Source organism: Planotetraspora kaengkrachanensis (assembly GCF_016862895.1).
GTDB classification, from domain to species: domain Bacteria; phylum Actinomycetota; class Actinomycetes; order Streptosporangiales; family Streptosporangiaceae; genus Planotetraspora; species Planotetraspora kaengkrachanensis.
The window spans coordinates 115,344-170,123 of record NZ_BONV01000005.1 but is presented as its reverse complement, the minus strand read 5'-3'; the positions used below and the strand labels follow the sequence as shown (position 1 = coordinate 170,123).

Below are 54,780 nucleotides of genomic sequence, written 5' to 3'. Positions count from 1 at the left end.
AGCATGAGCATGCTGGTATTGCTGGAAGCGGTGACCCCGGCGGAGCGGGTCGCGTTCATCCTGCACGACGTGTTCAAGATGCCGTTCGCGGAGATCGCCGCCGTGGTCGGGCGCACTCCGGTGACGTGCCGGCAACTCGCCGCCTCCGCGCGCAGGCACATCCAGTCCAACCGTCACCGGGCCATCGCACCGGATCAGCACAGGAACGTGGTGGCCGCGTTCAAGGACGCCTGCGAGACGGGCGACTTCGACGCGCTGATCAAGCTGCTGGACCCGCGGGTGACCGTGATCTCGGACGGCGGAGGCAAGATCCGGGCGGCGCGGCGGCCGATCCACGGTGCGGAGAAGGCCGCGCGGTACTTCCTGGGGCTGCTCCGCAGGGACTTCGGCCAGGAGGTGGCCGAGGCCGAGGTCAACGGCCGGCCGGGGCTGGTCGCCCGGCTCGACGGCCGGGTGGTCGCGGTGCTCGCCACCGAGGTGCGCGGCGGCCGGCTGACCGACATCTGGATGGTGCTCAACCCGGACAAGCTGCGCTCCTGGCGCTGAGGCCGCCTGACTGCTCAGGTGAGCTCGAGGCCGCCGTCGACGGTGAGGACCTGACCGGTGATCCACGTGGCGGCCGGGTCGGCCAGGCGCACGATCCACGCGGCCACCTCCTCCGGGGTGCCGCGGCGGCCGAGTGGGATGCGGGCGGTCTCATCCTGTTTGATCTGCTCGACCACGGTTCGGGCAGTCCCGCCGCGGCCAGGGCCTGGCTTTCCGTCGGGCCGGGGGCCAGGGCGTTCACCCGGACGCCGTCGGCGGCGAGTTCCAGCGCCCGGCTGCGCGTCAACTGCTCCAGGGCCGCCTTGGAGGCCGCGTAGTGGGCGGCTCCGGGCAGCGGCCGGTGGCCGTACGTGCTGGAGACGTTGACGATCGTGCCGCGGCTCGCCGCGACCGGCACGCCGCGCAGTGGGGCGTGCCGTCCGGCGGGAAATCGCATCAGGCCTGACGGGAACCCGGGGCCCCGGGTCGCGGCCCTCAGTCCCCGATGCCGGGCGACGTCCGGGCTGAAATGTTCGCCCGCGCGACGCGCTGTAGGAACCTGTATCACCTGGGTTCCTTCCTGAGATGGTCTCCAGTGCGTCTTTCGCCGTCCGGAGCTCACGCCCGCTCATGAGCTGCGGGTTTACGGCATGCCTGGCATCCGTGGCAGGAAGGGCTCGGAGCGTGACAGGCCCGGAAATTCCCGCTATTTCCCTCGCCGTTCCCGGTGTAATGTAATCGCGAGTCTAGAACTTGTTCTACTGGGGTTTCCGCAGAATTCAGAATGCGTCGCCCGGAGGGAGTTCGATGGACCGCCCGGCAGAGAAGATGATGCGGCGTTCCGGCCGCGATCCCCATGCCTTTCCTCCCCGTCTCGCCGAGTGGCTGGCGACCGTCCTGCCCGCCGGCGCCTCGAATCCCGACGTCGTGGTGCACCAGGGGGCCGACGCCAACGGCCTGTCGTCGGAGACGTTGTTCGTCGACGCCACCTGGACCGAGAACGGACTGCCGCGGACCGGCCGTTTCGTCGCGCGCGTCACTCCGGCCGCGGAAGACGTTCCCGTGTTCCCCGAATACGCCCTTCAGGACCAGTACGACGCCATGCGACTGGTCGGCGAACTGACCGACGTGCCCGTCCCGCGGGTTCGGTGGATGGAGCCGACGGGTGAGGTGATCGGCAGCCCGTTCTTCCTCATGGACAGGGTCGAGGGCGTCGTCCCGCCCGACGTGCTGCCGTACACCTTCGGCGCCAACTGGTTGTACGACGCCACACCGGAGGAGCAGCGCCGCCTGCAGGACGTCTCGGTCGAGATGATCGCCAAGCTGCACGCCATCCCCGACGCGTCCTCGACGTTCGGGTTCCTCACGCCGCGCGAGGGCGCGGACGGCGACAGCCTGCTCGCCCGGAACCTGGCGCGCACGCGCGCGTGGTACGACTTCGCGGTGACCGACCTGGACCGTTCACCGCTCGTCGAGCGCGGTCTGGCCTGGCTGACGGCGAACCTGCCGGAGGCCGGTGACACGGTCCTCAGCTGGGGCGACTCGCGGATCGGCAACATCCTCTACCGCGACTTCGCGCCGGTCGCCGTGCTCGACTGGGAGATGGCCGCGATCGGCCCGCGCGAGCTCGACATGTCATGGTTGATCTTCGCCCACCAGGTCTTCGAGTCGATCACCGCGGTGATGGAGATGCCGGGCATGCCGCACTTCCTCCGTGAGGAGGACGCGAAGGCGACGTACGAGAAGCTCACCGGTGTGGCCCTGGGCGATCTGCAGTGGTACCACGTGTACAACGGCGTGCGATGGTGCATCGTGTTCATGCGCACCGGCGCGCGGCAGATCCACTTCGGTGAGGTGGAGCGCCCCGGCGACATCGAGACCCTCATGCACTCGCGGCCGTTGCTCGAAAGGCTTCTCGACGAGGTAGGTGCGTAGACGTGGTCAGTCCGCTCGACGAGTACCCCATCCATCAGGCGCCGCTGCCGGTCACCTGGGCCGCGACCAGCGACCGCAACTTCTATGACCGTTGCTACTTCAACGCCCACGACCGTACGGGCGACATCTTCGTGATCTCCGGAATGGGCTGGTACCCGAACCTCGGCACCAAGGACGCCTTCGTGCTGGTCCGCAGGGGCGGCACGCAGACGGCCGTACACCTGGGCGACGCGATCGACGACGACCGGCTGAACCAGCGGGTGGGCCCCTACCGCGTCGAGGTCGTCGAGCCGCTGCAGAAGCTGCGGGTCGTCATGGACGAGACCGAGGGCGTCGCCCTCGACCTCACGTGGGAGGGTTCGTTCCCCGTCGTCCAGGAGCAGCCGCACATCCTGCGCTCCGGTAGCCGCGTCACCCTCGACGCGCAGCGTTTCGCCCAGGTCGGCACGTGGTCCGGTGTCATCGTCGTCGACGGCGAGGAGATCGCGGTGACGCCCGACCGCTGGGTCGGCACCCGCGACCGCTCGTGGGGCATCCGCCCGGTGGGCGAGCCCGAGCCGGCCGGGCGGCCGTCGGACCCGCCGTTCGAGGGCATGTGGTGGGTCTACATGCCGTTGCGGTTCGACGACTACGCCGTCGTGTTGATCCTCCAGGAGAACCCGGACGGCTTCCGCACTCTCAACGACTGCACCCGCGTGTGGCGCGACGGCCGGGTCGAGCAGCTCGGCTGGCCTCAGGTGACCGTCTCGTACGCGTCCGGCACCCGGATCCCCACCGGGGCGGTGATCCGGTGCACCGGCGCGGAGGGCAAGCCCGTCGTGCTGGAGGTCGAGTCGCTGCTGCCGGTGGCGCTGCACATCGGCGCCGGTTACGGGAGCGATCCCGACTGGTCCCACGGCGTTTGGAAGGGCCCGGGTTTCACCGAGCGTGTCACGTACGACCTGGAGTCGCCTGAGGTGGCGGGCCGGATGATGTTCGGCATCGTCGACCACGTGGGCCGGGTCACCTGCGATGGGGCGATCGGTTACGGCCTGTTCGAGCACGGCGCCATCGGCCGCCACGACCCGAGCGGCTTCACCGACTGGTTCACCCTCGCCCCCTGACCCGCCAGGGCTTACTGGGGCCGGATGTTGTGGTTGCGGGCGAACAGGTTGGCGGGGTCGTACCGGCGCTTGACCGCCGCGAGCCGTTTGTGGGTCTCCGTCGGATAGATCGCGGCGACGTCCTCCTCGGTGGCGGAAGCGAGGAAGTTGGCGTAGGCGCCGTTGATGTGAGGTGCGAGTCTCTCCCAGATCGCCTCCAGAGCCGGACGAGCGGCCTCGACGACCGGTCCCGGACCCGCGATGGTGGTCACGAACATCAATTCCGCCTGGCGATGCGCGTAGGCGGTGGCGTCGTCGGGGACTCGGGACACGGCACCGCCGACGCTGCGGACGGAGATGAACGGCGAGCCTTCCGAAGCGCCGGCCTCGGCAAGGATCTGTAGGACCTCGGGCACCGATTCGTTGTCGACGAATGCGCTTCGGGGGACGAACCGGATTCCGGGCGGCGGTGTCGCGCCGTCCACGAGCGTGTCCGCGTAGGGCTTGAGCGCGATGTCGTCGTCGATCACCGTGCCGAGCCGGCGGATCGGGTCGATCGCCTCAGCGGCGAGTTCCGGGTCATCGCCGTCGAAGGCGACGTGGATCTCGACCGGCGCTTCGGGGCCGCCGGCGAACGGATTGGCGAAGTCCGCGGTGGAGGTGAGCTCTTCGGGGGCGGTGCGGAGGTGGTCCGCCCAGCCTTGGAGCACGGTGGCCGCCTCCGATGCGGGGAAGGCGATCTTGCCGTGGAAGACGTCTGTCGTAGGGTGTGCCACGAACTCGAAGGCGGTCACGATTCCGAAGTTGCCGCCGCCTCCGCGGATGGCCCAGAACAGCTCCGGGTTGTTTTCCGAGCTCGCTTGCTCGACCGTTCCGCCGGCTGTGACCACCTCTGCGGTGACCATGTTGTCCAGGGCCAGGCCGTACTTCCTGACCTTCCAGCCGATGCCGCCGGTCAACGTCAGCCCTCCGACACCGACGCTCTTGGTGTCGCCCGAGGAGATCGCCAGGCCATGCTGGGCCAGGGCGGCCGCGACGTCACCCCAGGTGGCGCCGCCGCCGATCCGCACGAGGTGACGTTCGTGGTCGATGATCTCCACCTTTGCGAGCATGCTGAGGTCGATCACGACGCCGCCGTCGTTGGTGCCGAAGCCCGCGAAGGCATGGCCGCCGCCTCGCACGGACAGCGGAAGCCCCGCGCCGGCGGCGAATCGGACACCCGCTCGGACGTCCCCGACGCTCTTGGGCCGCAGGACATAGGCCGGACTGCCCGAAGCCAGTACCGAGCGGCTGGCCGATGCGTACTCCGTTCCGCCCGGTTCGACGATGTCGCCGCCGAAGTCGCGGCGAAGGGTTTCAAGCGCTGAACTCATGATTTTCCTTTCACACAGGTCGGACACGCCGCGGTGGGCGTCGGCGAGCCCTCCTCGCTCATGGAGTGGCGTACCGCGCGGATCGTCCGCGCGGCGTCCTGACGACCATGGAGATGCCGGCGACCCGATCCCTGTGACAGCGCGGCGATGTGACATACGCCATAGATCACGGTTGTCACAAAACGGTGGGGACCGGCGTCATGTGCATGTGGCGCAGACGAGAACCAACAGGCAGGAGCCGGTCATGAGCGAGAGGACAACGGACGCGGCTGAGCCGCTCGCCGGCGGCGGCCGCACGGACTCCGCCACCGAGGCGTTCGTCGCCCACCGGAACCTGCTGTTCACCGTCGCCTACGAGATGCTCGGCTCCGCGGCCGACGCCGAAGACGTCCTGCAGGAGACCTGGCTGCGGTGGACGGGCGTCGATCTCGATGCGGTGCGGGATCCGCGTGCCTACCTGGTCCGGATCACCACCCGGCAGGCGCTGAGCCGGCTGCGTACGCTTCGCCGGCGCAAGGAGTCCTACGTCGGCCCCTGGCTGCCCGAGCCGCTGCTGACCGCGCCGGACGTCGCCGAGGACGTCGAACTGGCCGACAGCCTCTCGATGGCGATGCTGCTGGTGCTGGAGACGCTCGCGCCGACCGAGCGGGCGGTGTTCGTGCTACGCGAGGTGTTCGACCTGGAGTACGACGAGATCGCGCAAGCCGTCGACAAGAGCGCGGCCGCGGTCCGCCAGATCGCCCACCGGGCACGGGCACACGTCGCCGCGCGCCGGCCCCGCGGACCCGTTTCTCCGGACGAGACCCGCGACGCGCTCAAGGCGTTCCAGCGCGCGATCGAAACCGGCGACCTGCAACGCCTGCTCGACCTGCTCGCGCCGGATGTCGTCTTCCTGGGCGACGGCGGGGGAGCCGTGCAGGCCGCGCTTGTGCCCATCGTGGGGGCCGAAAGCGTTGCCTTCCTGGCCGCCAGGCTGAGCAGGTTCGGCGCGGCGGCGTCGCTGCAGCCGGCACAGGTCAACGGCCACCCGGCCCTGATCCACCGGCTGAACGGCGAGATCAACACCGTCATCGCGGTACGCATCGACGACGGCCTCATCACCGGGCTCTACGCGGTGCGCAACCCCGAGAAGCTCTCACGGGTCGAGCAGGAGACCGCCATGAGCCGGTCTCCGAGCTAGGACTCCGGGGCCGGGTGGCGGGGAGAGGTTCGGCCGGCGACGACCGGGGGCTGAATCGGCCTTCGAAGGGCGAGGAAGGCCGCGACACCGGCTATCGCACACACCGTCACGAACAGGCTCATGCTTCGGCTGTCCTTCGGGCTGACGCTGACGATGAAGGACGCCACGGTTCCGCCACCCATCTGACACGCCCCGAGCAGACCGGATGCCGCACCAGGGAAGGCGGGAAACCCGGTCACTCCGCCTGCCACCGACAACGGGAAGATGAAGCCGTTGCCGACGTTGACCACAGCCATGAGAATCAGCATCGGCCACAGGTTGAGCGGGCTGTACAGGGAGAACACCAGGAAGGCCAGCGCCCCTCCCGCGAAGATGAGGTGCGCGCGTGTCAGCAGTTCATCGATGGGAGTGCTCTTCACCAACCGGCGGGAAACCAGGTTGCCGGATATGAAAGCGACCGACATCAGGATGTAGCAATAGCCGTTGGCCGCGGTGCCGACACCCATTCTGTGGAAGATCGCCGGTGAGCCGACGAGGTAGCCCGTGTATACGGCGTATCCCATGGCCAGGTTCACGCCGTAACGCCAGAAACCTGGGCTGTCGATCAGTTTCCGGTAGTTCCCGGCGGTCTCCCGCAGACGACGGGTTCGCGCCGCGTGCGGCCGGGACTCGGGCAGCCGGAACAGCGCCGCGATCACGGTCACCGCAGCCAGGGCGGCGGTGAACAGGAACGGGGCTCGCCACGAGAACCATTGCGTCAAATAGCCGCCGATGAACGGGGCAAACGCCGGCGAAGCGCCCATCCACGGCATGATCAGGCCCAGAACCCGCGCTGCGGTCTCCCGGTCGTACAGGTCGCCGATCATCGCCCTGGCGACGACCAGGCCCGCGCCGGCGCCGAGCGCCTGAAGCAGCCTGGCGGCCGTGAAGACGGTGATGTCCCCGGGGAAGGCGCAGGCCAGCGACGCCAGTGCGTAGACCGAGAATCCGGCGAGTATCGGCAGCCGGCGGCCGTGCGCGTCGGACAGCGGTCCATAGAGCAGCTGGGCGACCAGCAACCCGATCAGATAGGGCCCGAACGACGCCTGTACGGCGGACACCGGCACGCCCAAAGACGTCGCCGTCAGATTCATCCCCGGCAGGTTGATGTCCGACGACATCAGGCCGCCGATGCTCAGCGAGATGAGGATCGCCAGCATCATCGGCGACGGCTTGGTCCGCGGAGGCGTCGGCGGCTTCATCAGCGGGCGAATTCGGCGGCGACGGACAGAACGATGTCATTCGCGGGTTCGGGACCGACCGTGATCCGGACCCCCTCGCCGGGGAACGCCCGGACGAGCACGCCCGCGCGCTGACACGCTTCGTCGAAGTCGGCCGACCGCTCTCCCAGGCGAAGCCAGACGAAGTTCGCCTCGGTCTGGGCCATCGGCCACCCCTGTGCGCGGAGAGTGCTCATCATGCGCTCCCGCTCCTTCACGATCGCCTCCACCCGCTCGGAGAGTTCGTCCGTCGCCCGCAAGGAGGCCAGGGCGGCGCGCTCGGCCAGCCGAGTGACGCCGAACGGCAACGCCGTCTTGCGTACGGCCCGCGCGACCGCCGGATGCGCCACCGTGAATGCCACCCGCAGGCCGGCGAGGCCGTACGCCTTGGAAAAGGTGCGCAGCACGGCGACGTTCGGCCGGTCGCGGTATCGCCTGATGCCGTCCGGGATCTCGGGAGCCCGGACGAATTCCCGGTACGCCTCGTCGAGAACGATCAACACGTGCTCCGGAGCACGGTCGATGAAGGCGTCCAGGGCCTTGTGATCGACCGCGGTGCCTGTCGGGTTGTTCGGGTTGCACACGAACACCAGACGCGTCCGATCGGTGATCACATCGAGCATCGCCTCCAGGTCCTGATCGGCGCCGGAGAGCGGCACGCGGATCTGCCGGGCTCCGGCGACCGAGCTCAAGATCGGATAGGCCTCGAACGAACGCCACGCGAACACGACCTCGTCCCCTTGGTCCACCACGGCCAGGAGGAGCTGCTGGAGTACCGCGGCTCCGCCGCCGCCGACCGCGACGTTCTCGGGCGCCACGTCGAAGTGCTCGGCGATGCCTTCGACCAGGTCGTTGTTCAGCATGTCCGGGTAGCGGTTGAAACTCGCCGCGGTCTCCCGCACGACGTCGAGCACGCTCGGCAAGGGCGCGAAATGGTTCTCATTGAAGTTCATGTGGTGGCTGACCGCCCCCAGCCGGCCGACGCCCGGTTCGAATACCGGCACCGCGTCCAGCGAGCTCCGCATTCGCGGCGCGTTTCCGCTCATGATTCCTGCCTTTCTTCGAGTCGAAGCCTCACCGTCGGCCGTCTTCGGCGGGACAGGGTTGCGGCTGACGCCAGACCACCGGGCAGTAATCCGGGTCGGAATAGTCGGGACGGCCGTCGCCGGTTCGGCGGACCAGTTCGTCATGGCTGTAGCGAGCATTTTCCCCGCCGGGCCTGCGGAACTCTCGATATTCGTTGTCCCTGTCTTGGAAACGAACCGTCACGACACGCCGCGGTTCGCCGCTGAGATTCGGACCGCTACCGTGGTAGGTCTTGCAGTGGTGGAAGCTGACCTTGCCTTTCTCGACGGCCAGCGAGATCTTCCTGAGTTCAGTGTTGTTGTATTCCGCGTTTCGCTCGAGAGTTCGCTCCAGCGTTTCTGGATCTCGGTTCGCGAAATGCTGGGTCTCGTCGTCGCCTGCTTCGAGGGGGAGCGCCTTCCAGTTGTGGCTTCCATCGATCACCCGGAGCGTTCCGTGCTCCTCGCGGCAATCGTGCAGTGGAACGAACGCGGTGACGAGATTCTCCGATGTGCAGACACTCCAGTGATGGAGGTCGATGTGCCAGGGGACGACATTGCTCGGCTCGTCGCGCCGGCCCGGTTTGTAGATGAGCGTGCTGCTCCAGAGCCTCGCCTCGGGTGTCGCCATCAGCAGAGCCGCAACGGCGCCGACGAGGGGCTTGCACAGGATCCGGCTCACCGTGGCGTTTTCATACGCGATGTAGTCGTTGTGCCGCTGCACGTCGCCGTACTGGGGCGCCCAGTACGCCACTGCCGGCGGTTTTCTGGGGAGGCGTCGATCTCGATGACCCCCGTAGAACCGCTCGGTGCTCTCCCTGACTTCGTCGATCTCTTCGTCGGTGAACAACCGATTGGACAGATACCAGCCGTGCTCCCGGTAGAAATGAACGTCCTCCTCCGTGGGCAGGAGTTCCATCTCCTCGTCGGTGAGCATGAATTTCTTGTTCGAAGCCACGGCGAACCGCCTCTTCCAACTCGAGTCGCGATCGGCGGGATCGCTCGCCGGCGACTGCGCGTCCGGCAGTGCGGCGAACCCTCCCGGCCGGATCCGGCCAGGTGCAGGCGACTTCGGCAGGAAAAGCCGGCCGCCAGGTGGCGACGCCGGGAATCTGGATCCTCAGAGTGTCCCGGTGCCGTCGCGGTCAGGGCATACCGCTCACATCGACGCCTGGCGTGCCACGGCTTCAATTCGAGGTAGCGTTACATCCGTATATTTCGACCGATCCGGGCATACCCGCTGAATAGGCGGCCTCGACCATAGGTATGGGAAATTTTCCGTCTAGGGTGATTACTGTGCGGTATGTGAGATCCCCGCAGGGATGTTTACGACAGCCCCGAGGTGAACACCCGCAATCAACGCGCGGCCCGCGGCCCGTTCTTCGGCCGAATCACCGGTCACCAAATCGATGAACGACATCACGTCACCGGCCGATTGATTCCAGACACCCATGGCGTGATCGCTGCCGGGATACACCTTCACCGTGCACGGCACACCGTGGCGCGCCAGCGCCGCGCACAATTCAGTCGAATGTTTCGGCGGAACCCATTCATCGGCCGAGTGGATGAGAAACATCGGCGGATCGCCTGCGCCGGCGTTCGTTTTCGACGCCATCGAACGCCACGTATCCGGGCATGTCACCGGCTCACACTCACCGGCGAGAATGAACGCCGCGTCGCGAAGCACCTTGTCGTGATCGGATGAGCCGGTCTTCATGCCGTCGTCGTAGGCCATCTCGGGGTCGGCGACCGGTGACATCCCGACGACTGCCCGGAACACGTATCCCGCCTGTCCCAATGTCCCGAGATTGGTGACCAACTGGCCCCCAGCCGAGTCGCCGAACAGTACGACATCGGACAGGTCGGCGGCGAAGTATCCAGCCCTGGCCGCGATCCAGTCATACGCGGCCGCGATGTCGTCTCGGGGGGCAGGCCACGGCACTTTCAGCCGATAGTCCAGGTTGAACACCTGATATCCGCGATCGGCCATGAATCTCGCGTGGTCGTTCAACGACTCTCGTGTGCCCCTGCGCCAACCGCCACCGTGGACCATGATGACCACAGGTCGCCTGCCGGAGGAAAGCGGATGCCAAATCGCCGTGAGCTCCGCCGGTCCGTAGTCGAACGAACGTTCCTGACGTGAGGTCGAGGCCGTGGAGGAATCGGCCGGCATCATGGCAAGCGCCATTATGACGGCGCAAAAAATGGCCGCAATTCGCTTGGACATTTCAAAATCTTTCATGTATGCGTTCCATGCACTGCTCCGGCGAGCCGCATGGTATGCCGCACCGAGGACGGGAAACGACCGTTACGTCAAGAGCTGGAACGGCTTATTGAAGTCTTTGCCGCCGGATGAGTCGACGGATGAACCGTCGGCTCGGGCCGGAACCCAGGAACAGCGGTTGGAGAATGAGCCCTTTCCATTCTGAGTGGCGGTCGCCCTTGAGGGGGCAGCCCCCGTGTCCGTGCTGTTCGGAGCCTCACCCACCCCCTGACGGCGGCGAAATGCACTCGCTCGTTCCACCGGGGCCCGCTACTGTCGCGCGGATGAGCAACGTTTCCCTGCCTCTGCTCTGGCTGTCGGGGCCCACGGGTGTCGGGAAGTCCACGGTTGGCTGGGAGGTGTTCGCGCAGCTGAGTCGCGCTGGCGTCAAGACGGCGTTTGTCGACGCTGACCAGATCAGCCTGTGCTACCCCATGCCAGAGGGCGTGACGCATCGCCTCCGCGCGCGGAATCTGGCTGCGATGTGGCCGAACTTCCTGCAGGAAGGGGTGCGGTGTCTGGTCCTTGCTGGCTTCGTTGACACTCCCGACGAGGTTCGTGAGTACACCGCCCTTCTTCCTGAGGCTGCGTTCACCGTGTGCCGCCTGCGCGTCGATAGCGCTGAACTCAAGGAACGGTTCCTCGCGCGGGGATGGCGTCCGGATCTGGTGGCGGAGGCGGTCGTTGAAGCGGAAGCCCTGGAACACAGTGACTACGCCGACGTGTGCGTGGATACGGGCGGCTTAGTGGTGTCCGAGGCCGCCCGGCTGGTCTGTGAGCGTGCGGGGGGATGGCCGGGCATCCTCCCCGCCGCGACGGTCCACAGTGTCGTCGACCGGCAGAACCACCCGACCTCGGTGGACGCCGCACCCGTTACCGTGCCGGTACCCGTGCTGTGGCTGTGCGGTGCTACGGCGGTTGGGAAGTCGACGGTCGGCTACGAGATCTTCATGCAGGTCTACCGGACCGGCGTGCGTGCCGCCTATGTCGATGTGAAGCAGATCGGTGCGCTGCGTCCCGTCGCGGACGACGACGTGGACAGCCATCGCCTCAAGGCCCGCAACCTTGCGGCCATCTGGGCAGGGCACCGAGCGGCGGGTGCCCGGTGCCTGGTCGTCTCCGGGGAGGCCGACTCGGACGACATTGTCCGCGGCTACACCGAGTCGCTGCCCGGAACGGCCTTGACCGTGTGCCGCTTGCATGCGGGTCCAGAAACGCTGGCCGAGCGCGTCGCGCAGCGTGGCCGGGGAGGCGGGCCGGCCCTACCGGGTGATGGGCTGAAGGGGTTGAACTCGGACGCCCTGCACCGTATCGCCGAACGAGCGGCCTTCGAGGCCAAGGCGCTCGACAGCGCCGGGGCAGGTGATCTGCGCGTTGACACCGACGGCCGGTCGGTGAAAGAGGTGGCCGCGGACGTACGGGCTCGCGGCGGCAACTGGCCGAATCTCTGCCGCTGAACGCAGTCCTCTTGAGCAGGGTCAGCCGCCACCGGACAGCGAAATCCCCATCTGACCGCTGAGGAAAGCCCCATGCCGATCACGGTAGCCGGGCACTCCAGCCGTAGATCGTGATGTGCCCTGGTTCTGGGGCTGTCTGCCACTGGCGGAAACTCAGGTGGCCTCAGCGCACGATCTGGGTAGAGTCGGGCAATGCCCGAGCTCAAGCGGCTGCATGCCGGCCACGCCCCGGCGGTCCTGGCCTTCGAGCTGGCGAACCGCACCTACTTCGCTGCCTCGATCTCCGACCGCGGTGACGACTTCTTCGACCAGTTCACCGACCGGTACAACGCCTCGCTGGCCGAGCAGGAGGCCGGCATCTGTGCCTTCTATGTGCTCGTTGCCGAGGACGGCTCGGTACTCGGCAGGTTCAACCTGTACGACTTGGCGGACGGCACTGCCAGACTCGGCTACCGGGTCGCGGAGCGGGTCGCCGGCCGTGGCGTGGCGACCGCGACGGTCCGGGAGCTGTGCCGGATGGCGACTGCGATGCACGGCCTGCTCACACTGCGGGCGGCCACCTCCCACGACAACGCCGCGTCCCAGAAAGTCTTGGCCAAGGCCGGGTTCGTCTCGGTCGGCCCTGCCACCCCGGCCGATCTCGGCGGCAAGTCAGGCACTTGGTACCGGCGCGACCTCCAGCCATAGAGCCTTGATCTTGCTCGTGGGTCGGCTGCGGGAAGGCCGCGGCCGCCGCTGATTAATCGAAAACGCGCAAGTCGCTGTCCACGCCGCTGCCGTTCGAGCCCGATCCATTGGCCCCATCGACGTACTGACCAGCAGCAACGTGAAGACGTTCGCCGACAAGGGATACCAAGCGGCCGGCGGCACCATCCGGCCCAGCCAGGGACTTCGTGGTGAGCGCAGTGCTACTGACAGGCGCGAGTACTGCCCCTTACCGAGGGTCTTCGGCTGCGTGGGCCTCCAGGAAGACCTGCCGGGCGATCTGATAGCCGTCGAAGGCCCGGGCGGCGCCGGCGTACGCCTCGATGTGGATGAACGTCTCGACGATCTCCTCCGGAGCGACTCCGGTGTTGAGTGCGATGCGGAGCTGCCCGCGCAGCGGTTCGAGCGTGCCCAGGGTGGCGGCGATCGTCATGGAGATGAGGGCGCGGGTGCGGGTGTCGAGGACGTCGGTGCGCGGCCATGCGTCGCCGAAGGTGTGCAGTGTGGCCAGGCGCGTGAAGTCGGCGGCGTTGGCCGGCTCGCCCGGGCCGAGTTCCAGGAACGGCTCCAGCCGCCGGCCGAGCAGCCGCGCGGCCGTGTCGAGTGCGGCCGCGTAGCCGGGTTCCTTCTGGTTGCCGGTCATGGTGGTTCCTCGATCGCTTGTCGTTTCGGAGGGGTGGGCGTAGTACGCCCCGAGTGCGGAGATCAGTGCTGGGGGCGCACGTTGAGCGCGCCGTACTGGCCGCCACGCACCCGCGCGGGATCGAACAGGCCCGAGAGGAAGGCGAGGTCGTCCGCGCTCAGCGGCACGGCCGTCGCGGCGGCGTTCTGGCGTGCGTACGCCGCCCGCTTCGTGCCGGGGATGGGTGCGATGTCGTAGGGCTGGGCGAGCAGCCAGGCCAGGGCGACCTGCCCAGGTGCGTGTCCCCGTTCGTCGGCGAACGCCTTCAGGCCCTCGACGAGGCGGAGGTTCTCCGCGAAGTTCTCTTCCTGAAACTTGGGCAGAGTGGAGCGGAAGTCGTCGCTGGAGAACGAGGTGCCGCTGGTGAAGCGGCCGGCGAGCGCGGCTCGCCCCAGAGGGCTGTACGGCACAAAGGTGATGCCCAGCTCGCGGCAGGTGGGAAGCACCTCCTGCTCCACCTCGCGGGCCCAGAGCGAGTACTCGCTCTGAAGGGCCGATATCGGCGTCACCGCGGCCGCCCGGTGAAGTATGTCCGGCCCGACCGCGCTGAGCCCGATCGCGCGAACCTTGCCCGCAGTTACCAGGTCGGCCATCGCGCCGACGGTGTCCTCGACCGGCAAGGTGGTGTCGAGGCGATGGATGTAGTAGAGGTCGATGTGGTCGACGCCGAGGCGGCGCAGGCTGGCGTCGCAGGCGGTGGCCACGTACTCGGGGCTTCCGTCGAGGACCACTCCGCCCCCCGGGGAGGGCCGCGCGCCGAACTTGGTGGCCAGGACCAACTCGTCGCGCACGCCGCGCACGGCGCGGCCGAGCAGCTCCTCGTTGTGGCCGAAGCCCCTCTGGGACTGGCCGGTGGCCGCGCCGGCCGCGCCGTACATGTCGGAGGTGTCGAAGAAGTCGATGCCGGCGTCGATGGCGGCGTGGATCGTGGCGACGGACTCCTCCTCGTCGGCGTCGCCATAGAACTGGGACATTCCCATGCAGCCCAGGCCGATCGGCCGGATGGGGATGTCGGTGTGACCGAGGGTGATACGGGCTTCCCGCACAGTGGTCCTCCTGAATTTCAAGCGGCGATGGTCTTGTACTCGATGTACTGGGCGAGGCCCGTGGCGCCGAACTCGCGGCCGATGCCGCTGCTCTTGTAGCCGCCGAAGGCACCGTCGAAGGCGGCGGGGGCTCCGTTGACGGACAGCCATCCGGCGCGGATCCCGCGGGCGACCTGTATGCCGCGGTCCCGGTCGGCGGTCCACACGCCACCGCCGAGGCCGTACTCGGAGTCGTTGGCGATGCGGACGGCGTCGTCCTCGTCGTCGAAGGGGATGACGACCAGGACGGGGCCGAAGATCTCTTCACGGGCGATCCGCATGCCGCCGTCGACGTCGGCGAACAGCGTCGGACGGACGTAGTGCCCGCCTGCCAGTCCCTCGGGCGTCTCCGGCCCGCCGGTGACCAGCCTGGCGCCCTCGGCGACGCCGAGTTCGATGTAGGAGCGGACCCGCTGCTGCTGGTCGGCGCGGACCATCGGCCCGATGAAGGTCCGCGGGTCCGCGGGGTCGCCGACGCGCAGTCCCTCCATCATGGTCTTGAGCGCGCCGACGACCTCCTCGTACCGGCTGCGCGGGGCGAGGATCCGGGTGTGCGCCACGCAGCTTTCTGCGTTGTTGCCCAGCGACAGGTGTTTCAGGCCCTCCACGGTCGCCGTCAGGTCGGCGTCCTCGAGGATGATCGAGGCGGATTTGCCGCCGAGCTCAAGGCTGACCCTCTTGAGCTGCTCTCCCGCGATGGCGGCGATGCGCCGGCCCGCCGCGGTGGAACCGGTGAAGGCGATCTTGTCCACGCCCGGATGGGTGACCAGGTACTCGCTCGTCTCGCGGCCCGCGGGCAGGATGCTCACCACGCCCTCGGGGAGGCCGGCCTCGTCGAAGACCTCGGCGAGGGCCAGGGCGTCCAGCGCCGTCTCCGGAGAGGCCTTCAGAATCACCGTGCACCCGGCGAGCAGCGCGGGCACCAGCTTGACCAGCGCCGACTGGTGAGGCGCGTTCCACGGGATCACCGCGGCAACCACGCCCACGGGTTCGCGGCGCAGCAGCGTCGGGACCTCGCCCACGGAGCCCACCTGCTCCTCCCACTCGAGGGCCGCGGCGGCGCGCAGGTACGCGTCGGTCTGCTCCGGGACGCCCGACTGGTGCGTCCAGCGCGTGAACCACAGCGGTGTGCCGTTCTCGGCGGTGACCAGAGCCGCGAACTCCTCGGCGCGCGCCGTGTGCAGTTCGGAGAAGCGCTCCACCACCGCACGCCGTTCCTGCGGGCTCATCCGCGGCCAGGGCCCCTCGTCGAACGCCCGCCGCGCGGCGGCGACCGCATCGTCGACGTCGGCGGGAGCGGCGTGCGGCGCGGTCCCGACCAGCGATCGGTCGTGCGGCGAACGCACCTCCAGGACGTCCCCGGTGGCGGGGGCGACCCACCGTCCGCCCACGTACAGCCTGTCGTAAGTGATCACGAGATTCCCCTCTCATAAGTGGCCAATGGACCGTTATGTCCGGAAAGCATAGCGGTCCAATGGACACCTATCAAGTGTCCACTGGACCGCTACCCTGGAGTGATCAGGATCCGCTGTGCGGCGAGGAGGACCGATGGACGACGTGGAGGTGCCGGCCTTCCAGCGGGCCAGGCGGCCCGAGCACCGAGAGCTGCGCCGGCAGGAGATCCTGGTCGCCGCGGAGGCGTTGCTGGCCGAGATGCCGGCGGAGGAGATCAGCCTCCGGGAGCTCGGACGCCGGCTGGGTGTGTCCAAGACGCACGTGGTGCGTTATTTCGAGAGCCGCGAGGGGGTCTTCCTCGGGCTTCTCGACAGGCTGCAGGTGTCCTGGCTCGAGGCCCTGGCAGACGAGTGGCCGGCCCCGCCCTGCGAGCCCGACCTGGTGATGCGGGCCTGGGCCGACTCGCTCGCCGCCCGGCCGATCCTGTGCCGGCTGTGGAGCCTGTTGCCGAGCGTCCTGGAGCGCAACGTCTCCGCGGACACCGTACGCGCCTACAAACTCGCCGAACTGGAGCACCGGGCCAGGCTGGTGGAGCTGCTCAGAGACCGGGTGCCGGCCCTCGGCGCGGACGACGCGATCACTTTGAGCAAGTACGCGGTCGTCTCACTGGTGGGCCTGTGGCCGTTCAGCGACCCGACCCCGACGGTCGTCGAGGCGACGGCCGATCCCCGGCTCGCGGGCTCCCGGGTGGACTTCGCCGCCATGTACGCCGACATCCTTCAGGCCATGCTCGCCGGCCTGCTCGCCCGGGCATGACGCGGGGCGTCGCCGCAGATAACGGGGCGCAAACCGGCAACTTATGACTGCTTTATACCGGTGCATGTTTGTTGGACCGGTTCGTGATGATCGGCAAGGTCGCGTTCACTGGGTGCTCATCGCGGTGCGCGAGCGTTCCTTCGTTCGATGTAACGAAAGGCACGATTGTGGACACTTCCCACGACAGCGAGGACAAGCCCAGCCGCCTGTCCCGCCGTAGCGCTCTCGGCCTGCTGGGATCGGTCGGCGCCGGCCTTTCCACCTGCTCAACGGCGACCTGTGCTACGCCAACAGGGACGTCGACCGGGTCCGCACCTGGAACAACTTCTTCACCGACAACACCCGGTCGGCCCGTTTCCGCCCGTGGATGCCCGCGGCGGGAAACCACGAGATCGAGTCGGGCAACGGCCCGATCGGCCTGGAAGCCTTCCAGACGTACTTCGAGCTGCCCTCCACCGAGACGGACGAGGAGCTCAGGAACCTCTGGTACGCCTTCACCGCCGGCTCGGTCCGGGTGATCGTGCTGCAGAACGACGAGGTCGCGCTGCAGGACGGCGGCGACTACTACATCCACGGCTACTCCGGCGGCCGCCAGCTGGCGTTGCTGGAGAAGGAACTGCGCAAGGCCCGCGCCTCGCGCGACATCGACTGGATCGTCGTCGCCATGCACCAGGTGATGATCAGCTCCTCCGACGCCAACGGCGCCGACATCGGGCTGCGCCAGGCGTACGGCCCGCTGTTCGACAAGTACCAGGTTGACCTGGTTGTCTGCGGTCACGAGCACAACTACGAGCGGTCGCTCCCCGTGCGCGGCGTGGTGAGCGGCACCGAGACGCTCACCCCCAACCCGGTGTCCACCCGCACCGACATCGTCGACACCTCCAAGGGAACCGTGTACATGGTGCTCGGCGGCGGCGGCGTTTCCGGCACCACCAACGGGTCGTTCTTCAAGGACGGCACCGGAAAGGTCATCACCGCGGTCACCCCCAACCCCGGCGGAGGGCACACCTCGACCTACGTCAAGGAGCAGGCCGTCTGGATCGGCGTCCGCGACCTCGACCACCCGTACGGCTTCGCGGCGTTCGACGTCGACCCGGGCCGCCACCGGGGCGACACCACGACCATGACGGTGACGTACTACAACGTGAACAAGCCGCACGGCGACCTGTCGGTCTTCGAGCGGTTCACCCTGCACCGCAGGCGGTCGGACGGCTGACGCCGGTCGCCTCATGAAGTGTTCGCCGGGCCGCCGTGCGGCCCGGCGAACAACCCCGCGGCGGCTCCGCTCAACAGCACCGCGGGGGCTCGCGAGGTCAGCCGAGCGATCGGGCGCGGGCGATGAGATCCGAGAGCTCGGTCACGTCCGGGTCCTCGGTGGTCCCGGCCAGGCGCAGCGCGTGGGCCGACAGGTCCTCCAGCCCGAGCCCGAAACGCCCGTCCCCCTGCTCCCAGCGCGTGCGCAGCCGCTCGGCGAAGGCCGCGGCGACCACGTCCACCTGGAAGCGCGGCCCGGTGGAGCTCCACAGGTCGGGCGACAGACCTTCGGTGTCCAGCAATCCGCTCACCTCCGACGGACGTCCGGTGTCCGGGTCGAGCCATCGGACGGTCGCGGTGGCGAGCTGCCCCGAGGCGCCGGGCCGCAGGTGCACCAAGTACAGCGCCGTGACGGCGTGGCCGGGACCGACCTCTCCGCCGTCGCGGGAGTCGTCACGGAACTCCTCGGGCCGCAGCGCCCGGTTCTCGTACCCGACCAGCTCGTACGACTCGACGAGGCCCGGGTTGAACACGACCTGCGCCTTGGCGTCGCGTGCCCGGACGTCGAGCGTCGCGGGCAACTGGTCGACGAACACCTTGCGTGCCTCGTCGAGCGAGCGGACGTAGACCGCCGTCCCGTCGCCGTTGTCGGCGAGTTGCTCCATCAGGTGGTCGCCGTAATCACGCCCGACCCCCACGCACAACAGCGTGACCTGTTTGCCCGCGTAGTCGCGGACCCGATCCAAGATGCCCTGCCATTCGGTCTCGCCCGAGTTGGCGAGCCCGTCCGACAGAAGGATCACCCGGTTGGTCATCGACGGCCGGAACGCGCGCGACGCCTCCCTGTAGCCGGTGACCAGTCCGTCTTCAAGGCCGGTCGAGCCTTCGGGGACGAGTCCCTCGATCGCCGCATGGAGGCTCGAGCGCTCCGACACCGGGGTCATCGGCGTCAGCACCCGCGCCGAGGAGCTGAAGGAGACGATCGACACCTGGTCGCCCGGCGTGAGCTGGTCGACGAGGGTGTGCAGGGCCCCGCGGACCAGGTCCAGGCGGCCCGCCTCCGCCATCGAGCCGGACACGTCCACCACGAACGTCAGGTTGGCCGGCTTGCGCGCCATGGAGTCCTTCCGGCGTGTCTGCAGGCCCACGCGGACGATCGCGGCGCCGTTCGACCGGGCGCCGTCGACGTGCACGGCGAAGCCGTTGTCGTCAGGCTCCGCGTAGTCCTGGCGGAACGCGTTCACGAACTCCTCAATGCGCACCTGATCGGGCTCGGGCCACCGGCCCTCCTGGATGGCCCGGCGGGCGTAGCCGTACGACGCGGTGTCGACGTCGAGGGCGAATGTGGACGGCTGCTGGTCGGTCGGTCCGCCGGGTTCCGCGGGTGCGGTCGCCCCGGGGCCGTCGCCCGACATCCCGCCGGAACTCGGAGAACTGGACTCGCCGCCACCGCCGCACGCCGAGCCCAGCAGGGCCAGCGCGACGACGGCGGAGATGACACGTGCTTTCATGGAGCGCCTCCATTCCTGTTCACCTCGTTACGACGCCGCGCGTGAAGGCGAATGGATGGCGCGTCATCCAAGCGAGTGCAAAGCGTTCCCACCGCGTGATCAACGGCCGCCGGCAATGCCTGTTTCGATTTCAAAGGGTTTCGTTTCCGTGACGTTTGGCACAAAAAGCGGACGCCGCGGAAACGGCCTCCATCGCGTTTTCGCGCCCCGCGTACCAGCGGGGGCCGGGCCTGCGCCGCCGTCGTCTTCAGCCTTCCGGACAGGACGGGAAGCCCTTGCCACGTGCTCATATACCGGGCATACAGCGGCACCTGAACGCCAGGCCGGCGGGTCTGTCAGGCGCCTCAAGGAAGGTATTCATGAGACGAGGCATCTCCCTCGATCTGGGCGGCGACGGAATTCGGGGATCACGCCTAAAAATCCGCCGACATCGTCTCCGAGTTTCTGTGCGCATGCCCCTTCGGGCCGGGTTCGGTGCGCTGACTGCTTTTGTTCTGACCGCGGCCGCTACTGATGCGCGGTGTTCGCGCGGCGCCGCATCAGGAGGCCGAGCCCCAGGCCGAGCACGAGAAGGACGGCGAGCGAGGCGTAGCCGTACATGAGGGTCGCCAGGGCGGCGACGCCGCCGACGAGCAGCGGCCCGCCCGCGTCGCCGAGCTCCCGCCCCAGCTCGGCGGCGCCCAACGTCTGCCCGAGCCGTCCGGCGGGGGTCGCGGCCGCCAGGGCGGCGAAGCCGAGCGGAGTGACCAGGCCGGTCCCGGCGCCGATGAGGGCGGCGGCGGACAGCACGCCGGTCAGTCCCGGCAGCAGCGCGCATCCGAGGCCGGCGGCGGTGATCAGCGATCCTGCCGTGACGCCTCCTCGGGCGGTCATGCGTCCGGCGTCCAGTGCGCGCCCGGCCTGGGGTTGGACGAGGGCGGCGCAGCCGGCGAGGACCGACACCGCGGCGCCGGTGGCCACGGTGCCGAGGCCTGACGCGGCGCCGGAGACGGGCAGGAAGCCCACGCCGACCGACAGCGCGGCGGTCGCACCCGCCAGTGCGCCGGTCGGCCCGAGAAAGGCCGGGTCGGTCAGACGCCGGGCCAGGTCCAGCACCGTCTGACGGCTCTTGGCCAGTGGGGGAGCGGCGGGGACGGCGAGCGCGGCCCATACGGCGACCGCCACTCCGAGTATCGCCAGGACGCCGAACAGGAGTCGTAGGCCGCCCGCCCACACCAGGGCTCCGCCGAGAAGTGGGCCGAGGGTGTAGCCGATCGACTTGTAGAAGCCGTAGGAGCCGAATGCCCGGCCGTGCCGGGCCGCGGGATTGAGCCGGGCGACCAACAGGGAGGCCGAGGGCGAGAAGGCTGACGCCGCGGCGCCCTGACCGAGACGGGCCGCCCACAACCAGCCGGGGCTGTCCGCGATGACGTACAGGACGGAGGCGGCGGCGAAGGCGACGAGCCCGCCCAGCAGTACCGGGCGGGCGCCGACACGATCGGCGAGCGTGCCGAACAGCGGCTTGAGCACCACCTCGGCCCCGTCGTAGAGGGCCAGCAGGCCGCCCAGGACCAGCAGTGAGGTCACCGCGTCCCCGGAGAAGCCGCCCAGGTTGTCGCGATGCCATGAGCGCCGAATGCGGTGGTGAACCCCGCGGCGTAGAGCGGCCACATGTGCGGTCGCGACGCCGCCTGGGACGTGCCGGCCGCGGCCGGCCCCGAGGTCATCGTGGTGCTCCGGCCTGCATCACATTCCTGAATGTAGCGAGCGGTTACATGATCTTTAATCCTGCGGCATGCCCTTGCGAGGCCTGCGGGGCGAATATGGCCAAACTCATGGCTTAAGCGAGTTATATCCGCATGTAGGCGGGAATTCGGGCGTGTGTCAGGTAGGGGATGAATCGGCGAAGGCTGCGATCGGTGGAGTTGACCAGAAGGGAGTTCGCGCTCCTGCTGGTGGGTGCGGGTGCCGCCGCCTCCGGCGTCGGTCATGTCGGCCTGGTGGAAGGAACGCGGCTGGCCAAGTACGTCGATGCCGTGCCGAGGTTGCCCACACCGACGCCGCGACAGGCGGCGGCCTACCCGGGGGCGGACTACTACGAGCTGGCGATGCTGCAGAGCCCGTGGCGGTTCCATCGTGACCTGCCGGCCGGACAGGCGTGGGGCTTTTGGGCCGTGAGCGCGGACGGACCGGTGGGCCTGGGTTATCTGGGACCGACACTGGTCGCGCGCCGGGACCGTCCGGTCGTGGTGCGCTACCGCAACCAGTTGCCCACCACGCACCTGTTGCAATCAGCGGTGGACGTCACGCTGTGGCGGGATGTTCCCGGCGTGCCGCCCGATCCACCCGGGGGGCGGATGCCGCAGAACTTTCCCGCCGAGCCCAACGTGTGGGTCGTGCCTCATCTCCACGGCGGCTTCGACTCCCCTCAGTCGGACGGCCATCCTGAGGCGTGGTTCACGCCGGACGGTCTGCACGGTCCCGTCTACGCCACCCTGGACGGAGCCCGTCCGAACGAGGCCGTCTACGCCTACACCAGCCGCCAGCAGGCCACCATGTTGTGGTACCACGACCACGCGATGGCCATCACCAGGCTGAACATCTACGCCGGACTGGCCGGCCTTTATCTGGTCCGCGACGCCTTCGAAGACAGCCTGCCCCTGCCCCGCGGCGACTTCGAGGTGCCGCTGATCCTGCAGGACCGCAACCTCACCCCGGACGGCGCGCTGTCCTATCCCGACAGGGGCCCCACGCCCTACCACCCCAAGTGGAATCCGAACTTCTTCGGCACCATCCCGGTGGTCAACGGCAAGGCCTACCCGTACCTGGACATGGAGCCACGACGCTACCGGCTGCGCCTCCTCAACGGCTCCAACCAGCGCTTCTTCCACCTGTGGTTCCAAGACGGCGGCGCGCGGCTGTCGTTCTGGCTGATCGGCACCGACGGCGGCCTCCGCGCCGCGCCGTTGCGCCTCACCAGCCTCCTGCTCGGCCCCGCCATGCGAGCGGACGTCATCGTCGACCTGACCGGAACGCAGGCCGGCACACGGATCACCATGATGAACGACGCACCCACGCCCCTGCCCCAGGGCGACAAGCCCGTCCCCATGCCCGAGATCATGCAGCTCCGAGTGAGCAACGCGCTCTCCGGCCCGGACCAGAGCGCACCGGCGGACCGGCTGTCCCTTCGGCCGGTCACACCGGCACGGCCCACCCACGGACTGCCCCGCCGCGAGTTCGTCATCACCGCCAACCGCGACGCCCGCGGCAAGTCCACCCATCTGGCGATCAACCAGCGCTTCTTCGACGACCCCGTCGAGGAGTTCCCCAAGGCGGGCACCACCGAGATCTGGGAGTACGTCAACACCTCTGGCGACGGCCATCCGATGCACGTGCACCTGGTGCAGTTCCACGTGCTGAACCGGCAACGGTTCGACGCGAAGGCCTACCTCGCGGCCTACAAGAGCTGGGTCTCCCAGGGCCGCAGGCCCGCCTCCCAGCCTGTTCTCGCCCACTACCTGAAGGGCCCGGTGATGCCACCGGCAGCCGACGAGGAAGGCTGGAAGGACACCGTCGTCGCCTATCCCGCGATGGTCACCCGGATCGCCCTGAGGTTCGACGTGCCCCCGCCCATCGACGGGATCGCCGGCACCCGGAGTGAGTTCCCCGCCACGTACATCCAGCACTGCCACATGCTGGAGCACGAAGACAACGAGATCATGCGGCCCTGGCAGATCTCCTAGAGACCAGGTCCGGGCCGGCGGGTGCGGGCCAGAACCAGCACGCCGAGGGCCGTGCTGACCAGCCCCACCGCCAGGGCCGCGTACCCTCCGACTATTCCGTAGCCGGTGCCGGGCCCACCGTCGGCGGCGGCCACGACCACCCCGCCGACGACCGCGCCGGCCAGCCCCGCGACGAGGGCCACGACGGCGCCCCTTCTGCCGGAGCCCGTGCCGACGCGACCGGCGGAGCGGGCCATGGCCAGCCCGCCGACGACCGCGCCGATCAGCCCCAGCAGCCCGGCCACGACGGACCAGAGGCGACCGGCGGTCAAGGTGTAGGCGCCGACGGGGTCCGGCTGGACCGAGACGTGCGCGGCCGCGGGCGCGGCGATCATCAGGGCCCCGAGCAGGGCCGCCGCGGCGGCGACGAGCAGATGACGGACGGACATCGGGTGCTCCTTCTCTCACGACTGGACACCGCCTGAGCATGTCCGCCGGACCCGTCCGCGGTCGTCGTGCGGACGCAGGCAATTCGCGCTGCCGCCGACGCCGGTGCCGGTTGCCGCAGTCGCGGCAGGAGCCGCGAAAGTACCGCGTATGCGGTAGACGGCCGGTCATCCGTGCGCAGGAGTCGCCCGCACGGACATCTGGTTAGAGTGCGCGCATGGGCAAAGGGCGGTTCGCTGTCCCGGCAGGTGTCACCGACTGGGTGATCGCCGTCGGCGTGGCGGCGGCGCTGCTGGTCACCGGACTGTCCGGAGAGCACTCCGGCGCTTACCGTGATCTGCTCGGCTACGCACTGCTGACGGTCGGCGGCCTGACTCTGGCCGCGCGCCGCAGGGCCCCGGTTCCCATCCTGGTCGTGACCGGGCTCTGCGCGGTGGGTCACCAGGCGGCCGGTTTCGACGTGCCCGCCGTCGCGTACCTGTTCGCGGTGTACGCGGCCGTACGAGCCGGACACCGTGCCGTCACGGTGCTGGCGAGCGTGACCATGCTGGCCGCCCTGCCTCTCGCGGCCCTCGCCTCTGGCCTGCACGACACGGGCGAGGCCTTCGCGCAGGCCAGAGGAGCCCTCGAGCTGGCCTGGCTGATCGCAGCAGGCGCCGCAGGCGAAGCGCTGCGGCAGGCCGAGCGGCGGGCGGACGAGGCCGAGCGCACCCGGGAGGAGACCGCGCGGCACCGCGCCGCGGAGGAACGGCTGCACATCGCGCGGGAGCTGCACGATTCGCTCACCCACCAGATCTCGGTCATCAAGGTGCAGGCGGAAGTCGCCGTTCACGTGGCCCGCAAGCGTGGTGAACAGGTGCCGGAGGCCCTGCTGGCGATCCAGGAGGCCGGACGTGAGGCGACCAGGGAGTTGCGCGCGACCCTCGAGGCGCTGCGTGACGACGACACGGCCCCTCCGCGTGGGCTCGACGACGTCCAGGAACTGGTGGAACGGGCCCGCACCATCGGCCTGGACGCGACCCTGACGATCGAGGGACGGCGGCACGACGTGCCGGTGGCGGTGGACCGGACCGTCTACCGGATCGTTCAGGAGTCGCTCACCAACATCGCCCGTCACGCGGACGCCGCCACGGCGTCGGTCCGGATCGACTGCCGTCCGGACACCCTCGCGATCCGCATCGACGACGACGGGACGGCGGCGCCGGGCACCGCCCCGACGCCCGGAGTCGGACTGCTCGGCATGCGCGAGCGCGTCACCGCTCTCGGCGGTTGGCTGCGTGCCGAGCCGCGCGGCGAGGGCGGCTTCACGGTCCAGGCCGAGCTCCCCGTGGACCACACGGCATGATCCGCGTCCTGCTGGTCGACGACCAGCCGCTCCTTCGCAGCGGATTCCGCATGCTCCTCGACCTCGAAGACGACATCGAGGTGGTGGCCGAGGCCGCCGACGGCGAAGAGGGCCTGGCTCTGGTCCGGGAACACCGGCCCGACGTCGCGCTCATCGACATCCAGATGCCGGTCGTCGACGGCATCGAGGCGACCCGGCGCATCGCCGCGGACCCGGCTCTGGCCGGGGTGCACGTCGTCATCCTGACCAACTACGGCTTGGACGAGTACGTTTTCAACGCGCTGCGCGCCGGCGCGGCCGGGTTCCTCGTCAAGGACATCGTGCCGGAGGACTTCCTGCACGGTGTACGCGTCGCCGCGCGCGGTGACGCCCTGCTCGCACCGTCGATCACGCGCAAGCTGATCAACAGATACGTCGCCCAGCCGGTCGGCTCCCACAGCACCCGGGCGCTGGAAGAGCTGACCAACCGCGAACGCGAGGCCGTCGCCCTGGTCGCGCGGGGACTTTCCAACGACCAGATCGCCGACCACATGGTGATCAGCCCGATGACCGCGAAAACCCACGTCAACCGTGCCATGGTCAAGCTTCGGGTCCGTGACCGCGCCCAGCTCGTCGTCCTCGCCTACGAATCCGGCCTGGTGGCCCCGCGGAACTCCTGACCTGCCACGGTCGCCGTCAGGCGTCCGCGGAGCCGGGGCCGCCCGATCAGGCCGCTACGCGAGCATCCCGCCGTCCAGGACGATTTCGGTCCCGGTGACGAAGGCGCTCTCGTCACCGGCCAGATAGCCGATCGCGTACGCGATGTCGGCGACCTCGCCCAGGCGGCCGAGCGGAGTGCGGCGCACGACGGTGTCCCGAAGTGCGTCGCCTCCGGCGGCCATCATGGGCGTGTCGATGAATCCCGGCACGACGGCGTTGACGCGGATCCCGCGAGGGGCGAACTCGCGTGCGGCGAAGCGGGTCATGCCGCGTACGGCCCACTTCGCCGCCTGGTAGGCGACGGATGTCCCATGCCCCTGCATGCCCGCGTACGACGACATGTTGACGATGGAACCGCGACCGGACTCCTCCAGGGCGCCGGCGAACGTCTGCATCCCGAGCAGGATGCCGGTCTGGTTCACGGCGAGTGTGCGGTGCCACACCTCCAGCGAGATGTCGGCGATCATGCCGGGCAGGAAGATTCCCGCGTTGTTCACCAGGACGTCCACCCTGCCGAACTCCGACACGACCAGATCGCGCACCCGCAGCCACGCGTCGGCAGAGGACACGTCGTGTTCGAGGTACATCAGGCCGCCGTCTTCGCGGGGAGGGCTGACGTCGGTGACGCAGACCTCAGCTCCCTCGTCTCTCAGGTGGCGGGCCGTACCCGCCCCTATGCCGGACGAGCCGCCGGTGACGACGGCGATCCTGCCGTCGAGCTTGCCCATGATGTGTCGCTCCCAGTTGCCGGATCAGTCAGGAGGGCTCGCCACCGAGCCTGCGCATGGCCGTCAGCCAGCGATCCGGGCGTGCGGCCTTCTTCGCCCAGAAGGTGCCGACCTCCGGATGCGGGAGGATCAGAAACTCCTCCGCGGCGAGCCCCTCGATCACGGCGTCGGCGACGGACTCCGGACTGAGGATCTCTCCCGACGCCGCCACGGCCTTGGCGGAGGCGGCGCCGGCCTCGAGGGGCCGCATCAGCATGGGGGTGGCCACCCCCATGGGGCACAGCACGCTGACGCCGATGCCGCGGTCGCCGTAGGCGATCGCGAGCCACTCGGCGAATCCGACGGCGGCGTGCTTGGTCACCGAGTAGGGCGCGTCGGCCGGCGCCGTGAGCAGCCCGGCCGCCGAGGCCGTGGCCAGGAAGTGCCCGCCGCCGCGGGCGAGCATGTGCGGCACGACCGCCCTCGCCGCGTACACGTGGGCCATGACGTTGACGTCGAACGCCCGCCTCCACGTCTCGTCCGATGCGTCGAGCCCGACCTCGGTGGCGACTCCCGCGTTGGCGCAGAACAGGTCGATGCGACCGAACCGCGCCACCGTCCGCTCCACCAGGTCGGTGACCGAGGTCGCGTCGGCGACGTCGAGGGGCTCGGGGACTCCGCCGATTCGCCCGGCGACGGACCGTGCGGCCGCGGCGTCGATGTCGGCGACGATGACCGCTTCGGCACCCTCGGCGGCCAACCGGGTCGCGAGGGCGGCGCCGATGCCGCTGCCGCCGCCGGTGACGACGACGACCGCACCCGCCGGGGTCATGCGACGCCTCTGCGGAGCAGTTCCTGACGGGCGATCGAGCGCAGATGCACCTCGTCCGGCCCGTCGGCCAGATGCAGGGTCCTGAGCTGGGCCCAGGCTCCGGCGAGCGGGGTCTCCGCCGAGACACCGGCGCCGCCGTGCACCTGGATGGCCCGGTCGAGCACGTAGCTCGCCGCACGGGGCGCGGCCACCTTGATCGCAGAGATCTCGGTTCTGGCCTTGCCGGCCCCGACGGTGTCGATGAGCCACGCGGCCTTGAGGACCATCAGCCGGGCCTGGTCGATGGCCAGGCGCGACTCGGCGATCCACCCTTGGACGACACCGTGCGAGGCGATCGGCCGCCCGAAGGTCGTCCGCGAGGCGGCGCGGTCACACATCAGTTCGAGCGCCCGCTCGGCCATCCCGATGGAGCGCATGCAGTGGTGGATCCTGCCGGGTCCGAGGCGGGCCTGCGCCATCATGAAGCCGCCGCCTTGCGGGCCGAGCAGGTTCTCGCGCGGCACCCGGACGTTGTCGTAGCGGATGATGCCGTGCCCGCCGTGGGGGCCGTCGTCGTAACCGAAGACGCTGGTGGAGCGTTCGACCGTCACCCCGGGAGTGTCCAGCGGCACCAGGATCATCGAGTGGCGCGAGTACTTGGCGGCGTCGGGGTCGCTGACCCCCATCACGATGGCGACCTTGCACTCTTCGCGGAGCGCTCCGGTCGACCACCACTTGCGGCCGTCGACGACGTATTCGTCGCCGTCGAGCGTGATGGTGGTGGCGATGTTGGCGGCGTCGGATGAGGCCACGGCCGGTTCGGTCATGGAGAAACAGGACCGGATCTCGCCCTCGAGCAGTGGGGTCAGCCACTGCTCGGCCTGCGCCTCGGTGGCGAACATGGCGAGCAGTTCCATGTTGCCGGTGTCGGGGGCCGAGCAGTTCATCACCTCGGGCGCTATCAGGTGCGAGCGGCCGCTCAGTTCGGCGATCGGCGCGTAGTCGAGGACGTTCAGCCCGGCCCCGTGCCGCTCGTCGGGCAGGAACAGGTTCCACAGCCCTCGTTTGCGCGCCTCCACCTTGAGGTCGGCGAGCACGGCCGGTGTGCGGAAGGTGGCGCCGGCCGCGCGGTTGACCGCCGCCTGCTCCTCGTAGACCGGCTCAGCGGGGTAGACCTGTTCGTCGAGGAACTGCCGCAGCTTCTCCTGCAGGTGGAGGGATCGCTCACTGTGCGCGAAGTCCATGGTGTCTCCCTAATCGTCGGAGAGGGCTTGCAGAGCCGCCTTGAGCATCGCCGGGACGTCGTCGACGGGGCGGTCGAAGCCCGCGCCCAGCGTCTGTCCGGCGAGGTGGCGATGGCGGATGGTCTCGGAGATGACTGCCAATTTGAAGAAGCCGAACCCGATGTACCAGTTCAGGCGTCCGAGGTCGCGGGACGACCGTGCCTGGTACCGTCCGGCCATTTGGGCGGCGGTGAGGTGGCCCGCGGCCGGCGGCAGCGGGGCGAGGCCGAAGTCGCCGTCGGCGGCGAGTGACTGGTAGACCATGAGCACGCCCAGGTCCGTGAGCGGGTCGCCGACCGTGGCCATCTCCCAGTCGATGACGGCGGCGATCCGGTCGAGTGCCGACGTGAAGATCGTGTTCGCGAGCCGGAAGTCGCCGTGCACGATCGCCGGTCGCGCTCCGTCGGGCACCGTCGTGGAGAGCCTGTCCACGGTGGTCTGGAGCAGGTCGAGCGGGCGGGTCTCCGAAGAGCGCCACTGCTGGTGCCAGCGCGTCACCTGCCGGCGGAGGAATCCGGCCGGGTGGGCGAAATCCCCCAGCCCGACCGACTCCGGGTCGAGCGCGTGGAGGGCGGCGAGCGTGTCGACCAGCAGCTCACCGGTCCTGGCGGCTTCCTGGGGGGACAGCGCGAGGGTGTCCTCGGCGGTGCTCAGGACGCGGCCGTCGACGAAGTCCATCAGGTAGAACGGTGCCGCCGCGACCTCGGGGTCGTCGCCGAGCACCACGGCACCGGCGACCGGGATCCCCGTTCCGCGCAGGGCGCCGATCACGCGGAACTCCCGGGTCATGTCGTGGGCGGTCGGCAACACGTGGCCGAGCGGCGGACGGCGCAACGCCCATACGGTCACGCCGTCGGTGAGCCGGTAGGTGAGGTTGGACTTCCCGCCGGTCAGCAATTCGCCGCTGAGCCCGCCTCGACGCAGGCCGGGCCGGTTCCGGTCCAGCCAGACCTCCAGCTTGCTCAGGTCGAGACCCGGGAGGTCGGTCATGTCGAGGGCCGTACGAGATAGCCGCCGTCGACCGCCAGCGTCTGCCCGGTCACCCAGGAGGCGGCGTCGGAGCAGAGGAAGGCGGCGGCCTCGGCGATGTCCCGGGGTGTTCCCAGCCGGGCGAGTGGCATGGTCGCGGCGACCTCGTCTTCGCCGTTCTCCCACAACGCGCGGGACATGTCGGTCTTGACCAGGCCCGGGCAGATCGCGTTGACGCGGACCGCCGGCGCCAGCTCCATCGCGAGCAGCCGGGTGAGGTGGATCAGCCCGGCCTTGGTGGCGCCGTACCAGCCGAGGTCGACGTCCACGTCGATCCCGCTGGTGGAGGAGATGTTGAGCACCGCGCCGCCGTGGTCGCGCATGCACTGCTCCCAGGCGGCCTGGACCCACATGAGGGGACCCCAGAGGTTGACGCCGGTGGTCTTGTCGGCCTGGCCGCGGCTGATCCCGACCAGGGGCCCGAAGTAGGGATTCGTCGCGGCGTTGTTGACCAGGATGTCGAGGCCCCCGAACCGCTCGATCGCGAAGGCGACGCTCGCGTGCGCGTCGTCCTCCGAATCCGCCCTGCCCACCCGGTAGGCGACGGCGGCGGGGGCCACGCCGGTCTCCGTGATGCAGCGGACCGCCTCGAGGAGGGAGGGCTCGCGGCGGGACACGATGAGCACGTTCGCGCCGAGTTCGGCGAACAGGCAGGAGATTCCCAGGCCGATGCCGCGGGACCCGCCGGTGACGAGCGCGGTGCGGCCGGCCAGCGGCGCCGAGCGCTCACCACCCGCGTGGGGGGTTTCGGTCATCCCGTTTCACGCGCCTTCGAACTTGGGGCGGCGGTGTTCGAGGAAGGCGGTGACGCCCTCCCTGGCGTCCTCGGTGTCGTTGTTCATCACGACCGCCATCTCGGCGTCGCCGAGCGACGCCTCGAACGTGGACTCGAGGCCGCGCCGCATGATCCGTTTGGCGATACGGAGGGTGACGGCGGCCCGCGACGCGAGGTCCCGCGCGAGTCCCATCGTGTGCTCACGCAGCTCGGCGGCGGGCACGACCTCGGTGACCAGGCCGAGCCGCAGGGCCGTGGCGGCGTCGTACTTCTCGCTGAGGGCGACCATCTTGAAGGCATGGTCGTACCCCATGACGCGCGGGAACAGCCACGCGCCTCCCTCGTCAGGGAGCGCTCCGGCCGCGCCGCTCGTGTCTCCGAGGACGGCCGTGTCGGCGGCGACACGGATGTCGCACAGCAGCGCCAGGGCGAGGCCGCCGGCGACGGCCGGACCGTTGACCATCGCGATCGTGGGTTTGTCCAGGGCGAACAGCCGGCGGGAGACCGGATGCATGCCCTCGCGCATCACGGCGGCGTGGCCCAGTTGGCGGGTCGTGGCCTTGAGGGCCTCGAAGTGGCCGGACAGGTCGCCGCCGGAGCAGAAGCCGCGCCCGGCGCCCGTGAGGACCAGCACGCGGTCGGCGTCGGTGCGGGCGAAGTCGTCGATGGCCGCCGACAGCTCTTCGCACATCGTCGTGGTGTACGCGTTGAGCTTGCTGGGGCGGTTCATCGTGATCGTCACGACACCCGAGTCGTCGCGATGCCGCTCGATCTCCGAGTACGGCACGTCACCACCGACCTTTCGCTGTGGGGGAGGCCGCCGCCGGGCCGGGCGCCGACCTCGTCGGTTCTATCTGAAATTGAGGTCAACGTCAATTATGCTTGGCCGCCCGGTTCCGGTCATCCGGAACCCCGCCGAGCTGGTAAAGCGTGGTTGACGGCCTGTAGTGCGGCCTTGTTCGCGTTGACGCGATCCTCAGCTACGCTGTCGGTGACATGCCATCACGATCCCGTCCCACCTCAGCAGACACCCCGCACGACGTCGCCGCCGACGAGGCCGACACCGCGGGGCAGCGTCCCCTGCCCGCCACCGCGCGCGGCCAGCGCACGCGAGAGCGGCTCATAGCGGCGGCCCGCCGCGTCTTCGAGCACGACGGCTACCTCGACGCCCGTCTGAGTGACATCAGCAGCGAGGCCAACGTCTCGGTCGGCTCCTTCTATGTGTACTTCAACAGCAAGGAGGAGATCTTCACCGCGGTTCTCGAGCAGGTCCAGGACTCCGCGCTGCACCCGCACGTCCGCGCGGCGACTCGCGGCGGCGGGCCGATCGCGGAGATCGAGGCCGGCAACCGCGCCTACCTGATGTGGTATCGCCGCAACGCCCGGCTCATGCGCGCGCTCGAGCAGGCGGCCACGTGCGACGAGAACCTGCGCGAGCTGCGACGCAAACGCGGAGAGGCCTTCGCGCGGCGCAACGCCCGCAGCATCAGGGAACTGCAGGAACGCGGCCTGGCCGATCCCGACCTCGACCCGCTGCTCGCGGCCAAGGCCGTCGACGCGATGGTGGGCCGGATGGCCTACGGCACCTACGTCCTCGGTGACGACATCCCGTTCGAGGAACTCGTCTCGATGCTCACCCGGCTCTGGGTGAACGCGCTGAAGATCAAAACCGGTCGGTGAAGAGGCGGAGGAGCCCGCCGCGGGCCCTGAGGCGAAGCCCGCCCGCGGCACACCGCGGAGCGGCCGCTCCACCAAGCGCACCACCGGCTGAACCGCGGGTGGGGAAGGCGGGTCCGGCCACCGACCGAGGGCCGGACCCGAAGGAAAGTCAGCCTCCCAGAGCGCTGATGATCATTGAGGCGTACGCGGAGTGGCCCGCGAGGTTCGGGTGGAAGGTCGCGGTCGCCGGTGCGGCCGGGTGGATCCCCTCGTTCCAGCGGGTGCCGACGGGCCGGCACGGATCGTGGCCGGCACTCATGTTCAGGGCGTCGACGAAGATCGCGCCCTGAGACTGGGCGGCCGTCCTGATGGTGTTGTTGAGCCGCTGCCCGAAGTTGTTCAGCCAGGCGATGTCGCCGGGGTAGTACGGCAGGTTGGACGAGCACCCGGTCGCGGTCCACGTGGACAGGCTGGGCAGACCGGTCAGATAGCCGACGTAGACGATGGCCGCGTTCGGGGCGAGCGCCCTGATGTTCGCGATGTCGCCGGGCAGGTGGGCGGCCAGGTTCGCCAGGCTGGTGTTGATCAGGTTGTTCAACTGGGACGTCTGGCAGCTGTGGTTGGCGGCGCCGGCCTGCAGGCACGAGGTGGTGATGATCGAGGATCCGACGTCGTTTCCGCCCATGCCGATGGTGACCAGCACGGTGTTCGGGCCGAGCGCGCTGGTCTGGGGCGGGTTGGCGCCCTGCCAGTTGGTGAACGCCGCCGTGGTGGCGCCCGCGCAGCTGCGGTCGTCGACCGCTATGCCGTAGTGCGCCGCCACGAGTTTCGGATAGTTGCTGGACGACTGGCCGCAGCCCGCGATGATCGCCGGGCTGGTCAGTTGCGTCGGCAGGCCGTAACCCGAGGTGTAGGAGTCGCCGAGCGCGACATACAGCGCGCTCGGCGTGCTCGCGGACGCGGCCGGGGCGGGCGCCGCGATCAGCGCGGCGCCCGCGGCCGCACCGAAGACGACGGCCGCCAGACGGCGCCATGCGCCGGCCCGCGGGCGGAGGGAGGTGATCGTTGTCTTCATTGCCGTCTCCCAAACGGTCTCGCTTGTGAGGATCGGGATTCGCGGTGTGCGCATGGCCGAATGCGTGGCCCGCCGGGCCCCCGCCCAGCCGTAATCCACTCAAGGGATTCCTGAGCTGGGGATGAGGGCGCGAGTGTTACGTGGGTCACACTCAAGCTGAGATTGAGGTCAGCGTCAAGTAGCTCTGCTCGGGCCGCCGCTCGCCATGCGCTGAAAACGCCGAATTAGCAGGAGAAACGGCATGTCGCGGGAGGCGGTTTGGCCGCGTTAAGGATCTGTAACTTGACACCGACCTCATAGTCAAATAGACAGAGACGCGCCTCACAGTCCCCGGTCTGTCCCCACATTCCCGTCTGCACCGCATCGCGGCGCAGTTCGACGGCTGGTCACCAGAAACTCAGGAGTGTCTATGCGCGTCACCGGCGCACGTCTTCGCGCGGCGCTGCTCATGGTCCCGTTGGGGCTCGCCATGGCGGCATGCTCGACCTCGGGTTCCGCCTCAGGAGGCTCCGACACCGTCAAGGTCGGCGTCATCTCGTCTATCACCGGCACGTACGCCGTGCAGGCGGCCGACTTCCGCAACGGGCTCGAAGCCGGGCTCAACTACCTCACCAAGGGCACGAACACGGTCGACGGCCGCAAGATCGAGATCACCTACGCCGACGACACGGGGAAGCCGGCGGTGGGCATCGCCAAGGCCAAGAGCATGATCGCGTCGGGGGCCACGTTCCTCACCGGCATCACCGACTCGTCGATCGCCATCCCGGTCGCCCAGCAGGCGGTGCAGAACAACGTCATCTATCTGCCCGGAGGCTCGGCGAGTTACCAGCTCACCGGCATGAGCCCGCTGGTGTTCGGCAACGCGAACAAGAACGGCTCGAAGATCTTCCCGAAGCTGCTCGGCGAAGGGGACCTGTCGTCGAAGAGGCTCGCCTACGTCGGGCAGGACTACGCGTACGGACAGGACACCTACACGTCGCTGAAGGCCCAGATCGACCCGCTGGGCATCGAGTCGACCAAGCACCTGCTGCCCACGACCACGACGAACTTCACCGCGGTGGCTGCCCAGATCAAGGCCGAGAACCCCGACTACATCTACAGCTCGTGGGTCGGCGCGGGCACCGATCAGCTCTTCGCCGCGCTGCGCGCCCAGGGGGTCTTCGACACCAGCCGGTTCGTCGGCTACCTGATCACACGTGAGACCTACGCCGCGATCGGCCAGGCCCTCGGGCCGAAAGGTGTGGAGAACGCGCTGTTCAGCCTGTACTACTACCCGGGCTTCTCCGGCAACGACGAGGAGAAGTTCCTCATCTCCTGGTCGGAGCAGCGCAAGCACCAGATCGAGTACGACGACCCCACGGGCTGGAACGCGGCGGCGATGATCGTCCACGCGGTCCAGACAGGCGGCAACGACGTGAAGAAGATGGCCTCGTCGCTGGACGACTACACGTGGACGAGCCCCCAGGGCAAGGTCACGATGCGCGCCGCCGACCATGCCGAGCTGACCCCGCAGTTCGCCGTGCGGCTCACCGAAGGCGCGGACGGCTCGTGGACCCCGGTGCTCGTGAAGGCCTACACGCCCGAGGAGATGGAGACCCCCGTCACCGACCCCATCAAGAGGCAGTGACGTGACCGACATGGAGTCCGCGGCCCTCGCGGTCGAGGATCTGAGCCTCGTCATCGACGGGGCTCAGATCCTGCGCGACGTCACGTTCGGCGTCGCCGCAGGTGAGCTCGTGGCGGTGATCGGGCCCAACGGCGCCGGCAAGACCAGCCTGCTGAACGTCGTCAGCGGGACCATGCGCCCCACCCGGGGGCGGGTCGCGTTGCACGACCGGGACGTGACGAGGGCGAGTCCCGCGCGTCGTGCCCGGCTCGGGCTCGGCCGCACCTTTCAGACCTCCTACCTCTTCCTCGGCCTCACGGTCCTGGAGAACGTCCGGCTGGCCACGCAGGCGAAGGACCAGCGGTTCGGCGGGCTCTGGCGCGCGCCGGGCCGCTCGGCCGCCGCACTCGCCCCGATCCGCGAGCACCTCGCGCGAGTGGGCCTCGACGGGGCCCGGCACACGCCGGCCGGATCGCTCTCGCACGGGGACCGGCGGAAGCTCGAGCTGGCGATCATGCTCGCGAGCGGCTCCACGATCGTGTTGCTCGACGAGCCGATGGCCGGGGTGAACAACGAGGACCTGCCGTCGCTGATGCAGCTGATCCGCGACGTGCAGCGCGACACCGACGCCACCGTAGTGATGGTCGAGCACCACATCGACGTCGTTCTCGAGCTCGCACACCGGGTCGCCGTCATGCACCACGGCGCCCTGCTCGCCTTCGACACGCCGGAGAGCGTCGTCGCCGACGCGACGGTTCGCGACGCCTACCTGGGGGAGCCGCTGTGAACCCGGACCACGACCCCCTTCTCGAAGTGACCGACCTGCACGCCTATCTCGGCGACTCCCACATCCTGCAAGGGGTCCGCCTGACAGTGCCGCGGCACCGGGTGACGGTGCTGCTCGGCCGTAACGGCGTCGGCAAGACCACCACGATGCGGGCCGTCCTCGGGCTCGTCCGCCGTACCGGCAGGGTCGTGTTCGCCGGGGACGAGATCGGCCAGGAGGAGACGCACGACATCGTGCGGCGGGGGATCGGCTACGTCCCCGAGGACCGCGACGTGTTCCACGGACTGACGGTGGGGGAGAACCTCCGCATCGCGGAACGCCGCGGCGGACGGCCGCGCTACGACCTGGTGTACGAGCTCTTCCCCGAGCTGAAGAACCGCACGAAACACCTGGCGGGGACCTTGTCGGGCGGCCAGCAGCAGATGTTGTCGCTCGCCCGCGGCCTGCTGAACGACAACGACCTGCTGCTGATCGACGAGCCGACCAAGGGGCTCGCCCCGGTGGTGGTGCGTGAAGTCGTGGACGTGCTGGAGCGCACGGCCGGGCAGACCACGGTGCTGATGGTGGAGCAGAACCTCGCCGTCGCGCGCCGGCTGGCCGACCACATCGCCGTGATGGTCGACGGCGCGATCGTCCTCAACGGCCCCGCCACCCGGCTGGCCGACGACGACGAGACCGTACGGGCCTACCTCAGCGTCGAATCCGCCATATCGGGGGCCGGCTCATGAGCAACGTGATCCTGATGATCTTCACTGGCCTGTCCGTCGGCGCGGTCTACTTCCTGCTCGGGTCCGGCCTCGCGCTGATCTTCGGCCTGATGCGGGTGCTGACGTTCGCGCACGGCGCCTACCTGACGGCATGCGCGTACGCAGGCTGGTTCGTGCTGCGGCATTCGAGCCTCGCCGCGGGGCCGTCCGTCGGAACCCTCCTGTTCGCGCTGCTCGTCGGCGTCGTGGTCGGCGGGGCGCTGGCCTTCCTCACCGAGCGGGTGCTGCTCCGCGCGCTCTACCAGCGGGACCACCTCGACCAGCTGCTCGTCACGGCGGGGCTGGGGTTCTCGCTGGTCGCGTTGCTGAACGGGATCTGGGGGCCGGACAGCCGGGCGGTCCCGACTCCGCCGTGGTTCACCAGGACGACCACCGAGATCTTCGGCGCGCACATCGCGCGCGGTGACTTCGTGCTCATCGGCGTCGCGGTCCTGTTGCTGATCGCGCTCGAGGCGTTCCTGAAGCACACCCGGCACGGGCTGGTGGTGCGCGCGGGCGTCGAGAACCGCGAGATGGTGCGCGCGCTCGGCATCGACGTCCGCCACTCGTTCACGTTGATCTTCACGGTCGGCGGGGCGGTGGCCGGGCTGGGCGGCGTGCTCGCCGCCCTCTACGCGAACGCCGTCAACACCACGATCGGCGACACGTACCTCCTGTACGCCTTCATCGTGCTCGTGGTCGGCGGACTCGGATCGCTGCGCGGCGCCGCGATCGCGGCGCTGGCCGTGGGCCTGTTGCAGCAGTTCACGAACTTCTACGTGAATCCGGGCCTGGGCGAGATCCTCTCCTTCATCCTCATGGGCGCGATGCTGCTCCTGCGGCCCGAGGGTGTCGGCGGGAAGAAGATCCGGCTGATTTGAACGGGGCGTGACGGTGAGAAAACTCGTGACACCACTCGTGCTGGTGGGCGTCGTTGCCCTGCTGGCCTGCGCGCCCTTCCTGGCGGTGCCGGGCCTGGGCGTCCTGCCCGACACGGTGGGCGGCATCGGCAGCCTGCAGGTGCTCGGGACCGCATATGTGATCGCCGCGCTCGCGATCACCTACGACCTGCTGATGGGCTACACCGGCCTGGTCTCCTTCGGCCACGGCATGTTCTTCGCGCTGGGGTCCTACGGTTTCGTGATGCTGCTGGCCTTCACCCCGGTGGGGTTCTGGACGGCGGCGGCGTCGGCCGTCGGGATCACCGTCGTGGCGGCCGTGATCGTGAACGCGGTCGCGCTGCGCGCCAGCCTGATCGCCTACTCGATGGTGACGCTCGCGGCCGCGCAGCTGATGGCCATCGCCATCGGTCAGAACTATCTGGGCAGCGGCGGCGCCGACGGGGTGACCATCCCGTTCGAGAAGCTCCCCGCGGCGCTGGTCGGCATCGTGAACACCAAGCACGTCTACTGGCTGGCGCTCGCGCTCCTGGTGGGCACGTTCGCGCTCGCCCGATGGCTGACGACGACGCGGATCGGGCACGTGTGGCGCGCGATCCGGGAGAATGAGCTGCGCGCCGAAGTGATGGGGTTCACCGTCTACACCTACAAGCTGGTGGTCGCCCTCATCGCCTCGACGCTCGCCGGTGTGGCCGGAGTCGTGTATGCCATCCTGCTCGGCGCGGCCGACCCCGGCGAAACGTCACTGAGCTTCTCCATCGGACTGGTGATCATGCTGATTCTCGGCGGCCGCGGCCGCGTGTGGGGCGCATTGCTCGGGGCCGTCGTGTACACGTTGCTTCAGCAACGCCTGCCCGCCATCACCTCGTCCGCGGGCGTCGCCGCACTGCCGGACGTCGTCCGCGTTCCGCTCGCCCAGCCGCAACTGCTGCTCGGCGTCGTCTTCATCCTCTTCGTGCTCTTCCTGCCCGGCGGTCTCGCCGGGGTCGTCGACAACGGCGTCCGTGCCGTGCGCCGCCGCAGAAGCGGTCCGCCGACCGGCGTCGCCGCGGACGGCGAGCTCGCCGCGGCCGTTTCCGTCCCGGCGTCCGCGGAGCCGACGCGGTGACGACGGTACGGCGGACGCCGCGAGGCCAGCGCACCTACGACGCGCTCGTCGAGGCGGGACGCCGCGTGTTCGAAAGGGACGGGTTCCTGAACGCGCGGATCACCGACATCGCGAGCGAGGCCCGGGTCGCGCACGGCACCTTCTACACGCATTTCGCGACGAAGGAGGAGCTGTTCCGCGTCGTCGCCACGAGCGTGCTGTCGAGGACGGCGCCGACGACACGCGAGGTCGAATACCGCGACACCGAGCAGGCCGCACGCGGCATCGCCCGCTCCACCAGGAGATACCTGGTCAGATACCGGGAGAACGCCGCGCTGATGGGGGTGATCGAACAGGTGGCGACGTTCGACCCCGGCGTGCAGGAGATGCTCACCGAGCGGTCGAAGGCCTACCTCGCCCGGACGGAGGCGCACATCCTCGCCGTCGGCCGCCTCGGTGTGCTGCCCGACGGGCTGGACCCCTACTCGACGGCGATCGCGCTCACCTCGATGGTGAGCAGGTCGGCGTACTCGCTGTTCGTCGGGAACCCGGCGGTGACGAAACCGGTGGACTTCGACCAGGCGGTGCGAACACTGTCCATGTTGTGGGGCGCCGCGCTCGGGCTCACCATCCCGCCTGACGCCGCGGACGGCTCACCCGCTTCGAAGGAGTGAAAATGGCGTCACGCGTCCTTGAGACAGGCACCGGCGAACTGCTCACCGAGATCGACCAGGGTGTCGCGATCCTGACCTTGAACCGGCCGGAACGCCGTAACGCCCTGAGCGACTCCATGCTGGAAGCGCTGGCCGCCGCGCTGGAAGCGTGCGAGACGGACCATGAGGTGCGGTGCGTCGTCCTCACCGGCGCCGGCGGCGCGTTCTGCGCGGGCGGCGACGTCAAGGCGTTCGCCGAGGAGGGCACGGACGCGGCGCCGTCGCACGAGAGGCTCGAGCGCCAGCGCCGGTTCCAGCGCGCGACCGCCGGCCGGTTGCACGCGATGGCGAAACCGACGATCGCGTGCGTGGACGGCGCCGCGGCGGGGGCGGGACTCGGCCTCGCGCTGGCTTGCGATCTGCGGATCGCCTCGGAGGCCTCGGTCTTCGTGACGGCGTTCGCCCGCGTCGGGCTGAGCGGCGACTACGGCGCGACGTGGTTTCTGACGCGGATGCTCGGCACCGCCAAGGCCCTGGAGCTGCTGATGTTCTCCCCGCGGATGAGCGCGGCGCAGGCATCGGAGACCGGGCTGGTCAACCGGGTCGTGCCGGCGGGTGAGGCGCTGAAGGCGGCGCTCGACTGGGGCCGCGCGCTCGCGGCAGGCCCCGCGGTCGCACTGTCGGCCATCAAGGGCAACGTGCTCCGCGCGGTCGACCACGATCTGCCGACCTGCATGGACCTCGAGGTCAACGAGATCATGCGGTGCGCGGAGACGGACGACCACGCCGCCGCTGTCGCGGCCTTCGCCGCCAAGCGGGCGCCGGTGTTCCAGGGCCGCTGAGGCCGGCCACGAACCATGTGGCCGGCCCTCGGCCGCTCAGGCGCGCGGCAGCCCGACCAGGGCGGCAAGCGCGCTCCGCGCCTCGTAGGGAGTGCCGAGCGCGAGCTGGTCGGCCTTGGCGCGTTTGAGGTAAAGGTGAGCGGGGTGCTCCCAGGTCATCCCGATGCCACCGTGAAGCTGCACGCACTCCTCGGCCGCGTGCACGGCCACGGTGCCGCAGTAGGACTGCGCGACCGCGGCGGCGACCGCGACGTCCGGATCCCGGCGGGCGTGGGTGTCGGCGGCGTAGCGCGCCGCGGCGCCCGCCTGCCCCACCTCCACCCACAGGTCGGCGAGCCGGTGCTTGACCGCCTGGAACGACCCGATCGAGCGGCCGAACTGGTAGCGCTGCCTGACGTAGTCGAGCGTCATCTCGAAACACCGGCTCGCGACGCCGATCTGCTCGGACGCGAGGAGTACGGCGCCCGCGCGCAGCGCCTCGGCGACCGCCCCGCGCGCGTCGCCCCGGTCGATCCTGCGCGAGGGCGCTCCGTCGAACGCGACGTCGGCGACGGGCCTGGTCATGTCGAGCGACGGCACCGGCGTCACCGTCGTCCCAGGCCCGGGCGCGGTGACCGTGTGCAGTTCGAGTCCGTCGGCGCCCTCCGCCGGCACGACGAGCACGGTGGCGGTGCCCGCATCGGCCACGGTCGCGACGTGGCCGGACAGGCCCGCGGGGGTCGCCTTCACAGTGGCCGCCACCGGCGGCGCGGCCGCGCCGAACCCCAGGGCGAGCGCCGCGGTCGCCTCGCCGGCGGCCAGGACCGCGAGCGTCTCGTGGTCTCCGGCCTCGAGCAGGGCCACAGTGGCGATCACGGAACTGGTGAGGAAAGGGACGGGTGCCACCGCACGGCCGATCTCCTCGGCCACCACGGCGGCCTCGCGCGCGGTGGCGCCCACTCCGCCGAGCTCCTCGGGGATCAGCAGGGCGGCGACGCCCAGGTCGCGGGCCAGGCCCCGCCACAGGGCGGACAAGCCGGCGGGCTCGTCGTAGGCCGCGGCCAGGACCGCCGGGGAGACACGCTGGGCGAGCAGCCGGCGCACGCTCGCGCGAAGCTCTTCTTCGACGTCGCCGTACAGCAGGTCGGCGTCGGTCATCGGGGCACGTCCTTCCACGGGATGTCCTTGTCGGTCCGGTGTTCCGCGGGCAGGCCGAGAACGCGTTCGGCGATGACGTTGCGGAGGATCTCCGACGTCCCGCCCTCGATCGAATTGCCCTTCGCCCGCAGGTAGCGGTAGCCCGCTCCGCGTCCGGTGTAGTCCACACTCTCGGGCCGGCGCGCCGTCCAGTCGTCGTAGCGCAGGCCGTCCGCGCCGAGGAGTTCGAGCTCGAACCCGGAGATCGCCTGAGCCAGGCGGGCGAAGGTCAGCTTCATCGCCGAACCCTCGGGACCGGGCTGGCCGGCCGCGAGACGCTGCCGCATGCGGACGGCGGAGAGGCGGGCGACCTCGGCCTCCACCCAGTGGCGCATCAACTCGTCGTGCATCGCGGGGTCGCGCAGCTCCGGCCGCTCCCGCCACGCCTGGGCCGCCTTGCCGATCATGCCCTGCTCCCGGGGGACGCCGCCGCCGATGGCCACCCGTTCGTTGTTCAAGGTCAGCGTCGCGACCCGCCAGCCTTCGCCGACCTCTCCGAGGCGATCGGCGTCGGGAATCCTGACGTCGGTCAGAAACACTTCGTTGAACTCGGCCTCACCTGTGATCTGACGTAGCGGCCGGACGTCGACGCCGGGATCGGTCATGTCGCAGATGAAGTACGTCAGGCCACGGTGCTTCGGGACGTCGGCGTCGGTGCGCGCCACGAGGATCGCGCGTCGCGCCGTGTGCGCGCTCGACGTCCAGACCTTCTGGCCGTTGACCACCCAGGTGTCGCCGTCGCGCACCGCGCGGGCCGCGACGGCCGCGAGGTCGGATCCCGCGCCGGGTTCGCTGAACAACTGGCAGTACTCGTGCTCGCCGGTCCACAGAGGACGCAGCAGGCGCGTCTTCTGCTCCTCGGTGCCGAAGGCCGCGATGGTCGGTGCGGCCATGCCGCGTCCGATGCCGTTGCGGCCCGGCAGGTGTTCGGGCGCGCCCGCGGCGCGCAGCCGCGAGTCGACGAGTTCCTGGAATTCGACGGGCAGCCCCAGGCCGCCGCAGCCCGGTGGGAAGTGCACCCAGGCGAGGCCCGCGTCGAATCGGGCGCCGAGGAAGTCCTCCCGGCCGATGCGGGCCAGGTCGACGTCGTCGAGCAGTCGTTCCACCCTGAGGGCCAGGTCGGCCGAGATCGCCTCGTCGTCAGTCATCCGTACCTCACTGGATCGTCGGTTCAGGGAGCTCACGCGCTCGCCTCGAAAACCAGGGCGATGCTTTCCGCGACGAGCACGGGTTTGCCGGCGGCGTCGCACTCCACCGTCTGGCTCGTCCGGATCTGGATCCCGCCATGTGTCGCCCGTTCCGCGGCGGCGACGGTGAGGGTCATCCGCAGCCGGGAGCCGACGGGGACCGGGGCGGGAAAACGGATCCGGTCATAGCCGTAGTTCAGACTGTGGGCGAATCCGTCGAACCGCATGAGCCGTGTCGAGAGCACCGGAAGAAGCGACAGGGTGTAGAGCCCGTGTGCGACGGTCGTGCCGAACGGCCCGTCCGCGGCCCGTGCGGGGTCGACGTGGATCCATTGGGAGTCGCCGGTGACCTCGGCGAAGGTGTCGATCGCCTCCTGCGTGACCTCGGTCCACGAGGTCGGCCCGAGCGGGGTTCCGATCAGGTCCTGCAGGTCGGCGAGTGTGCGCGGACGCACGGGAGCACCCATGGAAGCCCCTGTCTCTCGGCCGCACGCCGGCGTGGGCCGTGGTCGTCGCCCTACTTCCTATCAGAACTTGAGCTCAAGTTCATCTTTGGTTACTGTCGATTCGCCTAGCCCGGATCCGACCTTCCGTGCATCGCCGAAGTCCGCTCCTCCGGGGCGCGGCCGTTGGGAGCCCAGCATGCGAGAAGCCGTCATCGTCTCCACCGCTCGAACGCCGATCGGCAGGGCGCGGCGTGGTGCGTTCAACGACACCCAGGCACAGGAACTCGCCGGGCACGTCGTCGCGGCCGCCGTCCAGCGGGCCGGGATCGACGGCGCCGAGGTCGACGACGTGATCCTGGGCTGCGCGCTGCAGCAGGGATCGTCCGGGGCGAACGTGGCACGGCAGGGCCTGCTGCGCGCCGGGCTGCCCGAATCCGTCCCCGGGATGACGATCGACCGCCAGTGCTCGTCGGGCCTGATGGCGATCGCCGTCGCCGCCAAGCAGATCCTCGCCGACGGCATGCGGATCACGGTCGGCGGCGGCGTCGAGTCCGTCTCGGTCGTGGAGAACGAGCACCTCAACGGCTACCGGGCGAAGGACCCGTGGCTCGTCGCGAACGTGCCTGACCTGTACATGCCGATGCTGCAGACGGCGGAGATCGTCGCCGAGCGCTACAAGGTGAGCCGCGAGCGGCAGGACGAGTTCGCTCTCAGCTCCCAACGGCGGACGGCGGCGGCCCAGGAGGCGGGCCGGTTCGACGACGAGATCGTCCCGTTGCCGAGCCGTAAGAAGATCGTCGACGCGGAGAGCGGCGAGGTCCGCTACGAGGACGTCACGCTGAGCAGGGACGAGGGCAACCGCCCGGCCACGACGATGGAGGTGCTTGCGGGCCTGCGGACCGTCCTGCCCGACGGGCAGGTGACGGCCAGGGCCTGCGTCACCGCGGGGAACTCCTCGCAGCTGTCCGACGGGGCCTCGGCCTCCGTCCTCATGGAACGCCGGGAGGCCGAGCGCCGCGGCCTCGAACCGCTCGGGGTCTACCGCGGGATCGCGGTGGCGGGGTGCGCGCCGGACGAGATGGGCATCGGGCCCGTCTTCGCCATCCCCAAGCTGCTCAAAGCACACGGGCTGACCGTCGACGACATCGACCTGTGGGAGCTCAACGAGGCGTTCGCCTCGCAGGCGGTGTACTGCCGCGACGAACTCGGCATCGACCCTGACAGGTTCAACGTGAACGGCGGCGGCATCTCCATCGGCCACCCCTACGGCATGAGCGGCGCCAGGCTCGTCGGCCACGCGCTGCTGGAAGGCCGCAGGCGTGGCGCCCGCCACGTGGTGATCACGATGTGCGTCGGCGGCGGCATGGGCGCCGCCGGGCTGTTCGACGTCGCCTGAGCGCATCCTCCCGTCCCCACTCATTCCGAGGAGCCGCCGGATGTACCCGGGCCACCACGCCGTCGCCCACCCTGACAAGCCCGCCGTCGTCATGGCGGACTCGGGCAGGTCGCTCACGTTCGCCCAGCTCGAGTACGCCGCGAACCAGGTGGCCCACCTGCTGCGTGACCAGGGCCTGCGGCGCGGCGACCACATCGCGGTGATGGCCGAGAACCGCCTCGAACTGCTCGTGATCGAATCCGCGGCCGAACGCACCGGGCTGTACTACACGCTGATCAACACGCACCTCACGGCCGACGAGGTGGCCTACATCGTCGGCAACTGCAGGGCACGGGTGTTCGTCGGCACCGTGACGCTCCGCGACGTCGTCGTGAAGGCGGCGGAAGAGTGCCCGGAGGTCGAACGGTTCCTCATGGTCGGGCTCGAGGAGCCGGACGAGCGGTGGGAGCCCTTCGCGGCCGCCGTCGAGCGCCACCCCGGCGTGCCCGTGGCGGACGAGGAGCGCGGCAACGTCATGCTCTACTCGTCGGGGACCACCGGACGGCCGAAGGGAATCTGCCGGCCGCTCCAGGATCTGCGCCCAGGCGACGCCGACGAGGTCCTCGACTGGGTCCGTGACCTGCTGGGCTTCCGTGAGGGCCTGACATACCTGAACCCGGCGCCGCTGTACCACTCCGCGCCGCAGGGGAGCGTCGCGGGCGCGCTGCGCCTCGGCGGCACGGTCATCGTCATGGAGCGGTTCGACGCCGAGCAGTGGTGCGCGCTGGTCGAAAAGCACCGCATCACGCACTGCCAGATGGTGCCGACCATGTTCATCCGGTTGTTGCGGCTGCCCCGGGAGGTGCGCGACCGCTACGACCTGTCGTCACTGGAGCGGATCGTGCACGGAGCCGCGCCGTGTCCCGTCCCGGTCAAGCAGGCGATGATCGACTGGCTCGGCCCGATAGTCCTCGAGTACTACGGCGCGACGGAGGGGAACGGCTTCACGTGGTGCGACTCGGAGCAGTGGCTGGCGCACCCGGGAACGGTCGGCAGGGCGATCATCGGTGAGGTCGAGATCCTCGACGACGAGCAGCGTCCCGTTCCGCCCGGCGTGGACGGAACCGTGTGGTTCCGCGGCGCGACGAATTTCGTGTACTTCGACGACCCTGCCAAGACCGCGGAGAACCGGATCAGCGACGATCGCGGCCTCGCCTCCACGGTCGGGGACATCGGGCACCTCGACGCCGACGGCCACCTCTACCTGACCGACCGCAAGAGCCACATGATCATCTCTGGTGGGGTCAACATCTACCCCCAGGAGACGGAGAACCTTCTCGCGGCCCACCCCGCGGTGGCGGACGTCGCCGTCATCGGCGTTCCCCATCCCGACCTCGGCGAGGAGGTCAAGGCCGTGGTCGAGCTCGTCGACCCCGCCGCGGCAGGACCCGGCCTCGCCGCCGAACTCATCGCCTACTGCCGCGACCGGATCGCCCACTACAAATGCCCACGGTCGGTGGACTTCGTCGACAGCCTGCCCCGGCTTCCCACGGGCAAGCTCTACAAGCGCCTGCTCCGCGACCGATACCGGTCTCCGGGCACCGTCACGGGCTGAGCCTCTCACCCGCTGTTGTCTCCTCCAAGGAAGGAAGTTCCATGCGCGACTTCGCTGACAAGGTCGCCGTCGTGACCGGCGGCGGCCAGGGGATCGGCGCCGAGATCTCCCGCCACCTCGCGGCGCTCGGCGCGAGTATCGCCGTGATCGACCGCGACGGCGACAACGCGAAGGCCGTCGCCGCGGAGATCACGGCCTCCGGTGGCGCGGCGACGGCCTTCGCCGCCGACGTCAGCAGCCGCCAGGACATGCGGGCCGCGATCGACGGAACCGTGGACATGTTCGGCGGGCTGCACATCCTCGTCAACAACGCCGGCATCATCCGCGACAACCTGCTCTTCAAGATGACCGACGACGACTGGACGACCGTGATGGACGTGCACCTGCGCGGCGCCTTCATCGCCAGCCAATTCGCGCAGCGGCACATGGTGGAGGCGGGATACGGCCGCATCGTGTGCATGTCGTCGGCTTCGGCGCTCGGCAACCGCGGCCAGGCCAACTACGCCGCCGCCAAGGCCGGCCTGCAGGGGTTCACCAAAACCCTGGCCATCGAACTGGGCCCCTTCGGCATCACCGCCAACGCGATCGCACCGGGCTTCATCGAAACCGCCATGACCGCCGCCACCGCCACGCGCATCGGCACCACGATCGACGACATGCGCCGTACGGTGGCGGCCGCCGCCCCGGTCCGCCGCGGCGGCGTCCCCGCCGACATCGCCAACGCCGTCGCCTTCTTCGCCGCGGAGGAGTCCGGCTACGTCACCGGCCAGGTCCTCTACGTCGACGGCGGATCCGGCCTGGTCTGAAAGGCTCCGTTCAGCGTTGTCGCGGCTCACGACTCCGTTGTCTCCTGCACCGGTGAGGTCGTGCCTGCCGACAGCAGCCTCTCCGCCAAGGGGCGACAGCGCCGTCTGAGGTCGGGTGGGTCGAGCACCTGGAAGTCGTGCCCGAGCAGGAGCACGTGCATGAGCACGACGTCGAGGTCGGCGGCGCCGCCGGCGACCTCGCAGAGCCCGTTCCCCCGTGGTCGTACGACGGCCGCCGACGCCGGAATCTGCGCCCGCACCGTGTCGGCCGACGCGTGCACGAGGAAGCGCGCCTGGTGCGGGTACACGCGGCTCGTCACACTCTCCTGCACGTACGTCGCCGCGTCGGGAGCCGCGCGCGGGCGGAAGCGTCTGGTCCGCGCGGACACGTCGGTCATCCGGTCGATGCGGAAGTTGCGCCAGTCGTCACGATCGAGGTCGTAGGCGAGGAGGTACCAGCGCCGGTCGGAGGCGACCAGGCGGTAGGGCTCGACCATCCGGCGTCGCACCTCGTTGCCGGACGGGTAGTCGAAGCCGGCCTCGACCTTGTCGCGGCAGGCTCTGGCCAGCGTCACGAGCACCTTGGGGTCGACCGGCGTGCGCCCTCCGCCGAACGACTCCACCGCATCGCAGAGCGCGCGCACCTCGTGCCGGAGCCGGGCGGGCAGCACCTGGTCGAGCTTGGTCAGTGCCCGTAGTGCCGCGTCGCCGGCGTCGGCGACCGCGCCGCCCGCGCCGACGAGCAGGGAGACCGCGGTGGCGATCGCCTCCTCGTCGTCGAGAAGCAGGGGCGGCAGGTCCTGCCCCGGGCCGAGCCGGTAGCCGCCGCCGGCACCCTGGCTCGCGTGCACCCGGTAGCCGAGCGTGCGCAGTCGCTCGACGTCGCGCCGCACCGTGCGCGGCGTCACCCCGAGGCGGTCGGCGAGCTCGGGGCCGGTCCAGACCTGGCGCTGCTGCAGCAACCCGAGCAGGGCCAGCACCCGCTCCGTCGTGCCCCGCTCGTCACTGTTCGCCCCGGCCATATAACCCACCCTGCCAGAAATAGCGGACCGATCCTGTCCGCTAGGGATGTCAGAGTGGCGCCATGGAAGCAGACGAACTCAACTGGAACCGGACGCTCCGCGAGCAGTGGGAGTTCCACTGGAACCATCAGCTCCGGGCCAGGCTCGACGGCCTCACCGACGACGAGTACTTCTGGGCGCCCGCGCCGGACGCCTGGAGCGTGCGCCCACGTGGGACCTCGACGGCGCCGGTTCAGGTCGGCACGGGGGACTTCACGATCGACTACGCCTTCCCCCAGCCGGTCCCCGCGGCCTTCACGACGATCGCCTGGCGGCTCGCTCACGTCATCGTCGGCGTGCTCGCCGCACGCAACGCGGCCCACTTCGGAGCGCCCGCGGCGTCGTACGAGACCTGGGAGTACGCCGGCACCGCGGCCGCCGCGCTCGACCAGCTCGAGACCCAGCTCGACGTATGGCTGGCCGGGGTGCGCGGGGTCGGCGAGGCCGGGCTCCTGGTCCCCGTCGGCGCGAAGGAGCCGTTCCCCGAGGCCCCCATGGCCGATCTGGTGCTGCACATCAACCGTGAGCTGATCCACCATCTGTCCGAGGTCTGCCTGCTGCGCGACCTCTACGCACACACCAAGTCCGCGACGAACGGAGCAGCCCGATGAGCCGCCACGTCCAGATCACCTTCGACGCCCACGACCCGCGGGCGCTCTCGTCCTTCTGGCGCGACGCCCTGGGCTACGTCCACCCCGGCCCGCCCGGAGTCGACCTGCCCGAGGGCGCCGACCCGCTGGCCGCGTGGGACGACTTCCTCGAGCGGATCGGCGTACCCGAGGAGCGGCGCAACACGAGATCGGCCATCGAGGACCCGGACGGGCACGGCCCACGGCTGTTCTTCCAGCAGGTGCCGGAGGACAAGGTCGCCAAGAACCGCGTCCACCTCGACGTCCGTGCGGCTCCCGGGTCGCAGGGGGAGGAGCGGATGGCGGCGCTGGAGGCCGAGTGCGACCGGCTCGTCAAGCTCGGAGCGACACGGGTGCGCCGATTCGAGCCCGAGCCTCCGCTGAGCGCGGGCTTCATCGTGATGACCGACCCCGAGGGCAACGAGTTCTGCCTGGACTAACGCCGTGCCGCTACCTGCGGCGACACCCTGAACCACCGCGATGGCCTGCAACGGTTGTCTCGGTGGTTCTCACCATTTCGTAGCTGTTCACAGTGCCATGTGCCCTGGTTGTGCCCTCTGGTCCAGCGACTCGCGACGATTCGATGAGCTTGGAGGATCTCACCGCGCTGCCGACCTCGGCCGGGGGAGCGCTGAGGTCGGGACAGTTACCGCTCCCGGACTGCGTAGGTCAGGTGGGTCACCCGCTGCGTCGGCTCCGCGCGGACCGGCTCCAGGGCCACGCGGCCCGCGTCCACGCCCTCGAACAGGCGGATTCCGGAGCCGAACAGCACGGGTGAGAGCGCGATCGAGAACTCGTCGATCAGGCCGGCGTTCACGTACTCCAGGATCGTCGCGCCGCCGCCCGCGATGCGGACGTCCCGGTCGCCGGCGGCCTCGCGGGCCTGGTCGAGCGCGGTCTCGATGCCGTCGTTGACGAAGTGGAAGGTGGTCCCACCCGGCCGCTCCCAGGGGTCACGCTTCTTGTGCGTCACGACGAAGACCGGCGTGTGGAACGGCGCCTCCTCCGGCCACATCCGCTCGCCGGCGTCGAACATGCGCTTGCCCATCACGCTCGCGCCAGTGCGCTCGAACGTCTCCCGCACGATGTCGTTGTCGCGCCCTTCCTTGCCGCCCTCGCCCAGCTTCAGGTTCTCCCGGAAGAACCGCAGCGGGAATATCCACCGCTGCAGTTCCATCCACTGCTGCCCCATCAAATCCTCGGGGGACTCGGGTGCGATGAAACCATCCAGCGACATCGAAACGCTGAAGAACACCTTTCCGGCCATCAGCCCTCAGCTCCCTTCCGAACGATCTCGGTGACGTAGGCAGCCAGGTTGCTCAGGGTCTGCCGGCCGCCCTCGATCGCGTGGTACTTCTCGACCGCCTCGTCGCGCAGTTCCTTGGTGGGGAACACCGTGTGCATCTCGATCCGGGTCGCCGCGCCGTCGGGCGCGAACGTGAGGACCGACTCGAAGGCGTTCGGGTCGCCGCGGGACTCACCGTGCAGCAGCGCGATCCGCTCCGGCGGGGCGATCTCGGTCCAGGAGATCCACTCCTGGTAGTCCGTCCCGTCCGGTCCGTGCATCACGAAGTCCCACTCCCCGCCGACACGGAACTCGAACGCCCGCGTGGTGGTGGTGAACCCCTCCGGTCCCCACCATCGCGACAGGTGCCGGACTTCGGTGAACGCCTCGAACACCAGCTCCCGTGGGGCACTGATCACCCGCGAGATCACGATCTCGCGGTCGGCCGTCGCTGACTGCGCCGGCGCGTCCCGTCCTGTCGCTGCCATCGGTTACTCCTCCTGCCTTGCCTGCTTGAGGTCCTGCACGTACGCGTCCAGCCGGTCGAAGCTCTCGTTCCAGAACCGCTCGAACCCGCCGGTCCACTCGTGGATCGGTCGCAGCCCGCGGGCGTCAAGGCCGTACAGGCGCTGCTTGCCTGCCCTGCGGTCCCGCACCAGCCCGACCTCCCGGAGCACCCGCAGGTGTTTGGACGCCCCCGGCTGGGTCATCCCCAGCTCCTGGGCCAACTCGGTCACCGGCCGCTCACCCGTCCGCAGCAGCACCAGGATCTCCCGGCGCTGCGGCTCGGCGATCGCGTTGAAGACGTCCGACGTCGTCGCTGCTCGTGCCATGGGCAGCATCATATGCCGATATAGGCATGCGTCAAGCCGGAGGAATCAGGCGGGTCTTGTCAGATGGCGATCGTGACCCTTGTCAGCGGCTGCGGAAACGCGTACCCCGGAGACGGCACGCGCGACGGCGGCGGGCAGGGAAGGTGATGGGTGAGCAGCATGCCAACGGGTGGCGGGTGAGCCGCGCGGCGCTGAAAGCTCGAGTCGAGCACCCGTGAGCGGGTTCCGCCGACGACGCCTCACGCGGGAGTCGCGCCCGATGCGCCGATCGGCGTCGACGCCTGACGTCAGCCGTTGGCGGCCCTGTACGCCGCGCGGGCGGAGTGCACTGCGGGAAGGTTCTCGTCGGTCCAGCTCGCAACAGTTCTGAGGATGCCGAACAGCTTCCGCCCGGCTCGAGTGAGGCCGTACTCGACCTGGGGCGGGACGGTGGGGTGCACGGTCCGGGTGATCAGCCCGTCGGACTCCAGCCCGCGAAGAGTCACGGTCAGCATGCGGGGAGTGATGGGTGCCACCAGCCGGAGCAGTTCGTTGAAGCGCCGCGGCGCGGCGTCGAGCTCGCCCATCACCTGGGGCGCCCACTTCTCGCCCACCCGCGACAGGATGCTCCGGAGATCGTCGCAGGAGGCCTCCGGCTCCGCTGCGAACTCGGCGACTTCCGCCATAGCACTTCCCTTCTAGGTACTAACGCACACAAAACTGCATTCTTGTGGACATATCGGAAGCTCGGCAGCCTAGTCCCTGCCCCCCGACAACCACCTTGGGACCTCAACAAGGAGCTTGGCGTGAGCCTTCCCTTACAGCCTTCCGGCGACCCCCGATACACCACCCGTGGGGCGCTGTACGTACCGTCCGGGCAGGGCCCGACCGTGTGGAGCGTCGGCGACGTATACACGATCAAGGCGACCGGAGCGCAGACGAACGGCGGTCTGGGCCTCGTCGAGGCCACCGTCCCGGCGGGCGGCGGGCCGCCCCCGCACCTCCATCCGGACGACGAGTCCTTCTACATGCTCGACGGCGAGCTGGAGTTCCTGGACGGCGACCATCGGTTCACCGCCGTCGCGGGTGACTTCATCCACGTCCCCGGGGGCATCCGCCACTGCTTCCTGAACAAGGGCAAGCACGCAGCGAAGATGCTTTTCATGTTCACCCCGGCCGGGCCGGAGCAGGTCATCGCCGATTATGCGATGCCCGCCCGGGACGGCGAGACGCCGCCGCCTTTGGACGACGCGCAGATGGCCCGGTTCGAGACGATGATCAGGCTGGCGCAGGTGACCGCCCTCCCCGATCTCGCCTGACGAGAACGCCTTACCTCTCGCAGCGTCCGGTGGCTTCCGAGACGGCTCAGCGCTTCCGTCCCCGGATGGCATTCCGGACGGCGCCGCGTCCTCGATGTCACAGCGACCGTGGTCGATGCCCGGTCGCTGCGCCGAATGAAATCCCCAATTCGCACGCATCGCGTGCACAAAGCTCTGGAGAAACAATGAAGCACGCACGTTCTTCGCACCGCATGCAGCCGGCGGCCTTGTCATGGAAATGTCTGCTGGCCGCTACAACCATGACGGTCAGTGCGGTGATGACAGGCGGCCTCGGTGCCGTCGCTTTCGCCGACGCCGCACCGGCGGTGCCGGGACAGGCCGCCGTTTCCGGCAGCCCGGCCCCTTCCGCGCCTGCCGGGCCCGCAGCCAAGGCCGATGACCAACCGCACTTCGACCGAGTCGTCGTCAACGACGGCAAGGACATCGTCGTCGGCACTGAAGACTCGACCTTCACCATGTCGTTCACCGTCACCGACCCGAGTGGCGTCTTCCGGGGCCCGATTTCCGCCTCCCTGTTTCACGGAACGTGGCAGGGGGAGGGCGGAGTCATCGGCGGCATCGCCCCCCGCTATGACTGCGAGCACCCCGACTCCGCCACTATGACGTGCGATTTCATTGATTGGATCTACATCAAGGGCCACCTGCGCAACGCCATGGCCGGTGGCCCCTGGATGGCGAATGTGTCTGCGGCGGGTCTCTACGAGGACGTCGCGACGACCACGCAGGTGAAGCGTGAGGCGAAGCTGAAGGCCGGTTTCTCCGGGAAGAAGGGCAAGATCAGTGCCACGGGAGGCCTCACCCGCGCCGACTGGGACCACGGCACGTACACCGGCTACGCCGGCCGCGACGTGCAACTGCAGTTCCGCAAGGCCGGTACGCACTCCTACTCCACGGTGAGCTCGGTCAAGACCGACCGCACCGGCCGGCTGGACACCTCTGTGAAGGCTCCGGCCGACGGCTACTGGCGCTGGTACTTCCCGGGCGACTCCACCACCGGCGCGGCCGCGACGGCCGATGTCCACGTCGACGTCCGTAAGGGCTGACGCGCAACACCATCAGGGCGGTGGGCATCCCCTCGTGGGACGCCCACCGCCCTGCGGGGGACATGGCCGATTCGGGGCTGCGGCACAAGGGCGCCACCGATCGGCGGCGCAAGTGATCAGCGATCGGACGCTCGGCGGAAAGCGGCGGCACCGAGCGGGCCTTCCGCGATGACAAGGGCCCTGAGCAGGGTTGATAGCCTCGAAAGTGAGTCCGTACGCGTGCCCGTCCGTCCTGGGCATTCCCTGATCGAGAGTCGCGTCGCCGGCCAGGCGAGTGCTCAGGCGGCCAGGAGGGGAGGACGATCATGGCGATCGCCACGATCAATCCCGCGACAGGGACGACGGTCAGGACGTTTCCCGAACTGAGCGAGGCCGAGGTCGAGCAGAAGATCGGCTTCGCACACGACACGTGGCTGACCTACCGCGGCACCGGGTTCGGCGAACGGGCCGAGCTCATGCGGGCCTGCGCCGACCTGTTCGAGAAGGAGGCCGACGCCACCGCCCGGCTCATGACCACCGAGATGGGCAAGACTCTGGCCTCGGCCCGCGCCGAGGCGCTCAAGTGCGCCAGGGGCATGCGTTACTACGCCGATCACGCGGCCGAGTTCCTCGCCGACGAGCCGCTGGCCGACCCGTCCGCGGTCGGTGCGAAGCGCGCCCTCGGCCGCTACCAGCCGCTGGGGGTCGTGCTCGCCGTGATGCCGTGGAACTTCCCGATGTGGCAGGTGATGCGGTTCGCCGCGCCGGCGCTGATGGCGGGCGACGTCGGGTTGCTCAAACATGCGTCGAACGTGCCGCAGTGCGCGCTGTACCTGGAGGACGTCTTCCGCCGCGCCGGGTTCCCGGAGGGCTGCTTCCAGACATTGCTGATCTCCTCCAGGCAGGTCGAGGCCATTCTGCGGGATCCGCGCGTGGTCGCCGCAACCCTGACCGGGAGTGAACCGGCCGGGCGTTCGGTGGCCGCGATCTGCGGTGACGAGGTCAAGCACACCGTGCTGGAGCTGGGCGGGAGTGATCCGTTCGTCGTGATGCCTTCGGCGGACCTGGATCGGGCGGTGGAGACCGCCGTGGACGGCAGAGTGCAGAACAACGGGCAGTCCTGCATCGCGGCCAAGCGGTTCATCGTCCACGCCGACATCTATGACGCCTTCACCGAGAGGTTCGTCGCCCGGATGCGCGGGCTGCGGGTCGGCGACCCGTTCGACCCGTCCACCGACGTCGGGCCGCTGGCCACCGAGCAGGGCCGGGCGGACGTCGAGGAGCTGGTCGACGACGCCGTCGCCGCCGGAGCCACCGTGCTGTGCGGCGGGCGGCGTCCGGACGGGCCGGGCTGGTTCTACCCGCCGACCGTGATCACCGGCATCACCCGGGACATGCGGATCTTCGCCGAGGAGGCGTTCGGTCCGGTCGCCTCGGTGTATCGGGCCGCTGACATCGAGGAGGCCCTGGAGATCGCCAACGCCACCGGCTTCGGCCTCGGGTCCAACGCGTGGACCGACGACGAGGCGGAACAGGAACGATTCAGCTCCGACCTGGAGGCCGGCCAGGTGTTCATCAACGGCAAGACGATCTCGTACCCGGAACTGCCCTTCGGCGGCGTCAAGCGCTCCGGCTACGGCCGCGAGCTGTCCGCACACGGCATCCGGGAGTTCTGCAACCTCAAGACCGTGTGGGTGGGCTGAGAAAGGATCTCGTGATGACCTCCGTGACGGCCGAAGCGTCCGGCCAATTCATGATCGATGGCACACTCGGCGTCAACCGCCTCGGCTACGGGACGATGCAGCTGACCGGTCCCGGCGTGTGGGGGCCGCCGGCCGATCCCGATGGGGCGGTGCGTGTCCTGCGCCGCGCGGCCGAGCTCGGGGTGAACCTCTTCGACACCGCCGACGCCTACGGCCCGATGGTCGCCGAGCCGCTGCTCCACCGCGCCCTCGCGCCGTACGACGAGAACATCGTCATCGCCACCAAGGCCGGATTCACGCGGCAGGGCCCCGACAAGTGGACGCCCGTCGGCAGGCCGGCCTACCTGCGCCAGCAGTGCGAGATGAGCCTGCGCATCCTCGGAGTCGACCGGATCGCGCTGCTCCAGCTGCACCGCGTCGACCCCGAGGTGCCCCTGGAAGAGCAGGTCGGCGAGCTGAAAGCGCTGAAGGACGAAGGAAAGATCGCGCACATCGGACTGTCGGAGGTGACCGTCGATCAGATCGAGAAGGCCCGCGCCATCGCCCCGATCGCCTCGGTGCAGAACCGGTACAACCTGACCGACCG

55 protein-coding genes and 2 pseudogenes (2 of these 57 running past the window's edge) are annotated in these 54,780 nt (G+C 69.5%); 29 read left to right on the top strand and 28 right to left on the bottom strand.

Features of this window, described 5'->3' with window-relative positions:
• Positions 1-546: the 3' portion of an RNA polymerase sigma factor SigJ gene (gene sigJ / locus Pka01_RS09055; RefSeq protein ID WP_203882178.1), read on the top strand. Its footprint begins 354 nt before the window's first position; 546 of the gene's 900 nt are visible here — the last part of the coding sequence; the start codon falls outside the window, past its left edge; the stop codon is at positions 544-546.
• Positions 547-560: 14 nt separating this feature from the next.
• Here sigJ and Pka01_RS41190 read toward each other — a convergent pair whose 3' ends face one another.
• Together Pka01_RS41190 and Pka01_RS41185 are read right to left on the bottom strand one after the other, a co-directional pair.
• Positions 561-722, bottom strand: a complete 162-nt coding sequence (locus Pka01_RS41190) for an SDR family oxidoreductase (protein ID WP_275414440.1) — start codon at positions 720-722, stop codon at positions 561-563.
• Between the two features lie 68 nt (positions 723-790).
• A pseudogene (locus tag Pka01_RS41185) lies at positions 791-982 on the bottom strand (SDR family NAD(P)-dependent oxidoreductase); the annotation flags it as partial.
• 350 nt (positions 983-1,332) lie between these two features.
• Here Pka01_RS41185 and Pka01_RS09045 point away from each other — a divergent pair.
• Both Pka01_RS09045 and Pka01_RS09040 read left to right on the top strand, forming a co-directional pair.
• Positions 1,333-2,460, top strand: coding sequence for a phosphotransferase family protein (locus tag Pka01_RS09045; protein WP_203882177.1), 1,128 nt, complete (start codon positions 1,333-1,335; stop codon positions 2,458-2,460).
• A gap of 2 nt (positions 2,461-2,462) precedes the next feature.
• Positions 2,463-3,563 (top strand): Rv3169 family protein, encoded by a 1,101-nt coding sequence (locus Pka01_RS09040; RefSeq protein WP_203882176.1) that lies wholly within the window; start codon positions 2,463-2,465, stop codon positions 3,561-3,563.
• Positions 3,564-3,574: 11 nt separating this feature from the next.
• Here Pka01_RS09040 and Pka01_RS09035 read toward each other — a convergent pair whose 3' ends face one another.
• On the bottom strand, positions 3,575-4,915 hold the full coding sequence (locus tag Pka01_RS09035) for an FAD-binding oxidoreductase (protein WP_203882175.1): 1,341 nt from the start codon (positions 4,913-4,915) through the stop codon (positions 3,575-3,577).
• 244 nt (positions 4,916-5,159) lie between these two features.
• Between Pka01_RS09035 and Pka01_RS09030 the strand changes: the two genes are divergently transcribed.
• Positions 5,160-6,095 (top strand): RNA polymerase sigma-70 factor, encoded by a 936-nt coding sequence (locus tag Pka01_RS09030; protein ID WP_203882174.1) that lies wholly within the window; start codon positions 5,160-5,162, stop codon positions 6,093-6,095.
• On the opposite strand, the gene Pka01_RS09025 is transcribed toward Pka01_RS09030, so the two are convergent.
• From Pka01_RS09025 to Pka01_RS09010, 4 genes are all read right to left on the bottom strand, one after another.
• On the bottom strand, positions 6,092-7,336 hold the full coding sequence (locus Pka01_RS09025; RefSeq protein ID WP_203882173.1) for a multidrug effflux MFS transporter: 1,245 nt from the start codon (positions 7,334-7,336) through the stop codon (positions 6,092-6,094). The two genes, Pka01_RS09030 and Pka01_RS09025, sit on opposite strands and share 4 nt — an antisense overlap.
• Positions 7,336-8,400 carry a histidinol-phosphate transaminase gene (locus tag Pka01_RS09020; RefSeq protein ID WP_203882172.1) on the bottom strand — a complete coding sequence of 355 codons (1,065 nt, stop codon included), beginning with the start codon at positions 8,398-8,400 and terminating at the stop codon, positions 7,336-7,338. Before Pka01_RS09020 ends, Pka01_RS09025 begins: the two co-directional genes overlap by 1 nt.
• Before the next feature lie 28 nt (positions 8,401-8,428).
• On the bottom strand, positions 8,429-9,376 hold the full coding sequence (locus tag Pka01_RS09015; RefSeq protein ID WP_203882171.1) for a phytanoyl-CoA dioxygenase family protein: 948 nt from the start codon (positions 9,374-9,376) through the stop codon (positions 8,429-8,431).
• 333 nt (positions 9,377-9,709) lie between these two features.
• Complete coding sequence (locus Pka01_RS09010) at positions 9,710-10,660, bottom strand: alpha/beta hydrolase (protein ID WP_203882170.1); 951 nt, start codon at positions 10,658-10,660, stop codon at positions 9,710-9,712.
• Positions 10,661-10,965: 305 nt separating this feature from the next.
• On the opposite strand from Pka01_RS09010, the gene Pka01_RS09005 reads away from it, so the two are divergent.
• The 3 genes and pseudogenes from Pka01_RS09005 to Pka01_RS41735 form a co-directional block, all read left to right on the top strand.
• Entirely contained in the window at positions 10,966-12,138 is a 1,173-nt protein-coding gene (locus tag Pka01_RS09005) for an ATP-binding protein (protein WP_203882169.1), read from the top strand.
• A 192-nt stretch (positions 12,139-12,330) separates the two neighbouring features.
• Positions 12,331-12,825: a GNAT family N-acetyltransferase gene (locus Pka01_RS09000; protein WP_203882168.1), complete on the top strand. Its 495-nt coding sequence runs from the start codon at positions 12,331-12,333 to the stop codon at positions 12,823-12,825.
• Positions 12,826-12,922: 97 nt separating this feature from the next.
• A pseudogene (locus Pka01_RS41735) lies at positions 12,923-13,015 on the top strand (IS5/IS1182 family transposase); the annotation flags it as partial.
• A 57-nt stretch (positions 13,016-13,072) separates the two neighbouring features.
• On the opposite strand, the gene Pka01_RS08990 reads toward Pka01_RS41735, so the two are convergent.
• From Pka01_RS08990 to Pka01_RS08980, 3 genes are all read right to left on the bottom strand, one after another.
• The gene (locus tag Pka01_RS08990; RefSeq protein WP_203882167.1) at positions 13,073-13,486 is read right to left on the bottom strand and encodes a carboxymuconolactone decarboxylase family protein; all 414 of its coding nucleotides are present in this window, start codon (positions 13,484-13,486) and stop codon (positions 13,073-13,075) included.
• A gap of 62 nt (positions 13,487-13,548) precedes the next feature.
• A complete protein-coding gene (locus tag Pka01_RS08985; RefSeq protein WP_239114844.1) occupies positions 13,549-14,571 on the bottom strand; it encodes an aldo/keto reductase in 1,023 nt (340 codons plus the stop codon).
• 17 nt (positions 14,572-14,588) lie between these two features.
• On the bottom strand, positions 14,589-16,025 hold the full coding sequence (locus Pka01_RS08980; protein ID WP_203882166.1) for an aldehyde dehydrogenase: 1,437 nt from the start codon (positions 16,023-16,025) through the stop codon (positions 14,589-14,591).
• A 133-nt stretch (positions 16,026-16,158) separates the two neighbouring features.
• On the opposite strand from Pka01_RS08980, the gene Pka01_RS08975 reads away from it, so the two are divergent.
• Both Pka01_RS08975 and Pka01_RS08970 read left to right on the top strand, forming a co-directional pair.
• On the top strand, positions 16,159-16,821 hold the full coding sequence (locus Pka01_RS08975) for a TetR/AcrR family transcriptional regulator (RefSeq protein ID WP_203882165.1): 663 nt from the start codon (positions 16,159-16,161) through the stop codon (positions 16,819-16,821).
• A gap of 238 nt (positions 16,822-17,059) precedes the next feature.
• Complete coding sequence (locus tag Pka01_RS08970; RefSeq protein WP_203882334.1) at positions 17,060-18,037, top strand: metallophosphoesterase; 978 nt, start codon at positions 17,060-17,062, stop codon at positions 18,035-18,037.
• Between the two features lie 97 nt (positions 18,038-18,134).
• Here the strand turns inward: Pka01_RS08970 and Pka01_RS08965 are convergent, their stop codons facing one another.
• Entirely contained in the window at positions 18,135-19,586 is a 1,452-nt protein-coding gene (locus Pka01_RS08965; protein ID WP_203882164.1) for a vWA domain-containing protein, read from the bottom strand.
• Positions 19,587-20,093: 507 nt separating this feature from the next.
• The gene (locus Pka01_RS08960; protein WP_203882163.1) at positions 20,094-21,152 is read right to left on the bottom strand and encodes an MFS transporter; all 1,059 of its coding nucleotides are present in this window, start codon (positions 21,150-21,152) and stop codon (positions 20,094-20,096) included.
• Positions 21,153-21,484: 332 nt separating this feature from the next.
• On the opposite strand from Pka01_RS08960, the gene Pka01_RS08955 reads away from it, so the two are divergent.
• Positions 21,485-23,308, top strand: coding sequence for a multicopper oxidase family protein (locus Pka01_RS08955; protein ID WP_203882162.1), 1,824 nt, complete (start codon positions 21,485-21,487; stop codon positions 23,306-23,308).
• Here the strand turns inward: Pka01_RS08955 and Pka01_RS08950 are convergent.
• Entirely contained in the window at positions 23,305-23,736 is a 432-nt protein-coding gene (locus Pka01_RS08950) for a DUF6223 family protein (protein ID WP_239114843.1), read from the bottom strand. The two genes, Pka01_RS08955 and Pka01_RS08950, sit on opposite strands and share 4 nt — an antisense overlap.
• A 215-nt stretch (positions 23,737-23,951) precedes the next feature.
• Here Pka01_RS08950 and Pka01_RS08945 point away from each other — a divergent pair, with 215 nt between their 5' ends.
• Entirely contained in the window at positions 23,952-25,079 is a 1,128-nt protein-coding gene (locus tag Pka01_RS08945; RefSeq protein WP_203882161.1) for a sensor histidine kinase, read from the top strand.
• A complete protein-coding gene (locus tag Pka01_RS08940; RefSeq protein ID WP_203882160.1) occupies positions 25,076-25,738 on the top strand; it encodes a response regulator in 663 nt (220 codons plus the stop codon). Before Pka01_RS08945 ends, Pka01_RS08940 begins: the two co-directional genes overlap by 4 nt.
• A 54-nt stretch (positions 25,739-25,792) precedes the next feature.
• Here the strand turns inward: Pka01_RS08940 and Pka01_RS08935 are convergent, their stop codons facing one another.
• From Pka01_RS08935 to Pka01_RS08910, 6 genes are read right to left on the bottom strand one after another with little or no spacing between them, the layout of a single operon-like run.
• A complete protein-coding gene (locus Pka01_RS08935; RefSeq protein ID WP_203882159.1) occupies positions 25,793-26,506 on the bottom strand; it encodes an SDR family NAD(P)-dependent oxidoreductase in 714 nt (237 codons plus the stop codon).
• Positions 26,507-26,534: 28 nt separating this feature from the next.
• On the bottom strand, positions 26,535-27,317 hold the full coding sequence (locus tag Pka01_RS08930; protein WP_203882158.1) for an SDR family oxidoreductase: 783 nt from the start codon (positions 27,315-27,317) through the stop codon (positions 26,535-26,537).
• Positions 27,314-28,540 (bottom strand): acyl-CoA dehydrogenase family protein, encoded by a 1,227-nt coding sequence (locus tag Pka01_RS08925; RefSeq protein ID WP_203882157.1) that lies wholly within the window; start codon positions 28,538-28,540, stop codon positions 27,314-27,316. Before Pka01_RS08925 ends, Pka01_RS08930 begins: the two co-directional genes overlap by 4 nt.
• A gap of 9 nt (positions 28,541-28,549) precedes the next feature.
• Positions 28,550-29,569 carry a phosphotransferase family protein gene (locus tag Pka01_RS08920; RefSeq protein WP_203882156.1) on the bottom strand — a complete coding sequence of 340 codons (1,020 nt, stop codon included), beginning with the start codon at positions 29,567-29,569 and terminating at the stop codon, positions 28,550-28,552.
• A complete protein-coding gene (locus Pka01_RS08915; protein ID WP_203882155.1) occupies positions 29,566-30,363 on the bottom strand; it encodes an SDR family oxidoreductase in 798 nt (265 codons plus the stop codon). The genes Pka01_RS08920 and Pka01_RS08915 overlap by 4 nt, the downstream gene beginning before the upstream one ends.
• Before the next feature lie 6 nt (positions 30,364-30,369).
• Positions 30,370-31,170: an enoyl-CoA hydratase/isomerase family protein gene (locus Pka01_RS08910; RefSeq protein WP_203882154.1), complete on the bottom strand. Its 801-nt coding sequence runs from the start codon at positions 31,168-31,170 to the stop codon at positions 30,370-30,372.
• A gap of 209 nt (positions 31,171-31,379) precedes the next feature.
• Here Pka01_RS08910 and Pka01_RS08905 point away from each other — a divergent pair, with 209 nt between their 5' ends.
• Positions 31,380-32,063 (top strand): TetR/AcrR family transcriptional regulator, encoded by a 684-nt coding sequence (locus Pka01_RS08905; RefSeq protein WP_203882153.1) that lies wholly within the window; start codon positions 31,380-31,382, stop codon positions 32,061-32,063.
• A 148-nt stretch (positions 32,064-32,211) separates the two neighbouring features.
• Here Pka01_RS08905 and Pka01_RS08900 read toward each other — a convergent pair whose 3' ends face one another.
• Complete coding sequence (locus Pka01_RS08900; protein WP_203882152.1) at positions 32,212-33,117, bottom strand: SGNH/GDSL hydrolase family protein; 906 nt, start codon at positions 33,115-33,117, stop codon at positions 32,212-32,214.
• 409 nt (positions 33,118-33,526) lie between these two features.
• Between Pka01_RS08900 and Pka01_RS08895 the strand changes: the two genes are divergently transcribed.
• Genes Pka01_RS08895 through Pka01_RS08865 form a run of 7 tightly spaced genes read left to right on the top strand, consistent with a single transcriptional unit; the run spans position 33,527 to position 39,737 of the window.
• Positions 33,527-34,744, top strand: coding sequence for an ABC transporter substrate-binding protein (locus tag Pka01_RS08895; RefSeq protein WP_203882151.1), 1,218 nt, complete (start codon positions 33,527-33,529; stop codon positions 34,742-34,744).
• A 10-nt stretch (positions 34,745-34,754) separates the two neighbouring features.
• Positions 34,755-35,510 (top strand): ABC transporter ATP-binding protein, encoded by a 756-nt coding sequence (locus tag Pka01_RS08890; RefSeq protein ID WP_203882332.1) that lies wholly within the window; start codon positions 34,755-34,757, stop codon positions 35,508-35,510.
• Positions 35,507-36,238, top strand: a complete 732-nt coding sequence (locus tag Pka01_RS08885) for an ABC transporter ATP-binding protein (protein WP_203882150.1) — start codon at positions 35,507-35,509, stop codon at positions 36,236-36,238. Before Pka01_RS08890 ends, Pka01_RS08885 begins: the two co-directional genes overlap by 4 nt.
• Entirely contained in the window at positions 36,235-37,137 is a 903-nt protein-coding gene (locus tag Pka01_RS08880; protein WP_203882149.1) for a branched-chain amino acid ABC transporter permease, read from the top strand. Before Pka01_RS08885 ends, Pka01_RS08880 begins: the two co-directional genes overlap by 4 nt.
• A 25-nt stretch (positions 37,138-37,162) precedes the next feature.
• Positions 37,163-38,263, top strand: a complete 1,101-nt coding sequence (locus Pka01_RS08875; RefSeq protein WP_203882148.1) for a branched-chain amino acid ABC transporter permease — start codon at positions 37,163-37,165, stop codon at positions 38,261-38,263.
• A complete protein-coding gene (locus tag Pka01_RS08870; RefSeq protein ID WP_203882147.1) occupies positions 38,260-38,916 on the top strand; it encodes a TetR/AcrR family transcriptional regulator in 657 nt (218 codons plus the stop codon). Before Pka01_RS08875 ends, Pka01_RS08870 begins: the two co-directional genes overlap by 4 nt.
• 2 nt (positions 38,917-38,918) lie before the next feature.
• On the top strand, positions 38,919-39,737 hold the full coding sequence (locus Pka01_RS08865; RefSeq protein WP_203882146.1) for an enoyl-CoA hydratase-related protein: 819 nt from the start codon (positions 38,919-38,921) through the stop codon (positions 39,735-39,737).
• Between the two features lie 36 nt (positions 39,738-39,773).
• Here Pka01_RS08865 and Pka01_RS08860 read toward each other — a convergent pair whose 3' ends face one another.
• The 3 genes from Pka01_RS08860 to Pka01_RS08850 are packed head-to-tail and all read right to left on the bottom strand — an operon-like array spanning position 39,774 to position 42,567.
• Positions 39,774-40,874, bottom strand: a complete 1,101-nt coding sequence (locus Pka01_RS08860; RefSeq protein WP_203882145.1) for an acyl-CoA dehydrogenase family protein — start codon at positions 40,872-40,874, stop codon at positions 39,774-39,776.
• Positions 40,871-42,061, bottom strand: a complete 1,191-nt coding sequence (locus Pka01_RS08855; protein ID WP_203882144.1) for an acyl-CoA dehydrogenase family protein — start codon at positions 42,059-42,061, stop codon at positions 40,871-40,873. Before Pka01_RS08855 ends, Pka01_RS08860 begins: the two co-directional genes overlap by 4 nt.
• Before the next feature lie 32 nt (positions 42,062-42,093).
• Positions 42,094-42,567: a MaoC family dehydratase gene (locus Pka01_RS08850; RefSeq protein ID WP_203882143.1), complete on the bottom strand. Its 474-nt coding sequence runs from the start codon at positions 42,565-42,567 to the stop codon at positions 42,094-42,096.
• A 175-nt stretch (positions 42,568-42,742) separates the two neighbouring features.
• On the opposite strand from Pka01_RS08850, the gene Pka01_RS08845 reads away from it, so the two are divergent.
• The 3 genes from Pka01_RS08845 to Pka01_RS08835 are packed head-to-tail and all read left to right on the top strand — an operon-like array spanning position 42,743 to position 46,342.
• Positions 42,743-43,942, top strand: coding sequence for an acetyl-CoA C-acyltransferase (locus tag Pka01_RS08845; RefSeq protein WP_203882142.1), 1,200 nt, complete (start codon positions 42,743-42,745; stop codon positions 43,940-43,942).
• Between the two features lie 40 nt (positions 43,943-43,982).
• Positions 43,983-45,536 carry an AMP-binding protein gene (locus Pka01_RS08840; protein ID WP_203882141.1) on the top strand — a complete coding sequence of 518 codons (1,554 nt, stop codon included), beginning with the start codon at positions 43,983-43,985 and terminating at the stop codon, positions 45,534-45,536.
• A 41-nt stretch (positions 45,537-45,577) separates the two neighbouring features.
• A complete protein-coding gene (locus tag Pka01_RS08835) occupies positions 45,578-46,342 on the top strand; it encodes an SDR family oxidoreductase (RefSeq protein WP_203882140.1) in 765 nt (254 codons plus the stop codon).
• A 26-nt stretch (positions 46,343-46,368) separates the two neighbouring features.
• Here Pka01_RS08835 and Pka01_RS08830 read toward each other — a convergent pair whose 3' ends face one another.
• Entirely contained in the window at positions 46,369-47,364 is a 996-nt protein-coding gene (locus tag Pka01_RS08830; RefSeq protein ID WP_203882139.1) for a helix-turn-helix transcriptional regulator, read from the bottom strand.
• Positions 47,365-47,426: 62 nt separating this feature from the next.
• Between Pka01_RS08830 and Pka01_RS08825 the strand changes: the two genes are divergently transcribed.
• Both Pka01_RS08825 and Pka01_RS08820 read left to right on the top strand, forming a co-directional pair.
• Positions 47,427-48,014, top strand: coding sequence for a DinB family protein (locus Pka01_RS08825; protein ID WP_203882138.1), 588 nt, complete (start codon positions 47,427-47,429; stop codon positions 48,012-48,014).
• Positions 48,011-48,472 carry a VOC family protein gene (locus tag Pka01_RS08820; protein WP_203882137.1) on the top strand — a complete coding sequence of 154 codons (462 nt, stop codon included), beginning with the start codon at positions 48,011-48,013 and terminating at the stop codon, positions 48,470-48,472. Before Pka01_RS08825 ends, Pka01_RS08820 begins: the two co-directional genes overlap by 4 nt.
• 206 nt (positions 48,473-48,678) lie before the next feature.
• Here the strand turns inward: Pka01_RS08820 and Pka01_RS08815 are convergent, their stop codons facing one another.
• The 4 genes from Pka01_RS08815 to Pka01_RS08800 form a co-directional block, all read right to left on the bottom strand.
• Positions 48,679-49,299: a dihydrofolate reductase family protein gene (locus tag Pka01_RS08815; protein WP_203882136.1), complete on the bottom strand. Its 621-nt coding sequence runs from the start codon at positions 49,297-49,299 to the stop codon at positions 48,679-48,681.
• Positions 49,299-49,805 (bottom strand): SRPBCC family protein, encoded by a 507-nt coding sequence (locus tag Pka01_RS08810; protein ID WP_203882135.1) that lies wholly within the window; start codon positions 49,803-49,805, stop codon positions 49,299-49,301. The genes Pka01_RS08815 and Pka01_RS08810 overlap by 1 nt, the downstream gene beginning before the upstream one ends.
• A 3-nt stretch (positions 49,806-49,808) precedes the next feature.
• A complete protein-coding gene (locus tag Pka01_RS08805) occupies positions 49,809-50,150 on the bottom strand; it encodes an ArsR/SmtB family transcription factor (protein WP_203882134.1) in 342 nt (113 codons plus the stop codon).
• Between the two features lie 287 nt (positions 50,151-50,437).
• Positions 50,438-50,815, bottom strand: coding sequence for a winged helix-turn-helix transcriptional regulator (locus Pka01_RS08800; RefSeq protein ID WP_203882133.1), 378 nt, complete (start codon positions 50,813-50,815; stop codon positions 50,438-50,440).
• 120 nt (positions 50,816-50,935) lie between these two features.
• Between Pka01_RS08800 and Pka01_RS08795 the strand changes: the two genes are divergently transcribed.
• From Pka01_RS08795 to Pka01_RS08780, 4 genes are all read left to right on the top strand, one after another.
• On the top strand, positions 50,936-51,448 hold the full coding sequence (locus tag Pka01_RS08795) for a cupin domain-containing protein (protein ID WP_203882132.1): 513 nt from the start codon (positions 50,936-50,938) through the stop codon (positions 51,446-51,448).
• A 212-nt stretch (positions 51,449-51,660) separates the two neighbouring features.
• The gene (locus Pka01_RS08790) at positions 51,661-52,512 is read left to right on the top strand and encodes a hypothetical protein (protein ID WP_203882131.1); all 852 of its coding nucleotides are present in this window, start codon (positions 51,661-51,663) and stop codon (positions 52,510-52,512) included.
• A 305-nt stretch (positions 52,513-52,817) separates the two neighbouring features.
• Positions 52,818-54,194 (top strand): NADP-dependent succinic semialdehyde dehydrogenase, encoded by a 1,377-nt coding sequence (locus Pka01_RS08785; protein WP_203882130.1) that lies wholly within the window; start codon positions 52,818-52,820, stop codon positions 54,192-54,194.
• Between the two features lie 14 nt (positions 54,195-54,208).
• Positions 54,209-54,780 carry the 5' portion of an aldo/keto reductase gene (locus Pka01_RS08780; RefSeq protein ID WP_203882129.1) on the top strand. The gene runs 295 nt beyond the window's last position, so the window shows 572 of its 867 coding nt (coding positions 1-572); the start codon lies at positions 54,209-54,211; its stop codon lies beyond the right edge, outside the window.

What these genes read in the sequence shown, in the direction of transcription:
- Pka01_RS08925 (WP_203882157.1), bottom strand. Translation starts at nt 28,540, where the DNA reads ATGGACTTCGCGCACAGTGAGCGATCCCTCCACCTGCAGGAGAAGCTG.
- Pka01_RS08945 (WP_203882161.1), top strand. Translation starts at nt 23,952, where the DNA reads ATGGGCAAAGGGCGGTTCGCTGTCCCGGCAGGTGTCACCGACTGGGTG.
- Pka01_RS09025 (WP_203882173.1), bottom strand. Translation starts at nt 7,336, where the DNA reads ATGAAGCCGCCGACGCCTCCGCGGACCAAGCCGTCGCCGATGATGCTG.
- Pka01_RS08835 (WP_203882140.1), top strand. Translation starts at nt 45,578, where the DNA reads ATGCGCGACTTCGCTGACAAGGTCGCCGTCGTGACCGGCGGCGGCCAG.
- Pka01_RS09010 (WP_203882170.1), bottom strand. Translation starts at nt 10,660, where the DNA reads ATGAAAGATTTTGAAATGTCCAAGCGAATTGCGGCCATTTTTTGCGCC.
- Pka01_RS08815 (WP_203882136.1), bottom strand. Translation starts at nt 49,299, where the DNA reads ATGGCCGGAAAGGTGTTCTTCAGCGTTTCGATGTCGCTGGATGGTTTC.
- Pka01_RS08785 (WP_203882130.1), top strand. Translation starts at nt 52,818, where the DNA reads ATGGCGATCGCCACGATCAATCCCGCGACAGGGACGACGGTCAGGACG.
- Pka01_RS08920 (WP_203882156.1), bottom strand. Translation starts at nt 29,569, where the DNA reads ATGACCGACCTCCCGGGTCTCGACCTGAGCAAGCTGGAGGTCTGGCTG.
- Pka01_RS08905 (WP_203882153.1), top strand. Translation starts at nt 31,380, where the DNA reads ATGCCATCACGATCCCGTCCCACCTCAGCAGACACCCCGCACGACGTC.
- Pka01_RS09045 (WP_203882177.1), top strand. Translation starts at nt 1,333, where the DNA reads ATGGACCGCCCGGCAGAGAAGATGATGCGGCGTTCCGGCCGCGATCCC.
- Pka01_RS08800 (WP_203882133.1), bottom strand. Translation starts at nt 50,815, where the DNA reads ATGGCGGAAGTCGCCGAGTTCGCAGCGGAGCCGGAGGCCTCCTGCGAC.
- Pka01_RS08975 (WP_203882165.1), top strand. Translation starts at nt 16,159, where the DNA reads ATGGACGACGTGGAGGTGCCGGCCTTCCAGCGGGCCAGGCGGCCCGAG.
- Pka01_RS09030 (WP_203882174.1), top strand. Translation starts at nt 5,160, where the DNA reads ATGAGCGAGAGGACAACGGACGCGGCTGAGCCGCTCGCCGGCGGCGGC.
- Pka01_RS09020 (WP_203882172.1), bottom strand. Translation starts at nt 8,400, where the DNA reads ATGAGCGGAAACGCGCCGCGAATGCGGAGCTCGCTGGACGCGGTGCCG.
- Pka01_RS08930 (WP_203882158.1), bottom strand. Translation starts at nt 27,317, where the DNA reads ATGACCCCGGCGGGTGCGGTCGTCGTCGTCACCGGCGGCGGCAGCGGC.
- Pka01_RS08845 (WP_203882142.1), top strand. Translation starts at nt 42,743, where the DNA reads ATGCGAGAAGCCGTCATCGTCTCCACCGCTCGAACGCCGATCGGCAGG.
- Pka01_RS08850 (WP_203882143.1), bottom strand. Translation starts at nt 42,567, where the DNA reads ATGGGTGCTCCCGTGCGTCCGCGCACACTCGCCGACCTGCAGGACCTG.
- Pka01_RS08830 (WP_203882139.1), bottom strand. Translation starts at nt 47,364, where the DNA reads ATGGCCGGGGCGAACAGTGACGAGCGGGGCACGACGGAGCGGGTGCTG.
- Pka01_RS08865 (WP_203882146.1), top strand. Translation starts at nt 38,919, where the DNA reads ATGGCGTCACGCGTCCTTGAGACAGGCACCGGCGAACTGCTCACCGAG.
- Pka01_RS08935 (WP_203882159.1), bottom strand. Translation starts at nt 26,506, where the DNA reads ATGGGCAAGCTCGACGGCAGGATCGCCGTCGTCACCGGCGGCTCGTCC.
- Pka01_RS09005 (WP_203882169.1), top strand. Translation starts at nt 10,966, where the DNA reads ATGAGCAACGTTTCCCTGCCTCTGCTCTGGCTGTCGGGGCCCACGGGT.
- Pka01_RS08895 (WP_203882151.1), top strand. Translation starts at nt 33,527, where the DNA reads ATGCGCGTCACCGGCGCACGTCTTCGCGCGGCGCTGCTCATGGTCCCG.
- Pka01_RS08840 (WP_203882141.1), top strand. Translation starts at nt 43,983, where the DNA reads ATGTACCCGGGCCACCACGCCGTCGCCCACCCTGACAAGCCCGCCGTC.
- Pka01_RS08860 (WP_203882145.1), bottom strand. Translation starts at nt 40,874, where the DNA reads ATGACCGACGCCGACCTGCTGTACGGCGACGTCGAAGAAGAGCTTCGC.
- Pka01_RS08810 (WP_203882135.1), bottom strand. Translation starts at nt 49,805, where the DNA reads ATGGCAGCGACAGGACGGGACGCGCCGGCGCAGTCAGCGACGGCCGAC.
- Pka01_RS08790 (WP_203882131.1), top strand. Translation starts at nt 51,661, where the DNA reads ATGCAGCCGGCGGCCTTGTCATGGAAATGTCTGCTGGCCGCTACAACC.
- Pka01_RS08855 (WP_203882144.1), bottom strand. Translation starts at nt 42,061, where the DNA reads ATGACTGACGACGAGGCGATCTCGGCCGACCTGGCCCTCAGGGTGGAA.
- Pka01_RS08900 (WP_203882152.1), bottom strand. Translation starts at nt 33,117, where the DNA reads ATGAAGACAACGATCACCTCCCTCCGCCCGCGGGCCGGCGCATGGCGC.
- Pka01_RS08820 (WP_203882137.1), top strand. Translation starts at nt 48,011, where the DNA reads ATGAGCCGCCACGTCCAGATCACCTTCGACGCCCACGACCCGCGGGCG.
- Pka01_RS08825 (WP_203882138.1), top strand. Translation starts at nt 47,427, where the DNA reads ATGGAAGCAGACGAACTCAACTGGAACCGGACGCTCCGCGAGCAGTGG.
- Pka01_RS08940 (WP_203882160.1), top strand. Translation starts at nt 25,076, where the DNA reads ATGATCCGCGTCCTGCTGGTCGACGACCAGCCGCTCCTTCGCAGCGGA.
- Pka01_RS08950 (WP_239114843.1), bottom strand. Translation starts at nt 23,736, where the DNA reads ATGTCCGTCCGTCATCTGCTCGTCGCCGCCGCGGCGGCCCTGCTCGGG.
- Pka01_RS09035 (WP_203882175.1), bottom strand. Translation starts at nt 4,915, where the DNA reads ATGAGTTCAGCGCTTGAAACCCTTCGCCGCGACTTCGGCGGCGACATC.
- Pka01_RS08915 (WP_203882155.1), bottom strand. Translation starts at nt 30,363, where the DNA reads ATGACCGAAACCCCCCACGCGGGTGGTGAGCGCTCGGCGCCGCTGGCC.
- Pka01_RS08890 (WP_203882332.1), top strand. Translation starts at nt 34,755, where the DNA reads ATGGAGTCCGCGGCCCTCGCGGTCGAGGATCTGAGCCTCGTCATCGAC.
- Pka01_RS08805 (WP_203882134.1), bottom strand. Translation starts at nt 50,150, where the DNA reads ATGGCACGAGCAGCGACGACGTCGGACGTCTTCAACGCGATCGCCGAG.
- Pka01_RS08990 (WP_203882167.1), bottom strand. Translation starts at nt 13,486, where the DNA reads ATGACCGGCAACCAGAAGGAACCCGGCTACGCGGCCGCACTCGACACG.
- Pka01_RS08880 (WP_203882149.1), top strand. Translation starts at nt 36,235, where the DNA reads ATGAGCAACGTGATCCTGATGATCTTCACTGGCCTGTCCGTCGGCGCG.
- Pka01_RS08965 (WP_203882164.1), bottom strand. Translation starts at nt 19,586, where the DNA reads ATGAAAGCACGTGTCATCTCCGCCGTCGTCGCGCTGGCCCTGCTGGGC.
- Pka01_RS09000 (WP_203882168.1), top strand. Translation starts at nt 12,331, where the DNA reads ATGCCCGAGCTCAAGCGGCTGCATGCCGGCCACGCCCCGGCGGTCCTG.